At 46.7% G+C, this 57,671-nt stretch carries 47 protein-coding genes; 35 read left to right on the top strand and 12 right to left on the bottom strand.

The annotated features are described in order from the left end of the window. Window positions 1–90: 90 nt before the first annotated feature. From JJU34_RS16965 to JJU34_RS16920, 10 genes are all read left to right on the top strand, one after another. Window positions 91–1,122, top strand: a complete 1,032-nt coding sequence (locus JJU34_RS16965; RefSeq protein ID WP_228693599.1) for a FecR family protein — start codon at window positions 91–93, stop codon at window positions 1,120–1,122. 154 nt (window positions 1,123–1,276) lie between these two features. Further along, complete coding sequence (locus JJU34_RS16960; RefSeq protein ID WP_228693598.1) at window positions 1,277–4,645, top strand: TonB-dependent receptor; 3,369 nt, start codon at window positions 1,277–1,279, stop codon at window positions 4,643–4,645. Window positions 4,646–4,653: 8 nt separating this feature from the next. Beyond that, window positions 4,654–6,300, top strand: a complete 1,647-nt coding sequence (locus tag JJU34_RS16955) for a RagB/SusD family nutrient uptake outer membrane protein (RefSeq protein ID WP_228693597.1) — start codon at window positions 4,654–4,656, stop codon at window positions 6,298–6,300. A 63-nt stretch (window positions 6,301–6,363) separates the two neighbouring features. Further along, entirely contained in the window at window positions 6,364–7,851 is a 1,488-nt protein-coding gene (locus tag JJU34_RS16950) for a PQQ-binding-like beta-propeller repeat protein (protein WP_228693596.1), read from the top strand. Window positions 7,852–7,936: 85 nt separating this feature from the next. Further along, complete coding sequence (locus tag JJU34_RS16945; RefSeq protein WP_228693595.1) at window positions 7,937–8,755, top strand: endonuclease/exonuclease/phosphatase family protein; 819 nt, start codon at window positions 7,937–7,939, stop codon at window positions 8,753–8,755. 4 nt (window positions 8,756–8,759) lie between these two features. Beyond that, window positions 8,760–9,617, top strand: coding sequence for an endonuclease/exonuclease/phosphatase family protein (locus JJU34_RS16940; RefSeq protein WP_228693594.1), 858 nt, complete (start codon window positions 8,760–8,762; stop codon window positions 9,615–9,617). A gap of 724 nt (window positions 9,618–10,341) precedes the next feature. Beyond that, window positions 10,342–10,581, top strand: coding sequence for an addiction module protein (locus JJU34_RS16935; RefSeq protein ID WP_228693593.1), 240 nt, complete (start codon window positions 10,342–10,344; stop codon window positions 10,579–10,581). Further along, window positions 10,571–10,873, top strand: coding sequence for a type II toxin-antitoxin system RelE/ParE family toxin (locus tag JJU34_RS16930; RefSeq protein WP_228693592.1), 303 nt, complete (start codon window positions 10,571–10,573; stop codon window positions 10,871–10,873). The genes JJU34_RS16935 and JJU34_RS16930 overlap by 11 nt, the downstream gene beginning before the upstream one ends. Before the next feature lie 599 nt (window positions 10,874–11,472). Next, on the top strand, window positions 11,473–12,186 hold the full coding sequence (locus JJU34_RS16925) for a hypothetical protein (RefSeq protein ID WP_228693591.1): 714 nt from the start codon (window positions 11,473–11,475) through the stop codon (window positions 12,184–12,186). 136 nt (window positions 12,187–12,322) lie between these two features. Beyond that, window positions 12,323–13,048 (top strand): hypothetical protein, encoded by a 726-nt coding sequence (locus tag JJU34_RS16920; RefSeq protein WP_228693590.1) that lies wholly within the window; start codon window positions 12,323–12,325, stop codon window positions 13,046–13,048. A gap of 88 nt (window positions 13,049–13,136) precedes the next feature. Here JJU34_RS16920 and JJU34_RS16915 read toward each other — a convergent pair whose 3' ends face one another. Next, window positions 13,137–13,769, bottom strand: a complete 633-nt coding sequence (locus JJU34_RS16915; RefSeq protein WP_228693589.1) for an NAD(P)H-dependent oxidoreductase — start codon at window positions 13,767–13,769, stop codon at window positions 13,137–13,139. 308 nt (window positions 13,770–14,077) lie between these two features. Between JJU34_RS16915 and JJU34_RS16910 the strand changes: the two genes are divergently transcribed. From JJU34_RS16910 to JJU34_RS16895, 4 genes are all read left to right on the top strand, one after another. Beyond that, window positions 14,078–14,611, top strand: coding sequence for a Crp/Fnr family transcriptional regulator (locus JJU34_RS16910; RefSeq protein ID WP_228693588.1), 534 nt, complete (start codon window positions 14,078–14,080; stop codon window positions 14,609–14,611). A 73-nt stretch (window positions 14,612–14,684) separates the two neighbouring features. Next, window positions 14,685–15,986, top strand: a complete 1,302-nt coding sequence (locus tag JJU34_RS16905; RefSeq protein WP_228693587.1) for a parallel beta-helix domain-containing protein — start codon at window positions 14,685–14,687, stop codon at window positions 15,984–15,986. A 3-nt stretch (window positions 15,987–15,989) separates the two neighbouring features. After that, window positions 15,990–17,120 (top strand): SO2930 family diheme c-type cytochrome, encoded by a 1,131-nt coding sequence (locus JJU34_RS16900; protein ID WP_228693586.1) that lies wholly within the window; start codon window positions 15,990–15,992, stop codon window positions 17,118–17,120. A gap of 165 nt (window positions 17,121–17,285) precedes the next feature. Next, the gene (locus tag JJU34_RS16895; RefSeq protein ID WP_228693585.1) at window positions 17,286–18,845 is read left to right on the top strand and encodes a sulfatase-like hydrolase/transferase; all 1,560 of its coding nucleotides are present in this window, start codon (window positions 17,286–17,288) and stop codon (window positions 18,843–18,845) included. A gap of 64 nt (window positions 18,846–18,909) precedes the next feature. Here JJU34_RS16895 and JJU34_RS16890 read toward each other — a convergent pair whose 3' ends face one another. Beyond that, window positions 18,910–19,305 (bottom strand): GreA/GreB family elongation factor, encoded by a 396-nt coding sequence (locus tag JJU34_RS16890; protein ID WP_228693584.1) that lies wholly within the window; start codon window positions 19,303–19,305, stop codon window positions 18,910–18,912. Window positions 19,306–19,757: 452 nt separating this feature from the next. On the opposite strand from JJU34_RS16890, the gene JJU34_RS16885 reads away from it, so the two are divergent. Genes JJU34_RS16885 through JJU34_RS16875 form a run of 3 tightly spaced genes read left to right on the top strand, consistent with a single transcriptional unit; the run spans window position 19,758 to window position 21,820 of the window. Next, entirely contained in the window at window positions 19,758–20,495 is a 738-nt protein-coding gene (locus JJU34_RS16885; RefSeq protein WP_228693583.1) for a hypothetical protein, read from the top strand. Window positions 20,496–20,525: 30 nt separating this feature from the next. Beyond that, window positions 20,526–21,110, top strand: coding sequence for a hypothetical protein (locus JJU34_RS16880; RefSeq protein WP_228693582.1), 585 nt, complete (start codon window positions 20,526–20,528; stop codon window positions 21,108–21,110). Then, window positions 21,107–21,820: an ABC transporter ATP-binding protein gene (locus JJU34_RS16875; RefSeq protein WP_228693581.1), complete on the top strand. Its 714-nt coding sequence runs from the start codon at window positions 21,107–21,109 to the stop codon at window positions 21,818–21,820. The genes JJU34_RS16880 and JJU34_RS16875 overlap by 4 nt, the downstream gene beginning before the upstream one ends. Window positions 21,821–22,107: 287 nt before the next feature. On the opposite strand, the gene JJU34_RS16870 is transcribed toward JJU34_RS16875, so the two are convergent. Genes JJU34_RS16870 through JJU34_RS16855 form a run of 4 tightly spaced genes read right to left on the bottom strand, consistent with a single transcriptional unit; the run spans window position 22,108 to window position 23,888 of the window. Continuing rightward, complete coding sequence (locus tag JJU34_RS16870) at window positions 22,108–22,383, bottom strand: hypothetical protein (protein ID WP_228693580.1); 276 nt, start codon at window positions 22,381–22,383, stop codon at window positions 22,108–22,110. Window positions 22,384–22,427: 44 nt separating this feature from the next. Beyond that, the gene (locus JJU34_RS16865) at window positions 22,428–23,036 is read right to left on the bottom strand and encodes a helix-turn-helix domain-containing protein (RefSeq protein WP_228693579.1); all 609 of its coding nucleotides are present in this window, start codon (window positions 23,034–23,036) and stop codon (window positions 22,428–22,430) included. Continuing rightward, the gene (locus JJU34_RS16860; protein WP_228693578.1) at window positions 23,033–23,296 is read right to left on the bottom strand and encodes a DUF2024 family protein; all 264 of its coding nucleotides are present in this window, start codon (window positions 23,294–23,296) and stop codon (window positions 23,033–23,035) included. Before JJU34_RS16860 ends, JJU34_RS16865 begins: the two co-directional genes overlap by 4 nt. 10 nt (window positions 23,297–23,306) lie before the next feature. Continuing rightward, entirely contained in the window at window positions 23,307–23,888 is a 582-nt protein-coding gene (locus JJU34_RS16855; protein WP_228693577.1) for a protoglobin domain-containing protein, read from the bottom strand. Window positions 23,889–24,038: 150 nt separating this feature from the next. Here JJU34_RS16855 and JJU34_RS16850 point away from each other — a divergent pair, with 150 nt between their 5' ends. The 6 genes from JJU34_RS16850 (at window position 24,039) to JJU34_RS16825 (ending at window position 28,292) form a co-directional block, all read left to right on the top strand. After that, a complete protein-coding gene (locus JJU34_RS16850) occupies window positions 24,039–24,473 on the top strand; it encodes an Rrf2 family transcriptional regulator (protein WP_228693576.1) in 435 nt (144 codons plus the stop codon). A 63-nt stretch (window positions 24,474–24,536) separates the two neighbouring features. Continuing rightward, entirely contained in the window at window positions 24,537–26,342 is a 1,806-nt protein-coding gene (locus JJU34_RS16845) for a cbb3-type cytochrome c oxidase subunit I (RefSeq protein ID WP_228693575.1), read from the top strand. A 10-nt stretch (window positions 26,343–26,352) separates the two neighbouring features. Then, window positions 26,353–27,351 (top strand): cbb3-type cytochrome c oxidase subunit II, encoded by a 999-nt coding sequence (locus JJU34_RS16840; RefSeq protein WP_228693574.1) that lies wholly within the window; start codon window positions 26,353–26,355, stop codon window positions 27,349–27,351. Window positions 27,352–27,354: 3 nt separating this feature from the next. Continuing rightward, a complete protein-coding gene (locus JJU34_RS16835; protein ID WP_228693573.1) occupies window positions 27,355–27,588 on the top strand; it encodes a hexameric tyrosine-coordinated heme protein in 234 nt (77 codons plus the stop codon). Between the two features lie 4 nt (window positions 27,589–27,592). Beyond that, the gene (locus JJU34_RS16830) at window positions 27,593–27,868 is read left to right on the top strand and encodes a hypothetical protein (RefSeq protein ID WP_228693572.1); all 276 of its coding nucleotides are present in this window, start codon (window positions 27,593–27,595) and stop codon (window positions 27,866–27,868) included. Window position 27,869: 1 nt separating this feature from the next. After that, window positions 27,870–28,292 (top strand): cytochrome C, encoded by a 423-nt coding sequence (locus tag JJU34_RS16825; RefSeq protein ID WP_228693571.1) that lies wholly within the window; start codon window positions 27,870–27,872, stop codon window positions 28,290–28,292. A 63-nt stretch (window positions 28,293–28,355) separates the two neighbouring features. Here the strand turns inward: JJU34_RS16825 and JJU34_RS16820 are convergent, their stop codons facing one another. After that, the gene (locus JJU34_RS16820) at window positions 28,356–29,690 is read right to left on the bottom strand and encodes a Bor family protein (RefSeq protein ID WP_228693570.1); all 1,335 of its coding nucleotides are present in this window, start codon (window positions 29,688–29,690) and stop codon (window positions 28,356–28,358) included. A 241-nt stretch (window positions 29,691–29,931) separates the two neighbouring features. Here JJU34_RS16820 and JJU34_RS16815 point away from each other — a divergent pair, with 241 nt between their 5' ends. The 6 genes from JJU34_RS16815 to ygiD all read left to right on the top strand — a co-directional run bounded on the left by JJU34_RS16815 (window position 29,932) and on the right by ygiD (window position 35,893). Next, on the top strand, window positions 29,932–31,479 hold the full coding sequence (locus JJU34_RS16815) for a hypothetical protein (protein ID WP_228693569.1): 1,548 nt from the start codon (window positions 29,932–29,934) through the stop codon (window positions 31,477–31,479). Beyond that, complete coding sequence (locus JJU34_RS16810; RefSeq protein WP_228693568.1) at window positions 31,476–31,994, top strand: YceI family protein; 519 nt, start codon at window positions 31,476–31,478, stop codon at window positions 31,992–31,994. Before JJU34_RS16815 ends, JJU34_RS16810 begins: the two co-directional genes overlap by 4 nt. Before the next feature lie 125 nt (window positions 31,995–32,119). Next, window positions 32,120–33,214, top strand: a complete 1,095-nt coding sequence (locus JJU34_RS16805; RefSeq protein ID WP_228693567.1) for a Gfo/Idh/MocA family oxidoreductase — start codon at window positions 32,120–32,122, stop codon at window positions 33,212–33,214. 161 nt (window positions 33,215–33,375) lie between these two features. Then, window positions 33,376–33,960, top strand: a complete 585-nt coding sequence (locus JJU34_RS16800) for a Crp/Fnr family transcriptional regulator (RefSeq protein ID WP_228693566.1) — start codon at window positions 33,376–33,378, stop codon at window positions 33,958–33,960. Between the two features lie 122 nt (window positions 33,961–34,082). Beyond that, window positions 34,083–35,015, top strand: a complete 933-nt coding sequence (locus tag JJU34_RS16795; protein ID WP_228693565.1) for a DsbA family protein — start codon at window positions 34,083–34,085, stop codon at window positions 35,013–35,015. 53 nt (window positions 35,016–35,068) lie between these two features. Beyond that, on the top strand, window positions 35,069–35,893 hold the full coding sequence (gene ygiD / locus JJU34_RS16790; protein WP_228693564.1) for a 4,5-DOPA dioxygenase extradiol: 825 nt from the start codon (window positions 35,069–35,071) through the stop codon (window positions 35,891–35,893). Between the two features lie 237 nt (window positions 35,894–36,130). On the opposite strand, the gene JJU34_RS16785 is transcribed toward ygiD, so the two are convergent. After that, the gene (locus JJU34_RS16785; RefSeq protein WP_228693563.1) at window positions 36,131–39,235 is read right to left on the bottom strand and encodes a tolB protein precursor; all 3,105 of its coding nucleotides are present in this window, start codon (window positions 39,233–39,235) and stop codon (window positions 36,131–36,133) included. 210 nt (window positions 39,236–39,445) lie between these two features. After that, window positions 39,446–40,240, bottom strand: coding sequence for a prohibitin family protein (locus JJU34_RS16780; protein WP_228693562.1), 795 nt, complete (start codon window positions 40,238–40,240; stop codon window positions 39,446–39,448). 448 nt (window positions 40,241–40,688) lie between these two features. On the opposite strand from JJU34_RS16780, the gene JJU34_RS16775 reads away from it, so the two are divergent. The 4 genes from JJU34_RS16775 (at window position 40,689) to JJU34_RS16760 (ending at window position 48,136) form a co-directional block, all read left to right on the top strand. Beyond that, window positions 40,689–42,341, top strand: a complete 1,653-nt coding sequence (locus tag JJU34_RS16775) for a M28 family metallopeptidase (protein ID WP_228693561.1) — start codon at window positions 40,689–40,691, stop codon at window positions 42,339–42,341. A 65-nt stretch (window positions 42,342–42,406) separates the two neighbouring features. Beyond that, entirely contained in the window at window positions 42,407–43,573 is a 1,167-nt protein-coding gene (locus JJU34_RS16770; RefSeq protein ID WP_228693560.1) for a hypothetical protein, read from the top strand. A 92-nt stretch (window positions 43,574–43,665) separates the two neighbouring features. Then, window positions 43,666–45,015 carry a neutral/alkaline non-lysosomal ceramidase N-terminal domain-containing protein gene (locus tag JJU34_RS16765; protein WP_228693559.1) on the top strand — a complete coding sequence of 450 codons (1,350 nt, stop codon included), beginning with the start codon at window positions 43,666–43,668 and terminating at the stop codon, window positions 45,013–45,015. A 49-nt stretch (window positions 45,016–45,064) separates the two neighbouring features. Next, the gene (locus tag JJU34_RS16760; protein ID WP_228693558.1) at window positions 45,065–48,136 is read left to right on the top strand and encodes a PVC-type heme-binding CxxCH protein; all 3,072 of its coding nucleotides are present in this window, start codon (window positions 45,065–45,067) and stop codon (window positions 48,134–48,136) included. Between the two features lie 1,066 nt (window positions 48,137–49,202). On the opposite strand, the gene JJU34_RS16755 is transcribed toward JJU34_RS16760, so the two are convergent. The 3 genes from JJU34_RS16755 to JJU34_RS16745 all read right to left on the bottom strand — a co-directional run bounded on the left by JJU34_RS16755 (window position 49,203) and on the right by JJU34_RS16745 (window position 52,246). After that, a complete protein-coding gene (locus JJU34_RS16755; RefSeq protein WP_228693557.1) occupies window positions 49,203–49,652 on the bottom strand; it encodes a hypothetical protein in 450 nt (149 codons plus the stop codon). A 378-nt stretch (window positions 49,653–50,030) separates the two neighbouring features. Continuing rightward, window positions 50,031–50,990 (bottom strand): hypothetical protein, encoded by a 960-nt coding sequence (locus tag JJU34_RS16750; protein ID WP_228693556.1) that lies wholly within the window; start codon window positions 50,988–50,990, stop codon window positions 50,031–50,033. Between the two features lie 11 nt (window positions 50,991–51,001). After that, window positions 51,002–52,246, bottom strand: a complete 1,245-nt coding sequence (locus tag JJU34_RS16745) for an MBOAT family O-acyltransferase (protein ID WP_366512723.1) — start codon at window positions 52,244–52,246, stop codon at window positions 51,002–51,004. Between the two features lie 4,370 nt (window positions 52,247–56,616). Here JJU34_RS16745 and JJU34_RS16740 point away from each other — a divergent pair. Beyond that, window positions 56,617–56,835: a hypothetical protein gene (locus JJU34_RS16740; protein ID WP_228693555.1), complete on the top strand. Its 219-nt coding sequence runs from the start codon at window positions 56,617–56,619 to the stop codon at window positions 56,833–56,835. A gap of 82 nt (window positions 56,836–56,917) precedes the next feature. Next, window positions 56,918–57,391, top strand: a complete 474-nt coding sequence (locus JJU34_RS16735; RefSeq protein ID WP_228693554.1) for a hypothetical protein — start codon at window positions 56,918–56,920, stop codon at window positions 57,389–57,391. Window positions 57,392–57,671 lie beyond the last annotated feature (280 nt).

Here is a 57,671-nt window from a genome sequence, read left to right as displayed (position 1 = left end):
AAGTGAGGAAAGAAAAAATGTTTTTTTTGGAAAAATAAGGGTGTGATTTTCTGTCTTCCCTTCTTTTATAGTAAAACGAAGGTTATCAGCATGAAATCAAAAGAGGATTTTCTATCGGATCCCGAGTTTGTGAGATGGGTAAAACGTCCCACTCCGGAGCTGGAGGCATATTGGAGCAACTGGATAGCGGCAAATCCCGATGCGATTAAATCTATCAAGTTGGCCAAGGAGATTTTGATGGCAGTTAACTATCAGGAACCTAAGATCCCTGAGGGGAAGAGGCAGGAGATTTTGGCCAGCATATTAAAAGAAGCTCCCACAGTTAATCGCAAAGAAGACGATACCATAGCAGTAGTTAAGGGGGGAAATGGATGGCTACGGTTTGCACGAGCAGCCGCAATCCTACTATTTGGTGTTGGACTGGCTTGGCTAGTGCTAGACATTCAGCCAGCATCCGAAAAAATCACCGTAGAGGCAGGCAACGGCTTATTGGTGCGTTCTACCAATGCTGGAGAAAGGCTTCAATTGACACTTGAAGATGGGACCCGCATTTGGCTGAATTCTTCTACTACGCTTCGGTATCCCGCTAATTTCGAGGCTGCTCAGAGAGATGTCCATTTAGAGGGTGAAGCGTTTTTTGAAGTGAAAGGAGATAGTCTTCGGCCCTTTAAGGTATACGCGGGAGATATGGTAACTACGGTTTTGGGTACTTCTTTTAATGTGACCACAAAGGACAGTATCTGGGCGCAAGTAGCGCTGGTAGAAGGAAAGCTAAGCGTAATGAATCATCAGTTTGAGGGTACGGTTTTGCTGAAAGCAGGTGAAATGGTCAAGTACGATGAATCAACTGGTACAAAAGAGGAGGGTAGGTTTGATATTCGGGCGGTTACTGCCTGGCGCAATGGCTTGATATTTTTTCAAAAAGCTGGTATGGATGAAGTATTGGCTAGACTTGCTGATTGGTATGGTGTCGAGTTTCAAGTAATCGGACAGCGAAAGCAAAGTTGGAGTGTGACCGCGGAATATGAAAACCAAACGTTGGAAAATGTACTAAAAAGTCTTTCCTACGTGCACAAATTCACCTTTGATATCGATAGAAAGAAAGTAACTATAAACCTGTAAACCATGTCCTTTGACTTAAATAGCTCATAGAGACTACCGGCAGGAGATATTCCTGCCGATAGCTCCTCAGCCCTCCGGAAGTAGCATTGGGGAATGTCGTTCTCCGGATCGCTGGGTTTAATGAATTTCGAGATCCACAAAACCACCTAAATGTATGAAAAAAACAATACTTAACGCATTTATTATGTGTTCAAAATGTTTCCTTTATGTGTTCATTTTGCAGCTGGCATTTCTCAATTTTGGGTTTGCCGTAGATGCAAATGGCCAGTACAAGGCTATTGATGAGGTTTCTATAAACCTACCGGGTAACGAATTGACCGTCGGTGAATTTTTCCAAGCCATACAGCAGCGTAGTCCCTTTAGATTCACCTATGACACCGAAAGGGTTAACTCCAAACGCCGTCTTAGTTTCACAGATTCAAGGGGAACGGTTGAGGAGTTGCTAAAAGCTGCTGCATCTCAAAGTAACCTATCTTTCCGGCAGATTAATCACAACATCGATGTATATGTGAATGCCGGGAGAGAAAACTCCGTAGTCGTGGCGCGCGCAGAAGCCGAACCGATCCGAGGTAAGGTCACGGATGCCGAAGGGGAGGCGTTGGTCGGTGTGGCCGTTTTGGTAAAGGGTACCACAAGAGGCACAGTGACGGACATAGACGGCGCATTTATGTTGGACGATGTAGAAACTACCGCCGTTTTGGTCTTTAGCTACGTTGGATTTAGATCGAAAGAAGTGGAAGTGGCCGGCAGGATTGTCGTAAATGTTGAGCTTGATGAAGATTTGGGCACGTTGGGAGAGGTAGTAGTGGTAGGTTATGGCACCCAGAAGAAGGCCACCCTCACAGGTGCTGTAAGCCAAGTAGGTTCTGAGGTGTTTGATAGTCGCCCCATTACCAATATCAATGCCGGTATCCAAGGTACCATGCCCGGAGTTACAATAACCGGTGCGTCAGGCCCTCCAGGTCAAAATGCTGGTTCAATTCGCATCCGAGGCATCGGCACCTGGGGAAATGCCACTCCTTTGGTGGTGATTGATGGTGTACCGGGAGGAAACTTAAATATCCTCAACCCGGATGATATAGAGTCGATTTCAGTGCTTAAGGATGCGGCTTCTTCATCCATATACGGCGTCCGCGGCGCCAATGGTGTGATAGTAATTACCACAAAGAAGGGTACGAATTCAAGGCCTACCGTTCAATATACCAACTATTTAGGTTGGCAAACGCCAACTGCGCTGCCTGAATTTCTTGGATCGCCAGACTACATGACGCTTTTGAATGAGTCACTTACCAATGTAGGAAGAAATCCAACGTATACTCAGGAGGAAATCGACATTGCCCGTAGCGGATCGGATCCCAATTACTATGCAAATACAAATTGGATTAACGAAATCTACAAGCGAAGCGCTCCCCAACAAAATCACTCGTTCAGTCTAAACGGCGGGGATAGCGATTTTAATTATTTTGTGTCCTATGCGCACCTGAAGGAAGGTGGGCTAATCGCCGGAGATAATTTCAGTGCCGGTCGACACAATTTAAGAACCAAGTTTAATGCAAAAGTGACCGATCGGCTAGAGATCACAGCAAATATCGGTTATATAGAAAGAACCTACACCGGAGCAGCGGCGGGTACCAGTCCGATAGGTATGGCCCACTCCATCATTCCGCTTGTGCCGGTTAGATTTACGACCGGAACTTGGGGATATATTGGTGGACAATCAAACCCGCTGGCGGTTGCTACCGATGGAGGTACAAACGATTTCGCCTCACAGGAATTTACAGGCAACTTGAATGCGGTTTTTACACTTGTAGACGGTCTGACCGCCAGAGGTCAGTATGGTATGTTCAGGTCCAATTCCAAGCGTACCATTTTCACCAAAACGATCAACTATTTCAGTCCAGAGGACGGTTCACTTATCTATCGGACAGGCTTTCCAAATACCATAGATACGCGGGACTATACCGGCCTTGACCAGTCTTTTATAGGCACGTTGGAATATGATAAGTTACTGGGCGGCAAGCACGATGTGAAGGCCATGTTGGGAGTTTCCCAAGAGCAGGGAATGACGGACAACTTTCAGGCATCCCGAACCAATCTGGCATCTCAGGTAGTGGGGCATATAAACCTGGGGACGGAGAACCAGCTTAATAGTGGAAGTGCTACGCAATGGGCGTTAAGATCCTTTTTCGGAAGGGCAAACTATACCTTTCAAGACAAGTATTTGGCCGAGGTAACTTTCCGCTACGATGGGTCAAGTCGTTTTTCGGCGGAGCAACGCTGGGAATTGTTCAAAGCGGCCTCACTAGGATGGGTGTTTTCAGAGGAGAGTTTTTTCGAGGGGCTTCGTAGCAAGCTGGAGTTTGGCAAGATTCGGGCCTCCTATGGTACACAGGGAAATGACCGGATTGGAGACTACGCGTTTATGGATATCCTGGGGCCTGTGGCTACCATGCCTATTGGCAATACGAATACCATCGGTTACCGTCAAACGGTGGTTGCAAACCGTCTGCTAAGGTGGGAAACGGCTATCAAGCGAAATATTGGGATAGATCTGGCATTTATGAACAATAGGCTGGATGTTACGGCTGACTATTTTATCAATGAATCGGATAATTTGCTGCTTACGCTGCCATTGCCGGATGTGTTTGGCGCTCCTTACCCTACCCAAAACGCTGGGAAGGTCGAAAACAGGGGATGGGAAATGCAAGTGGGCTGGCGTGACCAGATCGGTTCCGTTAAGTACGGGTTGAATTTTAACATGTTCGACGTTAGAAATCGTGTAACAGATTTGGCAGGTACTCCTCCGACCATCGGGGATAGGGTCCGAATGGTGGGGCAGCCGCTAGATGCTTTTTACGGTCTTGTTGCTGAGCGAATCGCCCAGGAAGATGATTTCCGATACGATCCAGAGCTAGGTAGATTTGTGCCGGATTTCCCGGTTCCAGTTGGTGACTTGGTAGCTCCCGGTGACATCATATACAAGGACCTGAACGGCGACGGCGTCATCAGTCTCGACGAAGATCGTCAGGTAATCGGCAGCCACATCCCTAGGTATACTTTCGGCCTTCGAGGCAATGCTTCATGGAATGGGTTTGACTTTAGTTTCTTCCTACAGGGAGTTGGCAAGGCGGACGGATACCTTACAGGAAACGCAAGGCATGCATTTATCGATCAGAGCACCATGCCTAGGCCTGAGCACCTGGATCGCTGGACGCCCGAAAATACAGATGCCAGCTATCCGAGACTGGCATTCCAGCAAACCTTTAACCAGCGCTTATCCACTTATTGGCTAGAAGATGCAGCTTACCTCAGACTGAAGAATATTCAGGTTGGTTACACCATTCCTGCTGTGTTGACAGAAAGAGCGAGGGTTTCGAGGCTTAGAGTGTATGCGTCAGCCGATAACCTGCTAACCTTCAGTAATTTTTTCTATGGATATGATCCGGAGTCTCCTGTGGGAGGAGCAAATTTCTATCCGCAAGTGAAGACTTTTGTAGTGGGTTTGAATATGAACTTTAAATAAGACATCAAATGAACACGTACATAAAAATTGGATTGATATTAAGCGTACTTAGCGTTACATCCTGTGATGATGGTTTTTTGGATGTAGCACCATTGGACGTGGTAACGAATGAAACTTTCTGGGAAAGTGAAGAGCAATTGGTTTTGGCTCTAAATGGCCTGTATGGAAATGTGAAGGCGAAGAACACCGTGGATATGGAAAACATGGGTGACAATACGCTTTGGCCGTCTACCACTGCCTACCAACAAATAGGATCGGGAAACTTCGCAAATGATTTGGGGACTTTGAACACCGAATGGACTACGCAGTTTCGCGCTATACGCCAGGCTAACGCTTTTTTGGAAAATTACGAACGTGCGGATATGGACCCGGAAAGAAGAGAGTCACTTGCCGGTGAAGCTAGAGTAATTAGGGCTTTGGGTTACCTCTTCTTGACTAGCTTCTTTGGAGACGTGCCTCTTGTCACCACCACGTTGACGGTAGATGAAGTATTTGTGCCCCGATCGCCAAAAGATGAGGTGGTCAGTTTTATATTGGAGGATCTCGACCGCGCCGCGGCTAGCCTGCCATCCGCTATCCGTACGGGTGCCCAGTTGGGAAGAATGAGCAAAGGTTCTGCATTGGCGTTGAAGGCACGTATTGCTCTGTATAATGGGTTTTACGATGTGGCTGAGGAGGCTGCGAAGCAAGTGATGGATTTGGGTGTGTATGAGTTGTTCAATGTAGGAGATCCTTCCAGGAATTACTACGAATTGTTTACCTATACTGGACGACAGGCAAACGGACTGAACAAAGAAACAATCATAGGCAGACTGCATTTGCCAGACCTTGTGCTGCACAACCTATCAAGGGAAATTCAGGTTCCTGACCAAGTTATCCGCTGGAACCCCACTAAATCACTGGTGGATTCCTATTTAATGGTCGACGGCCTACCCATCGATAAGTCTCCACTATACAAAGAGGACGGTTACAACGATGTTTTTGAAAACCGCGATCCTAGGATGACTCAGACCATTCTTTCACCTGGCTCCGCATGGGGTGGAAGGTTTGATGGACGGGTCGACAATAACGATCCAAGCATATTTGTGGAGCCAAAGTTTAACAACGATCGTAGAGGGGCTGTCACCATAACGGGGTATTATTTCACCAAGTACGCAGAAATCTCAACCATTGGTTTGGTGGGTAGAGATCATAATGATATCCACTTGATCCGCTATGCCGAGGTGTTACTCACCTATGCCGAGGCCAGAATGGAGCAAGGAAAGCTCACACAGGAGGATTTGGACATGTCGATCAACCTCCTTCGCGAAAGGGTAGGCATGACTCCGATGAGACTCGACGAATTGGCTGCAAACGGGCTGGATGTAAGAGAGGAAATCAGGAGAGAGAGGCGGATAGAATTGGCGCTAGAGGGGCAGCGGTATTTCGATATTTTGAGGTGGAGAGATGGATCCAAACTGGCTGACGATGTGAAAGGTATGAAAAAGGCCTGGGCTACGAACCCTTCGCATGTCGCTAATTTTGCTGAGGATAGCGAAGGCTACATTGTCGCTTACAGTGGACGAACATTTGTTGAGCCCCGTAATTTGCTTTGGCCTATTCCACTCCCGCAATTGGAGCGATTTCCAGGGTTGGGTCAAAACCCAGGCTGGTAAGCGGGATTTTTTCGAGGGTACATTCAAACCAATACCTGAAGCGTAAACAAAACGAAATACAAAATGAAAAATATACAATTTCTTGCGATTATGATCCTGGCAGGATCGTTGGCGTGGGCATGCTCTGAGGATGAGTTTGCAAACGTAAATCCTCCCAGGGCTGAATTTAACATAACTCCTGAGCTACCAGTCGAAGGCCAAGAGGTGCTCTTGTATGCCGATCCGATCCAAGAATCGGGGCAGATTGTGTCATGGCATTGGGAGTTTAATGATGGGACCGGTGCAACTGCCACAAAGCGGAATCCTTATTACACCTTTCCGTCAGCGGGCGAATTTGACGTGGTGTTGACAGTGACAAATGTCGCGGGAGAAACCTACAGCATCTCAAAAACGATTAGTGTAGTAGCACCTCCAAAGGAGTTTATCGGAGAGCTTGTTTGGAGCATTACCAACGGGACAGCTGTAAGCAACATCAACGAAGGGTCAAATAGGCCCGCTATCGGAGATGATGGTACGATATATTACATTGAAGGGAATGCAGCGGCGCAATCCTCCATCGTGGCCGTAATAGACAACGGATCATCTGCCAGCATTAAATGGGCTACCGTATTGGGTAATCAGGTGTCGAATGCGCCATCTATAGGCCATGACGGAAACCTGTATATCAACACGTGGGCAGCTAATCGTTCCATTGCGAAGGTGGATGCAACCAATGGGGAGATCCTATGGAGCGGATCGGTAGGTACTGGAGTGTCAAACAATACACCCGCCGTTGACGATGAGGGCAACGTATACCATGGGTCCCGCCAACAAGGAGTCAATGGAGGGGCCTATTCTTGGACGCCTGATGGCGAGAAGCGATGGGAGATTACCGGAGTTGGGGCATTTTATGCAGCTCCGGTTATCAGCAAAGATGGTGCTACCGTGTATTTTTTAAATACATCCGAAGGCCGAATTTGGGCTGTCAATACCGAAGACGGCACACAAAAATGGGATTCTCCCATCGGTCCCGGAAGCGGTACGCACGGGTCCTCGCTTTCTATGGACGAGAGTGGTACTATTTACTACACGACCAATGCACATATCGTGGCTGTCGAAGATAATGGAAGTACAGGCGCCATCAAGTGGGCAGCAGACATAACCGGAGCCGCGCAGTCTGGCGTGGTGATAGGGGAGAATGGCGACCTATATTCCGGATCAAGCGGAGGGTTGGTTTGTATCAATCCGGCAAACGGAGAAGTCAAATGGACCTATGCGCTTCAGACTTTGGAGAGTGTTCCCGCCGTGGACATCGAAGGGAATATCTACATAGGAACCGCAGACGGAAAATTGGCCGTTGTAAACCCCCAAGGGATTTTGGCTAGGGAGTTTCAACTTGGTACAGGGGCGGTAAATTCACCTGTGATCACCGAGGATGGTACGGTATACGTCGAAGGAAGGGATGAGACCAATATCAGGTTGTATAAAATTGCAGTCGAAGATAGTGGTCCCGCTAATTCCTACTGGCCCATGAAAGGAAGGAATTTGAAAAGTACGGCGAAAGCCAATTGATAAATGAGCGTGCAACATGTCGCTCAGGTACGTCCTAGGCGACATGTTTTTGTTTTACCCATTTCCAATTATAAAATTTACCGTTATGATGTATCTGATCACAAACTTCTTGACACTCCTGGGAGCCTTTTTGATAGGTGGAATGGAAGAGGGGGCAGACACTGTTTCCAAAAGGAATGAGAAATTAACCGTATTGTGCTATAATATTCATCATGCGAACCCGCCTAGCAAAGGTGCTGGATTCATTGATATGGATGCCATTGCCAACGTAATTACCGATCACGATCCAGATGTGGTGGCCTTACAAGAGGTGGATGTGAACATAAACCGCTCCGGCAACATTGACCAAGCCAGAATCCTGGCTGAGAAGTCGGGGATGAAGTATTACTATTTTGGAAAGGCGATCGACCACGATGGGGGAGACTATGGTGTTGCCATATTGTCGAAGCATGAACTATCAGGAATGGAAACCATTAAGCTGCCGGCTGACCCCGAAACAAAATCTGAACCGCGTGTATTGGCCGTAGCCACGGTAGAAATGGCAAATGGTTTTCGATTCGTCTTTGGTACCACTCACTTGGAGGTAAGGCATGAGTCCAATCGATTGATGCAGGTGGCAGCGATCCAGCGATATGCGGAATCCCTAACGCTTCCATTTGTAATTGCGGGCGATTTCAATGCCAAGCCTGAGAGTGAGTCCATCAAGGCTTTGGACAAAACTTTTCAACGAACCTGTGAAGACTGCGCGCCAACCATTCCTGTCATCAACCCAACCAGGGCAATTGACTTTATAGCATTCACTCCCGCCGATTATTTCAAGGTGCTACGCCACGAGGTGGTAGATGAGACCTATGCATCGGATCACCTTCCCGTGTATGCCGAATTGGAAGTTTTACCTCAATAGCTCCATGGATTTAAAAATAGGACGATTTATAAAATCGAGGTTTGTTGCGTGGTTTGTTTGCTTTGGCTGCATCCTTGGATGCAATGGTATAGACGATGAAGGTATTACGGAAATCGAGGAGGAAATTACATCCGTTGAAAAGTTGCATGTGCTGAATTTTAACGTGAGGTATTTCAATCCGCCATCCCAGCCTGCATCCGTCATTGATATTGAGCCAGTTGTAGAGGTTATAAATGGCCTAAGGCCGGATGTGGTTGCATTACAGGAAGTTGATGTGAATACGCGAAGGTCCGGAAATAGGAATTTGGCGCAGGAGTTGGCCGATCGGTTACGCATGCGGTATTTTTTTGCCAAGGCCATTGACTATCAGGGGGGAGAATATGGTTTGTTGATTTTGTCGCGCTTTCCCATCTCTGAGAGTACGGCACATAGGCTTCCAATGGATCCTCAGTTGGGCGGTGAAGCCAGAATTCTTGCAACCGTTAAGGTAACGCTGCCGGATGGAAGGGAGTTTCGGTTTGGCAATACCCACCTAGACGCCCAATCCAATCCAAGCAGTCGGATTTTGCAGGCAGAAAGGATTGTCGAGATCAGTCAGTCCGAATCCCTGCCGTTTATCTTAACCGGGGACTTCAATGCCGGTATTGATTCCGAGGAAGTTCAGCTGCTTTTTTCTAAGTTCACTAACACCTGTACGGCCTGCCCGCCGACCTTTCCGGCCATTAGCCCGAATAGGTTGATTGATTACATTACCTATTTCGATCCCCTAGGTCAGTTTTCCGTGGCCAGCCATCAGGTGGTGAATGAAAGTTATGCATCAGATCATAGGCCGGTTTTTGCGGTGTTCAACCTGGCTGACTAGGAGGATTGTCGCTTTGATCGATATATTAGTCTGTTGCCAGATCGAAAGGGACCTGTAGAAACGCCAGGTTCGGATAGTCAACCCCTCCATTGATCTTCGTGGTTTTTTGGCATGTACCATGGGGTCGGTCTTTTGGTCTCGGTAGCCCAACGCCAGCATATTCGCGCTGCCGAGGCCATGTTTTCCCAGTTACAAGATACGGTATGTCTCCTCGGGAATGAAGCCCTCATACAGGGTGTAGAATTGGCTGCACCCTGCGATTCCTACACCCATTTGCATTCGTAATCCTTGTTATGCCATTTGCCATGGCTTACTAAGCAACGTCTTAGTATACAATGACCAGTAAAATCGAGATTGGTCGAAATTGAAAATGAAAAGACATGCTGACCAAACATTCGTTAACTAATCACAATCCTTTTGTTTAATTTGTGATTTCTAGACGGATTAACCATTTTTAGCTATGGTAAACTATTCGTGTTCAAGCGCAGTGGATATAATGCGGGATTGGGTGGTTTGATGGCCGTGGATTATTCGTAATCACGTCCTTTTCTAATTGTAAATTGGAAAAGATAGAAAGGAAGGCTTGGTTCGGGAAGAAGGTAGGGCAAACTGCACCCAGACGGGTTTGGAGGAACTGAAAGCGACGGTATAGAAACACCATCCGCTTAGGTGAATCAATTACATAAATAAATCGTTAACTTTAGATCGCAAAATTTTGATTGGTATGGACGTACAATCTGTTAAAATCGACCTTATCCACTGGCTTACCGAGCTTCAGGACAAATCTGTCCTTAAAAAACTTCAGGGACTGAAAGAGGAACAGGAAAGTTCTTTTGAATTAAGTGCGGACCAGCAGAAGGAACTGGACGGCAGGCTTGAAAAATATGAAAATGGGGAAATGGAGTTTTCCCCATGGGACAATGTAAAGAAGAGGGTGAGAAATCGCGCAAAAGATGCCCTATAACTACCGGTTATCCGAGGAGGCGGAATCGGATGTTTATGACTCCTATCTTTGGTATGAAAAGCAAAAGGAAGGTCTGGGCGAAGATTTTTTAGATGCACTTGATGCGGCGGGGCAAGCCATAATCTCCCATCCGACAACTTATCGAATTCGTTACAAAAAGAAAGTCAGGGCTTTTGTTGTAGACCGTTTTCCTCACTTGATTTTGTATGTCGTCAAAGGAAATGATATTGATGTGGTATCGGTTTTCAACACAAATCAGCATCCCAGAAGATGGAAAAAGCGGGTAAAATAGCAGAGTCCTCCGACTTGGTGATGAATGGATTAAACCCTGTAATTCCTTAACCCATTTGCATTCGCAATCCTTGTTATGCCATTTGCAATGGCTTACTAAAGAACTTCTTGGTAGACAAAGACCAGTAATATCGAGATCGGTCTGGGTTAATAATGAACGGGCAGGCTTACCAAAGATCCGGCAACTAATTAAAGTCCTTTTAGGTAATTTGTGAATGCTATGCGGGTAACCTATTTTTCAGTTTTTATCCCGAATCTGAACCAAGTTGTTTTTCCTTCCTTTTTTGGAATGGGATTTACACCAAAATACGTTGATTTTTCGTCCTTACCCCAGTTTCCATTGATCAATGCCTTCGAGGATTTTTACAAATAAAACGAAGTCAGTCTAACAAAATATTTTAATTTAACATACATAAATATTAAAATTATATAAAATTACAATACAAATTAATATAAGTAAATTATAAATAATATTATTTGAATCATTGTAAATTTAAAAGAGGTCTATTATTAAAATACAATAAAAATATTTATAAAAATAATTATATTAATTGATTAGGAAAACAATTTTCATTCATCTACTTTTCTAAAAAAAAGGAAATGATGAGGTGCTTTTTAATGGTTGTTTTTTTTACAGGTTTCTATGGTTTAGGTTTTGGTCAGGGAGGTGACACGATTCGTGCAGGCAGGATTTTTCTAGATAAGAATGTGTATAGTCTGGGGATCAATTCTCAGCTTGCGGTAGAGGGATTGTTCGATCAAAGTACATTTACCCCGATGGAAATTTTGTTAAGGAAAGGGGCAAAGGACAATCAGGCTTTCCGGGTCCGGCTAAAAGGCCTAGTGGCCAATACTGAAAGAAATGACGATCAGGAAAGGCGGAAAACCCATCAATCCCAGTTGGGCTTGGCGTTGGGGTACGAGTGGCACCTGCCTCTTGGTAACCGATTCGGCCATTATTATGGAGGGGAACTGGAACTGGGACGGAATAGAAATAATAACACAAGAAACTCTATTTTTCATGCATCTCATGGGGATTTTTTTTTAAAAAGATTGGATGTTGAAAAGGTCCATACGATTGGAATTCTTCCTGTTACGGGTTTTACGTTTAGACCATTCTCCGATCTATTTGTTTCCTTTGAAATGCGGCTGGAAATACTTTATAAAGAAGCCAAATTAAGAGCTAATGGATTTCAAGCACCATTTGAAAATCCAAATGATTTCAGTTCCACAGGGTATGGCAGAGCTGATATAAAAAGTTGGATCTTTAACTTCCAGCCTTATTCGGGAATTTTTGTTAATATAATTATATAACTATGAAAAAGCTATACTAATAAAAACGCTTTGTTGCGGTTACTTAAAAGACAACTATTAGTAGAGTAATTGAATTTGGTTGGGATTGTCGCAATAAGCAACAATCCCAACTTGATCTCTGTTTTGACAAAAACATATGAAACCAACGATAATCATCACGCTTTTTGCCTTTTTGGGTTGTATCAAGGTGTTTTCCCAAAGTACTCCCGAGCAGGTTGTAGCCCCCATTGCCCTTCCTGACACCTTGGGTAACTATGAACTGGGGATCAATACCTATTTTGCCTTTGACAGGTGGATGGATCAAAGCGGTAGGTCTCCCCTGGAGGTCATGCTGAAGCGAAAAATAAAAGCCAATCGGATGCTAAGGGTAAGGGTCTACGGCAATTTATACAAATCCAATAAGGTTGAATTTAACGTCAAGGACATGGACCGACAGGCAAAATACGGCCTTGCCATCGGGCACGAATGGCTAAAAACCATCCACAGGAAATGGCAGTGGTATTATGGGCTGGAACTGGAAGGCAGCCGGGACCGCCGGCATATCCTTCATGAAAGGCCGCGCTGGAACGAGGCCATGGATATTACCTATTTGGAAAAAACGGATAACTACCACCACATGGACCGGCTGGCCCTGTCGCCCCTCTCGGGTATCCGGTTCTCCATCTCACCTCGGCTGCTTTTCAGCACGGAATTCCGTCTAGTCGGCTCCGTCGGACGTCAACGAATTACCACGGAAGAATCCACAAAAATGCTGGATGAGGGAGTCATGTACCAGCTGCAGTCAACCGCTGGGCATACCATAAGCGAAAACGGTATCCGGTTCCAGCCCTACACGGGGATATTTTTGAATTACCGCTTTTGATGGATGCTGTTTGTCTTCCCAGCTTGGAAAAAAAATCGGCCGGTACCAACCCGGCCGGAATGTGTACGTCGACTTTGTATGCCTTGGTTTATATGCGTACCAGTAGTTCCTCCATGGGTCTTCTGACCTTTGGGGCATGTACCATAGGATCGGCCTGTTGGTCTCGGTAGCCCAACGCCAGCATGGTGGCGCTGCCGAGGCCACGTTTTTCCAGTTGCAAGATGCTGTCTACCTCCTCGGGATGGAAGCCTTCCATGGGGGTGCTGTCCACGCGTTCTTCTGCTGCGGCAATCAACGCCGAGCCCAGCCCGATATAGGCCTGCCGTGCCGCCCATTCAAACTGGTCTTTTTCAGACATGGAAGCAAAACGGTTGATCAATGACTGTTCATAACTAGCCAAGCTGCCTGCCGGTAGGTTCCGCTCCCGGTATACCTGCTCAAAGTAGGTGCGGATGCGTTGTTCGGAAATGGTTTTCCAAGCCGCAAATACGAGTAGATGCGATCCTTCTACGATTTGTGGTTGATTAAATGCAGCCTGCTGAATCTTCTTACGCACCTCCAAATCACTGATAAGCAGTAGTGTAAAAGGCTGTAATCCGTTAGAAGTGGCCGTCAGCCGGACTGCTTCCAAGATGGTTTCCAATTTATCTGCGGGCACTTCGTTTCCGCTCATTCGCTTGGTGGCGTAGCGCCAGCGTAGGTTTTCGATTACTGTGTTCATTGTATGTAGGAATAATTAATGTATATACATATAAATGGTGCTAATTGTTCCCGATATCGGTAAATTAAATTTCCGCGAAGTAAACGGGTAGGTTGGGCTTTCGGGCAATAGGCTGGGAACTGTACGTTAGGACGGTTCGAGTTGGTGTTGCACGAAGTCGATTTTTCGCTTGTCCCGAACGGAAAATCGTTTTAAAATCCTAAATTGAATAAAAAAGGAAAACCGCTAAGTTCCTTTGGTATTAGTCACCTAATTGAAGTCAACAAAAAACAGTTACCATCGAAAAACTGAAAACCATATTGCACCAGATGGGATCTATCCCGGATGCGGAGTTTGACCGGTTTTTAGAACTGGGAGAAAGCGCATACCGGCCCAAGGGGAGCCGTTTATTGGATCCAGGGGTATGCTGCGACCGGCTGTTTTTCTTTGATTCGGGGATGGCGAGGAGTTTTTACCTGCGGGACGGGAAGGACGTCACCGTGAGCTTTACCCGACCGGGGGAATTCGTCACTTCCATGGCCAGTTTTATTACCGGAAAGCCCAGCTACGAAGGCTTGGAAATCATTGCCGATGCCCAGGTGTGGGTGGTTTACCGGGAGGCGCTTATGGGATTGGTGCAGCAGGACCTTTTTTGGGCAGAAGTTTATCGGCGGGCATTGGAGGAGTATTATGTGCGTGTGGAGGAAGCCTTCATTTTCTCCAAATTCAAATCGGCCCGGGAGCGGTACGAGGAGTTGATCCGGACAAGTCCCGAAATCATTCAGTCTGCATCCATCGGACACATCGCTTCCTACTTGGGGATCAGTTTGGAAACCTTGAGCCGGATCCGGGGGTCCAGGTGATTTTTTGACATTTGTCAAATGGTGCCAGTTTCTTTTTTCAGTAGTTTTGAGGGTCAATAAATCCTAGCCACGTATGAAAATAGCTCCCATTGCCCGTTTGCCCATAATTCTGCTTGCACTCACCCTTTGTTTTTCCGCCTGTAATTCCACCAGCACCGAGATGACCTTCGATTCCAGCAAGCTTCGAAGAGCGACGGAACAGGAGGTGGAGAAAGTCATCGAAGCTTTTATACTGGCAGAGGACGACGCGCTCATCGAGATACCCGCAGGTTTTTATGAATTGAAGACACAGCTTATCCTAGAGGGAAGGAAAAATGTACGGATCGTGGGTGCGGGTATGGCCGAGACGGTACTTTCCTTTCGGAATCTCCGTACAGGAGGCGAGGGAGTAAAACTGGTAGGTGACAACGTGACCATACAGGACCTAAGTATTGAAGATGCGCCGGGTGACGGCGTGAAATCCCAGCACTGTGACGGGATTACTTTTCGCCGGGTAAATGTGACCTGGACCAACGGCGATAAATCAAAAAATGGCACCTATGCCATCTATCCGGTCCAATGCAAAAATGTGGTCATCGATGAGTGTATCGCTTCCCATTCGAAGGACGCAGGCATCTACGTAGGTCAGTCGGAGAATATCATCGTGAAAAACTCCCTGGCCTTTGGCAATGTGGCCGGCATTGAAATCGAAAACTCCGACAACGCGGAGGTTTTTGGAAACACCGCACGGGATAACTCCGGCGGAATCTTGGTATTCAACCTGCCCGGACTGCCCAAAGCGGAAGGCCGGGGTACCAAGATCTACGACAACGATATCGTATCGAACAACCACGTCAATTTTGCGGTACCTTTGGGAGATAATCCCAACGGGAACACGGTCACCATGATTCCTCCGGGCTCCGGCGTGATTTTGTTGGCGGCTAAGGAGGTCGAGGTGTTCGGCAACCGGATTCACCAAAATAAAACCGTAGGCATTTCCATTGCCAACTACCATATCACCGGGTTTCCTACGGAGGCTCCCAATTGGTCACCTTATACCTCGGAGATCTATATCCATGGAAACGACTACAAACGGACCTGGAAATTCCCCGACCTAACCAAGGAATTTGGGCAACTCATCAGTGTATACAATGCTCACGGTAAAGGAAAAACCCAAGACATCATTTACGATGGTTTTTGGGACAAGGAACTTGCTGCAGATTGGCGGTCCAATCCCATGCGAATCTGTATTCAGGAGGAAGGGCAGCCAAATTTGAGGTTTAGTCATTTCGACCTCTCCCGCGGAGCGGATGACATCACTGCGTCAAAGGAATATGCTGATTTTTCCTGTTCCCTCAGCGTTCAAACCGATGTAAAGGCCCTTTCAAATCGATAAGGTATGCGGCTATTGCGTTTCATTTATGGGTTCGTTTTGGTGGTTCTTCTGGCTTCCTGTGGCAAGGAGGAGACCACCGTGGAAGTAGACGATGTAACACGGATACTCTATGGTGACTGGGAGGCCCCAATGCTGGATACGGAAGAGCTGGATTTCACGGCAATCCCTTTTCCAAAACTTTCAGACTACGGGTTGTTCGAAGGAAAGCTGAGGGAGTTTCAAACAGCCGAAAGGGTGATTTCCTACGAGCCGGTTTCGGCATTGTTTACCGACTATGCACATAAATCCCGTTTTGTATGGATGCCCTCCGGAGCGGAGGCAAGGGTGTTGGACGATGCGGAGGGAACCATAGCATTTCCGGATCGGACGATCATTGTAAAAAACTTCTACTATCCGGCGGACTTCCGAAAGGCGGACGAGCAGATACGTGTGTTGGAAACCCGGCTATTGATTAAGCGGGCGGGTAAATGGGAAGCCTTTCCGTATGTGTGGAATGCCGATCAGACAGATGCGGTGTATAAGGTGGTAGGGGCTGAAATTCCCGTCACATGGACGAACGAAGCAGGAGATGATCAGGTGATCAACTACATCGTGCCCAACAAAGCCCAATGCAAGAGCTGCCATAACGTGGGTGAAGAAATGCAGCCCATCGGCGTGAAGGCCAAGTACCTAAATTTTAGCAAGGGTGGGCAAGAGGCCGAAAATCAGCTCCGCATGTGGGAAAGGCATGGATTTATTCCTCCATTTGATACCCTGGAGGCATTTCCCAAAATGGCCGCCTATGAGGATGAAAAGGAGGCATTGGATGCCAGAGCGAGAGCTTATTTGGACATCAACTGCGCCCATTGCCATCGGGCGGAGGGGCCGGCCAGCACCTCAGGACTTTTTTTGACCTATGAAGAAACAGACCCCATGAAGCTGGGGATTTTCAAAACACCGGTAGCAGCCGGCTTTGGAGCGGGTTCGTTTACGTATGACATCCTGCCCGGAAACTCCGCCGAGTCCATATTGACCTATCGCATGGGAACCAATCGGGTAGGTGCGGCTATGCCGGAAATAGGGCGCGTGAGCGTGCATTCAGAAGGCTTGGCTTTGATCAAAGCTTGGATTGATTCGCTTCCTGAAAAACCGTAGAATTGATAAAAAACTGCTCGGTTTAACCTTTTTTTCCGGCATTCTTTGTGATTATCCGAGAAAAGCATCCTAATATTACCGGTTAGGGTAAGGTATTTTGACGCAAATCGAAGAGCTTTTCCTTATATAAACCGATATCACCGTTTAGACCAAAACCATATACACATGCAACATAGTTTGAAATCGATCAACTCCCTACTGGGCCTGGCAGTAATAATAGGGTCTGTACTGTCGGCCTGTGGGGGGGAGGAAAAAAGCGATTTGTCTACCAAGCCCAACGTCATTGTAATTTATACGGATGATGTTGGGTATGGAGATATCGGCGTGTATGGAGGTATGATTCCCACGCCACATATCGATCGGTTAGCAAAAGAAGGTTTGTTGATGGAAAATGCCTATGCTACTGCTGCGACCTGTACGCCTTCTAGGTATTCCATGTTGACCGGGGAGTATGCGTGGAGAGCACAGGGAAGAGGCGTAGCCCCCGGGGATGCCTCTGCGCTCATTCGTGAGGGCAGGGAAACCTGGCCTGCCATAATGCAGCGGGCAGGATACCGCACGGCGGTGGTTGGTAAATGGCACTTGGGGCTGGGCGGTGATGCCGGTCCGGAATGGAATGGCGAGATCAGTCATGGTCCTTTGGACATTGGGTTTGATTATGCATTTATCCTCCCATCCACCGGAGACCGGGTGCCAACAGTATATGTCGAAGATAGGCATGTGTTGAATTTGGACCCCCAGGATCCCATAGAAGTGAACTACCGGCAAAAGGTGGGGGACCGGCCAACAGGCTTAGATCATCCCGAGCTCCTAAAAATGATGTGGTCTCACGGCCATAACCAAACCATCATCAATGGGATCAGCCGTATCGGGTATATGGCAGGAGGGGAATCAGCCCTTTGGAGAGATGAAGATTTTGCAGATGTTTTTGTAGATAAGTCGGTCCGGTTCATGACAGATGCTGGAGACTCTCCCTTTTTTCTTTTCCTAGCCACCCACGATATCCACGTTCCTCGGATGCCTCACGAACGGTTTCACGGCAAATCCGGCTATGGATATCGAGGTGATGCCTTGCTGCAATTGGACTGGACGGTCGGTGAAGTATTGAGTTTTTTGGATGAAAAAGCACTTGCAGAAAACACTATCGTCATTTTCACAAGTGACAACGGCCCGGTATTAGATGATGGCTACGAGGATATGGCGGAGGAGCTTATCGGTGATCACAAGCCTTGGGCTAATCTGCGGGGCGGGAAATACAGCACCTACGAAGCAGGTACCAAGGTTCCCATGGTGGTAAGGTGGCCTAAAGGTATTCGCTCAGGTACGGTTCGTTCGGCCTTATTTTCACAAGTGGATATGATGGGATCTTTTGCGGGATTTCTCAATGAACCGTACGATCGGAATCAGGCAGAAGATACGACGGATAGCTGGGAGGCGCTCGTGGGACGGGATACGGAAGGAAGGAATGGACTGGTTCAGGAGGCGATACAGGGCGTACTCAGTTATGTCAGTAGAGACGGCTATAAATTCATTCCTGCCCACCAAGGGCCAGAATTGGTGCCTTGGGGTACCGGGATCAGTACCGGATTTTTGCCGGAAGACCAATTGTTTTATTTGCTGGATGATCCGGGCGAGAAAGTGAGCATTGCAGCTGCCCAACCTGATAAGCTAAAAGAACTGAAATCATTGCTGGATGCTGTGCGGAAGCCAATTGAAAAAAAATAACCAACGAGTATTTTCACCTTAAACGAAAACTCCCTTTCACCCAGGGTTGGGGAAAGGGAGTTTTCTAGGTGGTTGGTACGGCAGAAGGCGCAGATACTTTTTCGATGATAAAGGTTCTTTTTCCTGCGGGCAATTGCCATTCGAACTCCTTGCCTTTCTGAAAGCCGATCAGGGCTACACCCAGTGGCGAAAGAATGGAAACACGCTGCTCCTGCAGGTTAGCCTCGCCGGGCAGGGTAAGTGTCAGACAAAGTTGCCGCTTGGAGGTAATTTCTCGCACTTCAAAGTAGGAGCCTAGCTGAATGACGTTCTGGCTGATTTTGTCGTCCTCGACGATTTTGGCTCTGCGCAATTCGCTCTGAAGCGTCCCCACTTCCTTGGTTCGCTGGGTAGGGTGGATGCCTTCGATCAACGCTTTGATCGTTTCATAGTCGCTTTTCTTTAAAATAGGTGTCATCATGATGTTTGGAATGTTTAAAATAATGTATGGATATGCCCATTGCTAGGCGGATGCAAATGCGTGCAAGTAGGAGTTTTCCCCTGCTTCGTAAGTACTAATAAAGGTGAGAGCAGGGGGTTATATTACAAAGGCTTTTTGGTGGGTATGGAATAGGCATACCTTTTTCAGGCCCGGTTTGCCGGACGAAAAAATCTTATTTGCGGTATCGTAAAGTCCTTTCCTCACGTGAGTTAAACGCCTGTTGTAGTTGAGACTATAAAGAAAGGAAAAGTTAGTCATAAAAGTTCATATTTGAAAGGAATATGTTGTGCTCGTTGATTAAGTCTGAATACCCTGCACCGTGGTTTCTTGTTTTCAAGGTCATTGGTGCACGGATTTTTTTGTTAAATTCGGCTCACTGAAATTTTTTTTCAGTGAGCCGGTGTATTTTGGGTTTTCATATTCCACAGGAAATGATCCACCCTCTCTATACCTATATAGTCAAGCAGCTTTTCAGCATGCAGCTCTCGCTGCCCACCAAACTTTCGTTTTTCGGTTGGGTGGTACCTTTTATGCTTCCTTTCTCGCTTATCGCCGCGTTTTTTCTCTATAATCTATGGGTGGATTTTAGCTACCTGTACCTTTACTCAGCCTTTCTGATTTGTTTGGTATTGTTTAGTATGGCAAAATTCAACGGCCATGCCTATTTGGATCCCATTCACCTGTTTCCGTATGGTTTAGATCCTTTCAAACGACGGGCCTTGGTTTTTTTGACAGCGCTCGGAGGCCTCGGCATGTTTTTGTTGGTTTTTTTTGGTGTGATCTTGGGTATTCACGCTGCAAATCCCCTACGTGATGTGTCATTGCTTGTTCTTTTTTATGCAGCGTTTATGGCTTTTGATACCGCTATGCAGGAGCCAAGTTTGCGGATTAAGTGGATACGGATCATTTATCGGTATGTCTACTTTTTTTTCCTCCCATTTTGCTTTGCCACTACCCGGTTTTTTCCTTATAATTTCGATGACAGTGTTGCGCAGGCTGCCTTTCAGCTGCGTACAGATGCTTGGTATTTGGAGAACTATGCTCTCTTGTTGGGTGGCACTGCGTTTGTTTTAGCTTGTGGAATTTTCTCGTTTTTTGTCCTTGGCAGTATTTCCCAAACCCGAAAACCCTTTATCAGGGAATTCAATGATTTCAACCAATTTTTTTAGGAGGCAATGATGTTTAGATTGTTATCGGCCATGAGTATATCCGAAGGATTTCTGTTGAAGTCACTGCTGGTAGGATTGGTGGCATTACCATGCTACTTGGTAAACCCCTATGTGCCGGTGATAGTGTTGCTTGGACTAATGATGAAAGCAATCCTAGAGGTATATTTCCCTACGGAGGGAGTGTATGTGAACTATCGTCTATACGGTAACAATTTTTTGAGTATCGTACGCCAGCTAGATGCTTTGCTGTTTATGGTGCTCAATGGGTTGAATTTGATGGGCATGGCGGTACTCGTTGCCCTGAACCCCGCGCTTTCCTTCGGGATGGTGTTTCCCCAGACGGGGTTCTTTAACGGAGTAATGGTGTGGATCCTGATTTATACGCAAACATTGGCTGTTTATAGTTTTTACACTGGACGGCCCGAGGTGCTTCGAAGTGTTTGGGTGCTTTTGTCAGGGGTGTTAGTGATGTGTTTGGGGTACTTGTTCTGGTTGTGGGTCGGATTTGAACAGGTAGGCAGATGCTTGATCCTAGGGTTGGCGCTCCTTAGCTTGTGGTATGTTCTGCCCATGCAATTGGCAGCTCGTATGAACAAAATAAATGGTGGATTATGATATCGGTGAGAAAACTTTATAAAAATTTCGGAAAGCAAAAGGTGTTGGGAGGGGTGGACCTTGATGTATCCCCGGGAGAGGTAATGGCACTGGTAGGAAAGAACGGATGCGGAAAGAGTACCTTGATACAGGCGATTGCTGGCCTGATTCCGGTAGATGCTGGTACGGTAATCATCGATGAGGTGCCCATTGGCACCCGGTATCATCCGGTATTGAGGCGGGTAGGCTTTGTCTTTGACCAGCCGATTTATGTGGAGGGGTTCAGTGGGTGGAAGTACTTGGAGTTTTTGTCGAGGCTATATGGATTGGATAAGACCGAAAGTCAACGAAGGGCCACGGAGCTATTGGAGTTTTTTGATCTACCGAAAGACAAAAAGAAAATTACAGATTATTCCAAGGGCATGAAGAAGAAGGTTTCCTTTGCTGCCGCCTTAATTCATAAACCCAGATACCTGATACTGGACGAACCCTTTGACGGGATGGATGCAGCGACCGTGTTAAAGGCCAGTGAGCAGCTACGCAAACTTGCCGTGCAGGGAACGGGTGTTTTGTTGGTCACCCATCACAACGGGCTGATTCGAGACCTTGCCACAACAGTGGCCACCATGGAGCAAGGTAAAATCCGTCAGGTTCAGCCGGTAGAAGTTTGGTGGCAGGAGCTTCCTTCCCTTCTACGAAGTGCGGCACTTACAGACTTTTCGGGGGATTGAGGGCGTTGGAACCGGATTATTGGAAGGGGTTGCCAGTTGCGTGTAGCGGTTTTGACCTGTAGCCAATCAAAAAGTGCAGACACTGCGTTCTGGTTCTCACGGTATTACATACGCTTATTATTTTGGTTGTCGTAGTTGCCTAAAGGTTAGTGCCTTTAACAACTGGGTCAGCGGTCCCTTTGAGTCTTGACCCATCAGTAAGTTGAATATTTTTTATAATGTACATGAATCGTGTGAAATTATATTGGTTTGTAAAAAAAATACCAAATTGCAATGTGAAAAGCCAATCACTCGGTATGGACGAAGCAGCGATGCTGGAAAAGCAGGGGGTGATGTAAGAGTCCGGGTGTATGCTGTTTACTGGTTTCGGCTTCCGATTCAATCAAAGTGGCAGGGAATGAAAACGGTGAGCGGGTGGACAGCGCACCTCGGATGGGAAGAATGCTGGACGGTGGACCTATGGAGGCTGTGGGGTTCATCAGATTGACCTTGCCCGGTGTTGGCTTGGTTTCAATGGGGTATTTAGGTATACCTACCTTTGAGGTTCGTAATTCACATTCCACTTAGTAACTCCTTCGATATCCGGTAAAGCGATTCGGTCAAGGGCTTAGGTTTGTTTGGCTTCATGTTCTTTACAGTCTATTCGAAGATGTCTTTCTTGTAGAACTCTTTTAAGAAGGTCACAGTAGTGTTCACCGTTTCTGATCTGATAACTTGCACAGCTAAAACACATTCGTTGCATGGGAATCAGACCACTTGCTTGTAGGTCTTTGATCGTTTTGAACAAAATCCCATAAAAAATTTCCTTTTGATCTCTTGTGTATTTTCCGATCACCTTTGCCATGGGGTTGGCCATTTGGGCAGCATCTTGTGCTTGGTCTTTGCCTTTAGAAGTAAGATTTAGAGAAAAGCTTCTGGAATCACTGGGGTCAGATACCTTTCTGATGAGACCTTTTTGGATCAAAGCTTTAACTGAATCACTTATGGTCGCCTTGGTCAGATTAAATTCCTGTGCAAGATAACTTACTCGGTGCATCTCAGGGGAATGATACAGCAGGAAAACCAAAATCTGAAGTTGGATAGGGCTCAAATTGGTTTTTTTGGACTGCTCCAATTGCATAGACTTGAATACCAAAGAGATTCTATCCAAAGTGAAGGTAATCTTTGCATCCAAATTGTTTTCCTGCTGTATGGGATCAAAAGGGGAGGACATCATGTACAGTTTTCCATTTCATAAATATAGTAACCTTTCTCCATGATGGCGGTTTCCCAATCCGGTTTGATGGTTTCTATATGGCAAAACTGACATTCCTTGGAAGTGATTTCCAAATCCTGCAAGTATTTGCCTTGTAGATACTCTTTTCCAAAACCATAAATAGTTTCCGGATTATCGGTTTCCTGGGGAACGATGATGTCAAAATGCATCAATTTACCATCTTCCCTTTTTACATAGGTGTCCCAAACTGCTACTTTCATATTTTAAGATTTAAAATTCGCCTTCATTAATATAGGGATATGTCCAAGTGATGACGGTCAGGGTCAGCGCCTTGAACCAGGCGTTGTACATGTTTTTCACCTCTTCTTGACTATTGCCTTTTTTTGCCAAAAATGACTTGATCGTCATCGTGAGGGGAACAATAAAGGCTACCATATAACGATAGTGAATAATTGGCACCGCATCTACACCATCTGTTTGATTCTTTTTGGATGTGTGGTGACGCTTGGCGATTTCATGCTGATAATCCAACCATGATTGATCATAAGGTTTTTGGCAAATATCCAAAATCCACTGCCCAAATCTTGCTCTTACCGCTGACAAGTACTCCATGTTAGGATTGTCATTTTTTCCAAAATAACGGACCAAGTGTGCATGTCCTCCTACAAATCCATACCATAAGTCCAGAATGTCATTGACCTGATCTTTGAGGATTTCTCCGGCCTTTTGGAGATTGGCCTGATCTTCATCCGACCATAGCACGGTCTGCTTTAATAAACCCAAATCCTCCAGACTGATGGGAGAAGATTCCAATCCTGACTTTCCGTAGTCGTATCCTTTGATGTGTTCCATGATTGTTTTGTTTTAGTGATCCCCAAATATAGTTAGGAATCCTAATTAAAAAAAATATAGTAGACTTTTAATTCCGATAAAATTGTCGGAAAATAAATATTCCTTACATTTGTCATATAGTCGGGTGACTAAAGTCAATAAAATCAGCAGATGTTTTCAAAAGCTTGTGAATACGGAATCAAGGCAATGCTTTATGTGGCAATACAATCACAGGAGGGTAAACGCGTGAAAACGGGCGAGATAGCAGAGAAAATCGGCACACCTGAAGCATTTACTGCCAAAATACTGGGGGAGCTGGTCAAGCATGAAGTGGTAGAATCTCTCAAAGGACCCTATGGGGGATTTTATCTGGAGCCTGCCAAACAGGATAAAGTTAAGATCAGCGAAATTGTCAATGCTATTGATGGAGATAGTATTTACAAGGGTTGTGGTCTTGGACTTTCGGCCTGCAATGCTTCGGAACCTTGTCCCATGCATGATAAGTTTGTCCTAGTCCGATCTCAGCTAAAATCTATGCTGGAGACTACCAGTCTCAAAGATTTGGCCGAAGGTCTTGTGTCAGGCAAGGCTATTTTATTGAGATAAAAAAATTTGAATTTATTTCCGATAAATTTATCGGAAATAAAAATCTTATACTACAAAATAGGTATGGAATTGATATTACACCATCTATGTGCCTTAGGGCAAGTTAAAGCTCTCATGCTCCAGTTTATTATTTTGAATTCTTCCAGAGATCAGCTTTGGAGTAGTCCAGGAGTGATTGGTACTTTGTTTTTGATAGCCATCGTGTTGTTTATTGCAGTAGTCATTGTGGTTTTCCGGCTTTCGTCTTTTTTTGACAGACTACAGAAAAAGTCAGAAAAAAGCACCCAACGTGAAATCAAGCAGCAAATCATCAATCTAGAGGATGCAGATGTTGATGAAATTCTGGAAAGTAGGAAAGCAGCTCACCGGTACCAATTGAAAGGTGATGAATTGGGGAGCAGAGGCGAAATCAGGGATGAAAAAGGATTGGTGGACTATCTCACCGAAGACCCTGAAAATCCCATTGTGGATGAAAAGAAAAAATCACCCTTGAAAATGGAAGTGGCACCTGCGCTGAAGCAAATAGTTATTTGGTATTTGGCAGCCGGAGTATTTTGGTTGGTATTCGGATCACTTATAGGTCAATATCTCGGAATGAAGTTTATCTGGCCTGAAATGGATTCAGCAAGATTTTTATCTTTTGGGAGATTGAGGCCTGTACATACCAACGTGGTTTTTTGGGGCTGGGCTTCGATGGCAATGATTGGTTTGGGCTATTTCGTCGTAGTTCGGACATCTAACAATAAAATTTATCGTCCCTACTTGGCTAAGATCGCCTGGGTGCTGATGAACCTGGCAGTATTTTTCGGTTCAGTCTGTCTAATGTCCGGGATCAACAATGGAGGAGGCGAATACCGTGAATTTATTTGGCCGGTTGCAGCTTTTTTTGCAGGTGGTTTGATTCTGACTTTCTATAATTTTTACCGAACAGTAGCTACTCGTAAGATTTCCGAGATATACATTTCCAATTGGTATCTTTTGGGTGGATTGGTTTGGACCATTGTATTGGTCGTCATAGGATATTTACCCCAATTTCAAGATGGCCTTGGAGAGACGGTAATTCAGGGGTATTACATGCACCAAGGTGTTGGGATGTGGTTCATGACTTTTACCCTTGGTTTGATATATTATTACCTTCCGGCATCTCTCAATAAACCCATTTACTCTTATTCTTTGGGTGTATTGGCTTTTTGGACGCAGATGTTGTTCTATACACTTATTGGTACACATCACTTTGTATTCAGTCCATTACCGTGGTGGCTACAGACTGTGGCAATAGTATTCAGTGCAGGAATGTTTATACCCGTAGTTGCAGGCACCACAAACTTTCTATTGACAATGCGTGGTAGCTGGAGTGATATCAACAAGAGCTATGTGCTTCCTTTTTTTCTGGTGGGTGTGGTCTTTTATTTTGTGGGGTCTACTCAAGGGAGTTTCCAGGCCTTCCGGTTCACTAATTTTATCTGGCACTTTACCGACTTCAATGTAGCCCACTCTCACATGACGATGTATGGCATCATCACTTTTATACTTTGGGCATGCTTCTATGCCATTCTTCCTAAGCTGACAGGGCACGAACCTCCACAGCTTAATGTAGGGATTCACTTCTGGCTGGCATTTATTGGGCTCTTTGCCTATATGATTTCACTGATGGCAGGAGGGACACTCAGGGGGCTGAGTTGGATGGATAATGATCCGTTTATCGATTCGGTGATTTTAATGCGTCCTTACTGGGTTTGGCGGGCTATCGGGGGTTCCCTAATGTTCGTGTCCCATCTGATGTTTGCTTACAATTTTTGGGTCATGGTAAAATCCGATCCGAAAACAAAAGCCAAACATACCCAATCTCTGGAAATTGTACAGTCCTAAATTTTAGACGATGAACTTTCATAAAGACCATAAACTTCTGGTAGGTACTTCATTTTTGGGATTTCTTTTTCTGAGTATCCTGATAGCTGTGTTGCCTGCCATCCAATTGCAACAGGTAGAACCTTTGCCATCCATGCAGCCACTTTCGGTATTGGAAAGGGAAGGACTTCGCATCTATGTAGAGGAAAACTGCATGGCTTGCCATACCCAGCAGGTCCGCAATATTGAGATGGACAAAGCTTGGGGCAATCGGCCCTCTCTGGCTTCCGATTATTATTTCAGCAAAGTGAGAATGGATGTTTGGCGCCAATCCCCTTCATTACTTGGCAGTGAACGGACTGGACCAGATCTGACTAATACAGGTCTCAGGCAGCCTGGTAAAGAATGGCACCTGCTTCATCTCTTTAATCCCCGCACTGTGGTGAAGGAATCCATCATGCCTTCATACCCCTGGCTTTTTGAAATTAAAAAAACAGAAGCTGTGCTTAGCTCGGATATCAAGGTCGCTGTACCGGAGGAATATCTGCCCAGGCCAGGACACGCAGTAGTGGCTTCAGAAAAGGCCTTGGCCTTGGTGGCCTATCTGCAATCATTGAAGCAAGCTGAGTTGCCAGGTCCTGCAGAACGGGAGTTTATTCCTTCCTCAAGGAAAATCAAGACTTCAGAAGACAGTGGTGACCTGGGCTTGGATGGGCAAACTCTCTACATGCAAAATTGTGCAGCATGTCATCAATCAGATGGTAGTGGATTGACAGGGGCATTCCCGCCTTTGGCAGGTAGCGCAATAGTGAAAAATGATGACCCATCCCTTTTAATTCAGATCATTCTGGAAGGGTTTGATGCGCGGACCGAATATGGGGTAATGCAAGGATTCGGAGATATTCTCTCTGACGAAGAAATCGCTGCCATTGCCAATCACGAGCGGAAAAGCTGGGGAAATAATGCAAAACCTGTCAGTATAGAAGAAGTACGGAATATCAGAGAATATGTAGAACAATTAAATCAATAAGATATGACAAATGCAGGAAATGAATTGACAAGTTTGATCACCAGTACTCCACAAGAGGGGAGAGATTTGGCAGTCAAATTGGCACGGAAATCCATAGCGGCAATACAAACTGATCCAGAAATCCGGAAGTCTCTTAGGAAGTCCTATGCAGAGGATACTGCCCAGTTGATTGCATCTGCACAGGTGGTTGCTGTAGAATTTCAAACCATCGCCATGGCCAACAATTATTGGAAGTAAGAAGATGAAAAGACTTGCTTTTAAATTAATAATCTACTTACCATTGATGCTCTTTTTCCTACAGGGGAGTGTATTGGCCTGTGAAGTGTGTAGAAGAAATCAGCCTGAAATTTTACAGGATATTTCTCACGGTGTGGGCCCGCTTCAGTTTTGGGACAATGTGATAGTAGGGGGAGCTACTATTTTGGTAGTGATTGTGCTCTTTTACAGTGTCAAACTTTTGTGGAATCCTGGAGAACAGCATTCTTCCCATATCAAGAACTTAGTAAAAGATATTTAATATGGAAGACAATAGAATAATTAAGGTTTACCTAGATGATGATCCTCAGCCATTTGTGGAATTTGCTCCTCCTACCAAGTTTGTCTTGGATACAAGCAAGATTCCCGACGGTAAACATGAATTGAGAATAGTTGCGCGATCATCTTCCGGAAAAGAAGGGATAAGGACACTCCCTTTTGAAGTCAGGAATGGACCTTCCATCGCCGTGGTAGGGTTAAATGATGGCGAAGTGGTGAATGAAAAAGTCCCCATTACCATCAATTCTTATGGAAGCGAAAAGAATGATTTCTTTTTGATACGTGGATCAGAGACACCTAAAGGTATTCCGGCTTGGGTTTGGGCATTGGTGATCGGATTTGTGGGGTTTGCGATGTTTTATTTGATCATGTATTGGAGTCCCCAGTTTTATAAATCTTTCTTCTAGTGATGAAAAATTCGACTTATTTTAAAAAAGGGAGCCGGAAAACACCGGCTCCCACCATATTACCTACTTCACTACTTTGGTAGTGGTAGGCGTATAAAGTCCAAAGGTCAGCGCATTCAACAGCCCATCTACGAAGGATGCTTGTATCGGGAAGGGTTCATAGATCACGGTGCCGTTTTTCTCCACTGCTTCGTACAATGTGCCCTGAATGGAGCCTTGAAACGAGCCACCTACCTGGGTGCTGCTTTCCGTAATTTGGATGCTGCCATTGAAGTAGGGTTCTGATTTGTCGTTGTAGGCAGTGCTGGCAAAATTTCTATAGGCATCTATGATCTCAACTCCTCCATTTACCTCTTTGGAAAAGGGATAGTTTCCGTTTCCGCCAAAGCCGGGCACAATGAAGCTAAGCACGGCCTCGTAACCCGTTTGGTTGGGTTTGTACATGTGTATGGTGAGGACATTATCTGCTAGGCCAATCAGGGCAGCAGCGTTTCTGAAGTCGAAGGTGCCTACGCTAAAGCGGTTGTCAGGCTGTATGGATAGATGACTGAGAAGGAGAAATTTCCCTTTTCCCAGATTCAACTCTGCCGACACCATGATAGATTCCGCTTCCGGTGCCTCCAACGGTGCCGTATAGGTAGCCCTAGACCGGTGGCTGGACATCACCGATAGCCGTCCTTTTTCCGGTTGGGTACCGCTTGCTTTACCGTCAATAAGCCACTCTTTTACCAGCTGTCCCTTTATCGGGGAAGGTGGCACCAAGGGCGCCAATAGGTCCTGATTTTTTGGGTCCGATAGAAGGTTAAGTTCGTACTCGTATCCCAGCACTTCCAGGTCCACCGACTGACCGACGCCCAGGGATTTTTGCCCAGGTGCGATCATGGCCGAGGCGAAAAATGACCAACGGCTGAAATGGGGCAGTTTTGCAGTTAGGGTTTGGGCGGTTGTATTTACTTCCAGGTTGCGAAGCGCCTGCCAAACGTTCTTTTCGTCCTGAAAGGCTACATGGACCAGGCCGGCAAGTGTTCCTTCCATGGACTCATCGGTGTAGTGATAGATAAGTTCGACAGGCTTGGCGAACTGTGTGCCATCCGGTCCGAAATCAAAGGCCGTTCCCAATCCATGGTCGAGTGTGTGCGTGATGGCCTGTACACGGATTGTCGTGCTTTTATCCAGTGCACCCGGAGGGAATACCAGCTGGTAGGTGCCGTTATCCCATTGAATTGTCCCTCCATTTGGGCCGATTTCCTGTGTAATGATATCTCCAATCGGCGTACCGATCGCTGTTGGTGTACCTACAGGCATTTGGATGGGAGGGACGGGTAGGTTTCCGGTAACCTCTTCTACGCAGGCCAAACACAGTAGCGCAGCGCAGGTCATTATCAGTTGATTCTTCATGTATCGTAGTAGGTTTACGTTGCCTTGCTCAGCATAATAAGTAAGTTGTAAATCGAACAAATGATGGAATTTGGATGAGCTTCGTTGCTTTGCGTTAGCAGAACCACATGTTTGTGTTATCACCGTCGTTTTTTTGACAGAGGCTTTTTGCGGTGAAGGGATCTTAAACGTTGGATATAGGCATTGATTTTCTGTTGTTTTTTGATAAATTGTACCAGTGTATTTTTATGTGCCTTAAAAAATGAAGATAAGGTTTCGTCACTTCAGTTTGGGATGGGTTTGGCTTGTACTGTTCCTACCCGCATTTGCGTTTGGCCCGAAGGGTCAATTGGTTTACCACTGGATGGTGGGTCATATTCCAAGGGTTTGGACAGATGAAGCCATGAAGGATTGGGAACTTCCCCATGCAAACCCTGCCTTTTCTGCCGAGCCGGTCTCGGAGGAGTTTTATTACAACCTTCCCGAGCGGGTTATCTACAGGACCTATCCGGTATATCATCCCGACCATGAACCGGAGGGGTATTGGGAGTGGCTGCATGAACAGGAGGCTGAGGTTGTTTTTGACGAGGCGCAGCTGGTGACAGAGGAAGACTGGGTACAGGCTGGCGAGCTGCTTTTTGATTACCCCATCGATACGCTGGGAGCGGTCATCAATACCCAACATGTGCGAAATAGAGCGTTTTTCGAAACGACTGCCATGCCTGTCACTTCCGAAGGTATACTGCCTTTTGCCAAATGGGTGGTAGCCGGAAAAGGGAAGGTTTACCTAGGCAATCTCTCCTGCGGCATGTGTCATACCCGGGTTATGGATGACGGGTCGCTACTTAAGGGCGCACAGGGTAATTGGCCCGGTGACAAGGCATTTGCTTTTGCACTGGAAAGTGATGGCGTATCTGAGAGGGGTGTGCAGGGTGTGACCAATTTTTTATTTGGAAGCCCTTTTGCCGAGGGGGATCCCCATGGCAAGTTGATCGAAAGTGGCCGGGAGCAAATTCTTCACGCATACAAGGCCGTACCGGAAGGGGCTTTTGGTAGACAGGGAACCAGTATTTTGTATCCGCCACAAGCCCCCAATTTAATTGGTGTAAAGGATAGAAAGTACCTCGATCACGGTGGCTTGGGACAGCATCGGAGCATCGAAGACCTTATGCGTTACATCGCAATGAATCAGGCATTGGATTTTCTGAATTTCTACGGTGATTACAATCCACTGGGTTTGACAAGAGAACGGCTAAACAGCGGGGATCCTATCTTCTTTCCCGGTACCTACGACAGGCATTCAGATGCGCAGCTATATGCGATCGCCAAGTACGTCTATTCCCTCCAAGCTCCCGAAAACCCGAACAAGCCGTCAGAAATCAGTGAACGAGGTAAAGTCATTTTTGCCGACCAAGGATGTGTCACCTGCCACACACCGCCATTGTTTACCAATAATAAGCTTACCCCTGCGGACGGATTTTATATACCTGACAGGCATTACGACACCTACGATATCTTTGATATCTCTGTGGGCACAGATCCCGGGTACACGATGCATACAAGAAGGGGCACCGGCTATTACAAAGTGCCCTCCCTGCTGGGATTATGGTACAGGGGGCCATTTTTGCACGATGCCTCCTTGGCTAGGTTGGAAGATCTTTTCGATCCGAGGCGCCTCGAAGATGACTACGTGCCTACCGGCTTCAAACCCCATGATGTGGAAACCAAGGCGGTGCTTGGGCACGAGTTTGGGTTGGATTTATCAGAATCGGACCAAGCAGCTCTTATCGCTTACCTGTTGACGCTATGAGAAGGGGTGTGTTTTTTTTGCTGATCGGCTTGGGGTTGTCCTATATGGGATGGTCACAGTCCATTCAACCTGAGCAGCCTATACGCTTTCAGATCAAAAATGCGGGCATTACGGTGGAGGGTACTTTTTCCGATTGGGCCGTAGAAGTAGATTTTGATCCGAAGAAGCTGAAGCATTCCAGTATCAGAGGCACGGCCAATCCAACTTCCATCGATACAGGCATAAAGTTGCGTGATAAGCACCTATTGGGCCGGCAGTATTTTAATACCGGCAGTTTTCCGGAAATCCGTTTGGAGTCCAAAGCGTTTCGGGCAACTGGAAAGAATGCTTTTATTGGCGTATTTGATTTAACGATCCGGGATATAAGTAGGGAGTTAGAAATCCCCTTTACCGTGATCCAAGCCGGATCGAAACGAAGGTTCGCCGGTGAGTTTGTCATTGATCGCTTGGATTTTGGGCTTGGAGAAAAGAGTTTAGTGCTTTCGGACGAAGTGATCGTGAAGGTGGATTTTTAGTACAAATCAGGACGGTAGGAGATTGCAGTATCCAATGTGGATAGATACAACCTAATCCTAACATTTTATTGGATAATCCGTAACCACAAGAGTAACAATGGTGCTTTTTCCAACCCAAGCTAAATATGAAAAAAATCGGAATTATCGGTTGTGGAATGATTGCGGAGTATGGCCATATACCGGCCATTCAGCAGATTCCGGGATTGCAGGTGTATGCCCTTTATGACCATAGTTTTTCCCGGGCAGTTGAATTGCAGCATAAATTCCATATTCCCCATGCGTATCCTACGGAAGAGGAGTTTTTTTCTTCGGGAATAGATGCCGTGGTGATCTGTACCCCGGCACCGGTTCATTACCGAAACGTGGTAGATGCGGCAAGGCATAGCAAGCCGGTACTTTGTGAAAAGCCCCTCGGCATGAATGAAGAAGAGATGTTGGAAATGAAGCGGGTGATGGAAGAGGCTGGATGCATGCTGTTCACGGGTTTTAACTACCGTTTTAGCCAAAGTGCCAAAGATATTCACAGGCTTATTCGTGAAAAGGCTATTGGGGAGGTTAGGCTGTTGCGATTGGTGTATAACTGGCACCTTCATGGGAAGTGGCATTGGAACGAAAACGGAGAGCGGGTGGATAGTGCTTTGCGAATCGGCCGCATGGAGGAGGGTGGGCCTATGGTCGATTGTGGCGTTCATCAGATAGATCTCTCCCGTTGGTGGTTAGGGTCAGAGGTTGCCTGGCAACACGGCATCGGCGTATGGTTAGACAACTACGAGGCGCCGGACCACGTCTACCTGCACATGGCCCACGAATGTGGTGCCCATACCATGGTGGAGATGAGTTTCTCTTACAATACCACCTCCAAAGAACCCCGAACGCATTTTCAATACGAAATTATTGGGACAGACGGTGTGATTCGGTATAATCGGGAAGAGCATTCTTTTGAAGTCAGGAACTCCCACGGTACCCAACACCTACCATGGCACCCCGAAAAGAGTTTTACTGGTATGTACATGGAATTGGAAAAGGCACTTCAAAGCGGGGTACCCGGAGATCTTCCGACGCCTGATGACGGAATCAAGGCCACGCGCATCGCCAAGGCCGCCACCGAGCAGGCTATTCGAGAGCGGGATAAGCCGAGCAAGGGGTGTCCGTCTACCAAATCCCGAGCGGAAAGCGGTAGGCTATATCCTGATGAAGTTCCGATGGATTTTATGGATTAACCTGAAACTAGGCTTTGTAGAGACCTGGTAGGTTTCAAAAACCTACTAGGTCTAGGGTCTGTCTGTACGATATACCTAAAGCCAGCTGTTAGGGATTTGTTATCCCTAACCAAGCTCATAAGGATTTGCAATTCTTAAATCTAAGACAGTCTTTGAGTTCAATGGATTTATACCGGCTTTATTTTCAACAATTCAAGGAAAAGGTCCCACTCACTATTGAGGAACAAGAGCAGATTCAATCCTATCTTACCCTCAAGAAAATCAGTAAAAAACAATACTTTCTTCAAGAAGGGGAGGTTTGCAAAAGTTATGCGTTTGTAGAGAAGGGTTCTCTCAGGAAGTATTCCATTGAAACCGGGAACGAGCACATTATACAGTTTGCCATTGAAGGATGGACTGTTGGAGATTTGCTGAGTTTCCTTAGCGAGGAACCTGCCACTTACCATATTGACACGCTTGAAGATAGTGAATTGATCCTTATGAGTAAGTCAGCCCATGACGAGTTGCTCAGCATTCAGCCTAAATATGAGACCTATTTTCGCCTCCTAATCACTGGAGCCTACATCGCTCTTCAGCGACGCCATTCTTTTACCTTAAGTCTGCCTGTTGAGCAGCGGTACACGGACTTTGTAGAAAAATATCCGGAAATTGTTAAAAGGGTACCCCAACACATGATTGCTTCCTACTTGGGCCTTACACCCGAAACTCTCAGTCGGGTGAGGAAGAGGTTGGCCAAGGGTAAATAACTTCCATATTTTTTTCTTGACTATGGTCAATGGCTTTTCTTGATTTAGATCAATGGATGGGGCTTTGGCATGGGGTAATTTTGTAGCTGTAGTTTTGCAATTACTCAAAAGCAATAATCAAGATGATAGAACAAAACAATCCTTTATTATGCGACCTGGAGACAGGTTTATGTGAAATTCCTGATGCCTCAGAAAAAGTAGTAGCGAATGAGGAGGTGAATTCACTTGAAAAGCCTATTAAAGTACTCTACTATACAGACCCAATTTGCTCTTCCTGCTGGGGGATTGAGCCTCAGCTCAGGAAACTGAAACTGGAATACGGTAGCTATATAGATATCGAATACAGAATGGGGGGCTTGCTAGCAGACTGGAGTTATAACAGTGGAGGTATCAGCAAAGCTTCTGATGTGGCCCATCATTGGGACGAGGTAAGTTTGCATTATGACATGCCTATTGATGGAGATGTATGGTTGGAAGACCCTTTGGATTCATCCTACCCACCATCCATTGCCTTCAAAGCAGCCCAGATGCAGGATGAGCAACTGGCAATTTCCTTTCTTAGGGAAATTAGGGAAATGGTTTTTCTCCAGAAAAAGAATATTGGAAAGTGGGAAAATCTAGAAGCTGCTGCTGAAAAGGTTGGATTGGATCTAAGAAAATTCAAGATTGATTTTGAAGGCAAAGCGAAAGCTTTGTTTGAAGAGGATTTGGTGCTTGGTAGGCAGTTGGGCGTAAGAGGTTTCCCTTCGCTTTTTTTCTTGGATGGTCAGGGAAATACTGAATTCGTGTATGGCACCAAAGCTTATGCCTTCTATGAAATCGCTGTGCTCAAATTGGCTCCGGAAGCAAAGAAATCAGCGTATAAAAGAAACTGGGAGGCATTATTTGCGAAATATCCAACGCTAACTGTAAAAGAATTTGCGGAACTGTCTGGAAATGGCAGAGCGGAAGCCGAGGAAGTTTTGGGTGTTTTGACTACCCAAGGAAAGTTGGTAAAGCAAACTACCAAAAACGGATCTCTTTGGAGAAGAAAGACGGCGGAAAGAGAGAGGTAGAATAGATTTAATGAACCGGAAAAGATTTCTGAAGAACTTTAGCCATATCAGCCATGAAACTGAAAGAACTCAACAAGATGACTGCCCCGTTGGGCCACACCCAAAAAATGCCGGTGTTATTTCTTGGGCACGGCAGCCCCATGAATGCCATTGAGGAAAATGAATTTGTGGCAGGATTCAGGAATATTGCCAAAGAAATCCCAAAGCCAAATGCCATCTTGTGTGTCTCGGCCCACTGGGAAACACGGGGTACCTTGGTTACAGCCATGCAACATCCGCCCACCATCCATGATTTTGGAGGTTTTCCCCAAGCACTTTTTGATGTGCAATATCCAGCGCCTGGCAGCCCTGAGCTTGCAAGTGAAACGCAGGGATTGATTACAAAAACCAAAGTTGAACTGGATGACAAGTGGGGACTTGACCACGGTGCCTGGTCTGTGATCAAGCATTTGTATCCAAATGCAGATATCCCTGTGGTTCAGATGAGCTTGGACTATTACCAGACTCCGCAATACCATTATGAGCTTGCTGCTGAGTTGAAGTACCTTCGGGAAAAAGGTGTACTGATCATTGGGAGTGGAAATATGGTGCACAACCTTAGGATGTTGGCCTGGGGCAAAATGAATGAAAATTATGGTTTTGATTGGGCTTTGGAAGCCAATGAAGCAATGAAAAACTTTATTCAGAATGGAGACCACCGTTCTCTTATCAATTTCCGTTCGCAGGGCAAAGCTTTTGATTTAGCCATTCCCACGCCGGAACATTATCTGCCTTTGCTTTACACCTTAGGCTTGCAGAAGAAAGGAGAGGAATTATGCCTTTTTAATGACCAAGCCGTGGCAGGTTCGCTGACCATGACATCGGTGAAGATCGGGTGATTGTTGTAGGATGATGCAGTTTGTCCATCCATCTCCCCTGCATAATCACACCCTTCAACACTGCGCTTAGTCGTTTTTGTTGGTTCCGACCATGATATTCTTCAATTATAAGCATCAGGGTTTCTGGAAAAACCACGCATTGATCCATTACTAAAACCAGAAATGGGCCGCTTACACGAAGCAGCCCACATCCAGATTCTCCACCTAGCTCATGCGGTTCTTTTCACAGCAAGCCAATTACCACGCCGGTGTAAAATTCAACCCAAACACTCCCCCGGACCATTGTCTTTGCCAAGGCACAGCATAGAAGGCCTCTACGATCAGATAACCAAGGAGATTGGCTCTTATCGAGGCACCAGTGCTTGCTACGGGTCTCCGAACCAACTCCACCTCTCCCGGAAGACCTATAGGAGGATTTACTAGTCCACGCCCATCCCATGCCATCCCGCTGTCTACAAAGAGGGCCAGTTCCGTGGGTAGTAGTTGAGATCTAAGCATGGATAGCCTTTCGGGTCCGGAAATGGGATACCGCATTTCAAAGTTGGCCACAGCCATTTTGTTTCCGGTCAGTTGGTTCAAGGTGAAGCTACCCACCTGATTGATGTTGTTTTGTACAAAGGAGTTGCCCGTGAAGCCCCGCACTAGGGTAGGCTGACCGATATACAGTGGAGGCAGCATATTTCTTCTCGCATCTTGCCCGTATCGCCCATAGTGGTACACCCGGGTGGCTAAGGTGACAGGTGCTATTCGGATATACCTGCGATAGTCGGCCAGCGCGGTATAGAAGTTGGTGGCACCAAAGTACCTTTCCACATCGAATCGGAATCGGGTACCCTTCAAGGGGCCAACGGTACCGAAGCTGGTGTTATCACCCACATAGGCAAGGTTCACCTGCCCTACGTTAAACCCCGGGGGAGAAGGTTCCCGTGTACGGCGTTCGCCGACCAACATGCCCCGATGGTAATAATTATTTACCCTGTCCACCCGGAAATGATAGTGGGTGAGGGAAAGCCCTCCTTCGAACCTTAGGGCACGTGAAAGCGGGTAAATACCGAATCCACCAACACGGGTTTCGTACGTCCTTATCAAATCCAAAGCCCGGTTGACAACCGGTAGTTGCATGCCTTCCCGCGTGAGGGTATCCAAGAATACGCTACTCGTAGCGGATTGATAGGGGACATGCGAAAAGAGTCCTCCCCAATAGATGGGGTTTTTTCGGTTGACATAAGCACCTTGTAGGCCAATGTCAAAGATTTCCCCGTTGAGCGAAACCGCGGTGAATACTTGATGGTTGCCTAGGATATCACTAAACAGCGCATTTACCCCACCGGCTAATCCTGTGGCAAATGACCCTCCAACCATGTTTATCTCCCCTGTATTTCCGATATAGTCTAACTTGAATTTTGGGCGGAAGGGCATATCCATAAATTCTTCTTGGTCTACCGAGAAGGTGCTGTCAAAGTTATCCAGTCTATCGGCTTTCTCCACGATAGGCAGACTATGTACAGGAGGCAGTGTGCCTGCTCTTTTGTCTACTCGCTTACCGTCCGATTCTTTGTAGGAGACATAGAAATCTGCTGGATCCGCTCTATAAATATGGTATTTTCCATTTCGGTACAGCGAATAGGCCATCAGTCCATTGTCCCGTGCTACCGAGAGGGCGGGGGACCAGTTGGTAATTCCGGATATGCCCGTGAAGTAGCTGGTAAGCCGGAACATCTCGTCGCGGACGATGCTGTATTCATAGAGGTCCCGGAATCCGTCCGCATTGGATAGGAAATACAGCACATTTCCATCCGTACTGAATTGGGGGTTCATATTATCGGCACCCGGGAAGATGTCCAGTACACTCACTTCATTGGAATTGAAATCCAACAGACAGAGGTTAAATCCCCGGTTATTAAACCCAAAGGAATCCGACGGAGTATAACGATCCGATACGAAGGCGATCCAGTTTCCGTCGGGTGACCAAGTGGGCTGAATATCCGAGTGGTGGTCATCTGTCAATTGCCGGAGTTCCCTCCTGTCAAAATCGTATACATATAGATCAGACTGCCCGTCTTTTAGTCCGGTCATGACCATGTAGCGGCCATTTGGGGACCAGGAAATGTAATTGAATGCTTCCAAACCCGGCATCGGAATTTCTCGCAGGGTGTTGCCGGAGGCCACATCCACGATCACGAGCTGATTTCTGCCTTTGCTATATACGGTATAGGCAAAACGTTTGCTGTCCGGAGAGAAAGTGCCTACTGACTCAATGAAATTGAAGTCATCTACGTGCATAGACTCCAAATGAGAGGTGAGCTTTCGTACGATCCGACCGGACTTTACCTCCACTAAAAAGATGTGTATGGCAAACAGCGCTTTTTCGGAAATAAAGGCCATGTACTTTGCATCCGGGCTGTATACCGGGGAAAGGTTAATATTGCCGGTGTTTTCGGGGTGAAACCATGCTAAACCCACCACTTCGGTGGTGTCCTGCGCAAAAGGTTCGTAGTAGGACCGTAGGTGGTTTGCCCATTGGACGGAAAACTGCTCCTCGGTCAGGCCTAAGACCCGCTCCAGCGCTCGTTCATATCCCAAAGCAGCACTGTGTAGAAACAGGTCGCGGATAATTTCCTCTCCCCAAATGCCCGTGACATAGGCCCAAAAGGCATGTCCAAAACGGTATGGGAAGAACTCAAAGCTATTGGTCATTTGCCGGAGGGTGGGGAAGCGGTTCTGGGCAATGGCATCACGCATCCACATCGCTGTGTGGGGATGTTCCCTTCCCAGGGACATGTATTCCGCCATGCCTTCTATCATCCAAAGGGGGATATTGCGCATAGCGGCAACACCCAAGGTATCGTTGGAACCCAACATCCGGAATTGGAGTGCGTGTACCATTTCGTGCCCTACGATATGGCTGTTTTGGGCAGAAGTATGGTTAAAGGGCATGACCACCCTGTTTTTCATGCTTTCTGCAAACCCTCCTGTTCCTACGGAAATTTGACCGCTGGTCGTGTTGGTCTGCTGGAAATCCGCGTGGTGGTTATAAAAGATGATGGGGTTTCTGACGGCAAAGGAGTCTTTCAGTACCTCCAGGTGCTTTCGGTACCACCACTCGTGCCACTTGCCAAGTCTTCTTGCCGTAGAGTCATTTTCTAGGTAGTGGTATAAGTCAAAGTTTTGAGTTTGTAATAGCTTGGCCTCATTTCGTTTGAACCGGGGCTTGTTTCTTCCAAAATACTGTGCATAGGCATCCACTCCAAGTAAGCTAATTAGTAAGAGGCAAGTGATTCCCTTCTTTGCAAAAGCACAAATGGCCGATTTTATGTAGACATAAATTTCCCAGGTCATCATTGACAATAAATTTTTATCCAGAAATAGAGTTGAAATCAGGCCCGCCTACGTGCAGTTAGGTAGGACGCCAACGATGCCCCGTTTGATGGGGTGGTTCACAACGACTGTTCGCAAGTAACTGAAGTAGGGAAGCGCAAAGGGCCTATGAATGATAAGCAATTAGTTCAGGGTTTCCTCTCGGATGGAGGAAACCCTGCAAGGGGACGATTATTAACGTCCGTCGGGAGCGGTGTTGATGAAATACGGTGTTTTGCCGTCGCTAATAATGATCTTAGTGGCGGGAGATGTTGCCAGATCTGACAGTGTTTCCAAACTGCGTAGTTCGATAATTTCCTTGGTCAAGCCCTCGGCAATGATCATCTGTGCGTCACGCTTTCCTTCTGCTTCGATGCGTCTTCGCTTGGCTTCCATCTCTTCTCGTTGGAGCACGAATTCCATTCGCTGCGCATCTTGGTCCGCGGTAAGCTTATCCTCAATAGCCCGACTTAATCCGGCCGGCATGCGGATACTCTTCATGAGAACCGATTCGATTAGGAATCCCCTATGTTCCAGTACTTCCACCATGCGTTCCTGTATGGCGCGTTCTATGGTCGCTCTCTGTGCGGTATGCATATCCTGTGCGATGAAGCGTGCAGCAATGTCTGCAGCAGCTGAACGAAAGACGGGTAGAATCATGTCTTCTTCGTAAGTTACGCCCACCTCAGTAATGATTTTCGGAAAGTCGGATTCACGGATGCGATAGAGGATGGATATTTCGGATTGAATGGTCAAACCCTCCCGGCTAGGTAAGTTTAAAAATACCTCTAGGTTATTTGTCCGGATAGGTGCTTTGATGAACTTAGCTACAACCGGATTATACCAGTACATCCCTGGTCCATACGTGGATTCGGACAGGCGTCCGAACGTTTGTTTTACACCTACTTCGCCCTGCCTCACCACTCCCGGTGCGCAGGAAGCCAGCAACATCATGGCAGCGGCGGTTGCCAATAGCATCCTCTTTTTCATAGTTTGTACATTTTATAGTTGGCTTAATCAATTTGTTCTTTTCAGATTACTAATACCTACTTTTTGTAAGGTATACTTACGAATCGAACGATTTAAGATCAGTATAAAATGCTACATAGAGGATAAACGGTTGATTTTGAAACTAAACGGATCTAAATAAGCTGTGAGGTATTCAGGAATTAGTACGGAGCTTGTTTTTGGAAGGTTGCCCCGGCGAATATTTTTTTTTGGATTGGGGCGTGATTGACACAGACTTTGGCCTCACGGTGCTAGCATTATTGGGTGTAGCGACGTATCCGAACGAACATCTTTTTGGGGCAATGTCTACTTGCTGCTATTCGTTCATGAAATGGAGGCCTTTTCCATGCTTTTCCAAAAGAACATGCTATTTTTGATAAAGACATTCAAAATTAATTTGTTCAAAATTCAAGTTGCATAAAGACAAAATATGAACAATCTCCAGCGACTGCTTCGCAATGCCCCACTTGCTATCCTATTGATCACTTGGTTTGTGTCCTGCCAATCCGTTAACACGGACCAAGGGTCGACGGTCCAATTAGATAACTTAGAAAAACACATTCAGGTCCTCTCCTCCGACGATTTTATGGGCCGCATGCCCTTTACCGATGGAGAAACCAAAACGGTGGCCTACCTGACCGAACAGTTTACCGCCATGGGGCTGACACCTGGCAACGGCGGCAGCTTCGAACAGGCCGTGCCGCTCAAATCGGTCACCACGCAGGCAAATCCTGAGATGGACGTTCGGGCCGGCCAGGTATCCCATGTTTTTGAGGGGCTGAAAGATTACGTGCTCTGGACGCAGCGTACAGAGGCTTCTCTTCAAGTGGAGGAGGCCGAACTGGTTTTCGCCGGTTTCGGTATCGTGGCACCCGAGTACGGCTGGAATGACTACCAAAACCTGGATGTGGAAGGAAAGATCGTGCTGGTACTCGTGAACGACCCCGGTTTTGGATCGGACGATCCGGCATTTTTCAAAGGCAATACCATGACCTACTATGGACGTTGGACGTACAAATACGAAGAGGCTGCCCGGCAGGGTGCCTTGGGTTGTCTTGTTATCCATAATACCATTCCTGCAGGGTACGGGTTTAATGTGGTCCAAAACAGTTGGAACACCACGAAGCTCTACCTGGATGCCAAGGATGGCTCGGAGCCAAATTTGAGTGTGGAGGGATGGGTCTCTTATCCCATGGCTACCAAATTATTCGAAATGGCTGGGTACAATGACCGGGAGCTGCTGGCAAAGGCAAGGAGTAGCGAATTTACTCCCATTCCCCTGGGGCTGCTTGCGAGTACCGATATGGAAGTAGCCGTTGCCTACAATACCTCCAAAAACTTTGTCGCAACGATTCCGGGCGCCACGCGGCCCGAGGAATACATTGTCTATACCGCTCATTGGGATCACCTGGGCATAGGCAAGCCGGACGAAAGAGGAGATTCGATTTACAACGGCGCCCTGGATAATGCAAGTGGTACAGCGGCCCTACTGGAAATTGCCCGATTGTTTGCCGAGTCACCGGAGAAGCCCGACCGAACGGTGGTGTTTTTAGCTGTAACAGCCGAAGAGCAGGGGTTGCTGGGATCTGCCCACTATGCCCAAAACCCGGTATTTCCGCTGGATAAGACTGTGGCCAACATCAACATGGACGGAATCAATCCGTATGGAAGGATGCGCGATATGGAACTGGTAGGTATGGGGCAGTCTGAATTGGAAGACTTAGCAGCTGAAGAATTGGAAAAGGAGGGTCGCTACGTGGCGCAGGAGTCCAATCCGGGTGCGGGCTTCTATTTCCGTTCCGATCATTTCAATTTTGCGAAAGTAGGGGTACCCGCTCTTTATATGGGTACTGGTATCGATCATGTGGAAAAGGGGAAGGAATATGGCAAGGAACTGGCGGATAACTATGTGGCCCAGTACTACCACAAGCCCTCCGACGAATACGATCCAGACCGCTGGAACCTCGAAGGTGCCGTGGAAGATGTGGGTATTTATTACCGTGTGGGTCGAAGATTGGCTTTTTCTGATCATTGGCCGGCATGGAAGGAAGGTTCGGAGTTCAAAGCCATACGCAAAAAATAATATTTAAATAATTAGTTTTAACGAATTAATTAAGTAAATTATGACTTCATTAAACTCGCCTGCCGATGAAGCCTATCGCTCTTTTTGCCGCCCTGCTGACCCTATTGCTGTCCAACCTGTCCTGTAAGCAGTCAGGGGAGGGGCATTCAGTCCTCAAATCCATGGAGTTTGTCCTGGTGGACTCCTTGGTATTTGATCATCTGGGTCCCTACAACCTGCTGGATTACCATAAGGACAAGGGTTTGTATCTGTTTTCTGCGAAGCTGTTAGAGGGAACCTACTACTTGGTCAACGACGCCGGGGAAGTGGTGGCTGAAAATTCGCTGGCTGACGGCCCCAACGGGTTTGGCATGGTGCTTCATCGGGCGGGCTTTGTGGGTGACGAGGTTGTGTTGGTAGGCACCAATCGGGTGTTTGTATACGATCTTCAATTGGTGCGACAGCGCGATTACCCGTTTGAGCAAGAGGTTCGTTTTCGGCTGGCACATGCAGTTCGCGATTACTTGTCGACTTTTTTGCTGGACGGTAAAGAGTGGCCCTTGGTCAATATCAGCGAGCAGATCCTTCCCCGCTATCCGGTGGATTATTTTGACACCTTGAACTTGGTGCACCTGATGGATGTGCAAACCGGAGAGGTCCGCGAGGGCGGAAAACTGGATGCACAAAGTGCCTTTATGCAGGGGCAGCTGAGTCCCTGGAATGACAAGCCCGTGTACTTTTCCGATCGGGAATCCGACCTGATCAGCGTCATTCTATTTGGAGACTCGGTGCTGTATCAGATCGATCCCCGTAAAGGGTTTGCAACGGTAAACCGTATTTCTGTACCCCGAATCCCACCGGATGTGTGGCATGGCATTCCCATGGAGGATGCAACAATGGAAAATGTACGAGCAGGCAGGCTTAAATCCCTGCTTAGTGGCACTTTTTTCAATATGATGGGAAAGGGAAATGCGTTTCTGTTGGCGTACAGGACCGGTGGTGATGGCAAGCTTTTGTCTGAAGAAATGGACAACGAGTCCAGGCAAAAGTTTCAGGAAACCCGAAAAGTTTTTTACATACCCATACGGGATGGACGGGTGGAGGGCGATCCCGTTCTCTGGAATAATCCGGGAGATCTGGTACTTGGAGTGGGTGAAAACCGCTACCTACAGTATGCAACGGATCAAGCGGTCTTGCACGATTACGAAAAAGATTATCAGTGTTATTACATTTTTGAGTTACGGGAAAAGTAGCCCTAACAATGGGCTGAACCACTGGTGTTTTTTAAGGTTGGATATAAGGTCAGAAACCGCTATCTTTTTGACGGTTATTCTTATGTAGACGTATGTCCCTTTCTTTCCTCCGCCTTTCCGTTCTTCCACTGGCCACTTTCCTTTTTTGCTACTTGCTTCCTTACGTCCATACTTCGGCACAAGGACTTCGTGCCGCTGTAATCAAGACCGACATCACCCCCGAGAATTCCCAATGGCTGGTAGGTTATGGGCCGCGCAAGTCCACCGGCATCCACGACCGCATCTATCACCGGGTGTTGGTATTGGATGATGGAAGCACTACCTTTTGTCTGATTTCCTCTGATATCTGTTTGGTGTCACCTGCGGAATACGACCGCGTGGCGGCACGTGTCCAACAGGAGCTGGGAATTGAGCCACAGAACCTTTGGTGGACGGTAACCCATACCCATTCGGCACCTGAGGTAGGTCCGCCTGGCTTGCCGGAGGTGTTTATGAGTGAACGCTACGAGCACGAATGGGACCACGATTATACCGCGCTGGTGGAGGACAAGCTGGTATCTGCGGTCAAGGAGGCCTTGGCTTCTCTGGTTCCAGCTAAGCTGGGCATAGGATGGGGCCATTCCAACGCAAACATCAACCGACGGGCTATTGGTCCGGACGGTAAGGCCTCCTTGGGACTTAATCCGGATGGGCCTGTGGATCGGCGCATCGGACTGATCCGGGTAGATCATCGGGATACCGATTTCCCCTTGGCATTGGTGGCCAATTACGCGATTCACGGAACGGTGCTCGGACAGCCCCATACCGAAATCAGCGGAGATGCTCCTGGCATCGTAGCGGCCTATGTGGAGGAAAAGATCGGTGCACCCATGCTCTTTATCAACGGTGCGGCCGGTAATATTGCGCCTATCTATAGTACGTACGCGAACCCCCGTGCAGGCCACCTTTCTCAGTTTCAGGTACTACTTGGGGATAAGATTTTAGATGCCAACCAGCAGATTGTGGGTACTTCTTCGGAGGTTTCACTCACATCAGGATCCGTTACCGTGCTGACACCGCGCAAGGAGAGTCTGGGGTGGCCGGAAGATTTGGCTGCATACAGTTCGAAAGCGACAGATGGTACCCCAATGATACGGTTGCCCATTCGTTTTTTACGTGTAGGCGGGCAGTTGGCCATTTGGAGTGCACCGCTGGAGTTGTTTTGTGAAATTTCCAATGAAATTAGGGATCAGTCTCCCTTCGATTATACCTACTATTATGGCTATGCCAATGGTTGGCTCGGCTACCTGCCCACGGCGGCCGCTTATGCCGAAGGAGGCTACGAAACCGATGTGGTTTCTGCCTTCACCCCCCGCGCAGGTCAGGACCTGATACAGGCGGTGCTTGGTTACCTGCACGGGGAATTGAGGAACCGAAAACAAACACCGCCTTCGGCAGATTAATTCCTTGCACCACCTTTAAGCCATTGTCAGACCACTAATTGATACATCCATGACACTTCCTGCGTTTCGTCCACTATCCCAGCGCTTTTCGCTTTTTTCCCTACAAATCCGTTGTACTGCCTGGATGGGTGTTTGTACTTGGAGATCCTTCAGTCTCGTTGTATGGGTGCTGGCAATCTCCTGCAAGGGTGCCGACCGGGCAGATCCGCTGCCTTCCCAATCAATCCGATCTTTTGAACTGATGGAAGGTTTTCAGATCGAGTTGATCGCCTCGGAGCCGTTGGTAGCGGATCCCGTGGATATGGAAATTGACGAATATGGCAGGATGTACGTGGTGGAGATGCACGGGTACCCCTTGGACGTGACGGGAACCGGCAAGGTGAAGTTGCTGGAAGATACCAACGGCGATGGTATCATGGATAAAAGCACCGTGTTTGCCGATAGCCTGATTCTTCCAACGGGGATTATGCGCTGGAAACAGGGAGTCTTGGTGACAGATCCGCCGCACGTTTGGTATTTAGAAGACACCGACGGCGATGGCCGTGCCGATCGAAAGGAGGTTTTGTTAACAGGATTTGCCCGTTCCAATCCGCAGCATAACGTAAATAGTCCCCGGTTGGCCATGGACAATTGGATTTACCTGGGTCACGAGCCCGCGGTCACCACCAACCTTTTCGAGGAGTTGTTTGGAGATGGGGGCAGTGAGGTGCACTTTCCCGCAGATGCAGAAGGAATTCGTTTACCCGTAAATGCCGGCGGTAGAGGCGTCCGTTTTAAACCGGATGCGTATGGATTGGAATTATTGTCTAGTCGCACACAGTTTGGCCATACTTGGGATGCCTATGGCAACCGGTTTTTGGTCAATAACAACAACCACGTCATCCACGAGGTAATGCGGGCGGAGTACCTGGGCCGGAACCCTTATTTTCCTGTAGCCAATACCACGCATTCGGTGTCGGATCATGGACACGCGGCCGAGGTGTATGCCATCACGGATGATCCCGAGCACCAACTGCTTACCGACGTGGGTGTGTTCACCTCTGCCTGTGGCCCCATGGTGTACTTGGGTGGTGCTTTTCCGGATGAGTTTGAAGGGATGTTTTTTGTAAACGAACCCGTAAGTAACCTGATTCATGCGGATCGACTAGCAGCAAAGGGGGCTACTTTCGCTGCCAGTCGCCTGCTCGAGAAGGAGGAGTTTTTGGCCTCTCGGGATGCTTGGTTTCGCCCCGTCAATCTGTACGTGGGACCCGATGGAGCTTTGTATGTGGTGGATTATTACCGGCAGATCATCGAGCATCCGGAGTGGATGGCCGATGAAGTGGTAAATTCCGGCGCCCTGTATAACGGTACCGATCAGGGCAGGATCTACCGGATCACGCCAACGGGTACCGGTAAAATGGATTGGAGCGGGCGCATTGCTTTGGGGGATGCCTCGACCCAAGAGCTTGTGTCGTATTTGGATCACTCCAATGTTTGGTGGAGAAAGCATGCACAGCGTCTCCTCATTGACCGCTCGGATAGAGAATCGCTACCGAAATTGCAGGGCTTGGCCCGGGACGACAGTCGGAAGCTGGGCAGGTTGCATGCCTTGTGGACCCTGGAGGGTATGGGTGCCCTAACCGAGGATTTGATCCAATCTGCCCTTGCCTCGGCCCACGCCGGTCTGCGAGTCAATGCGGTTCGACTGGCAGAGACCTATCTGCCGCAGTCCGCCGAGCTGACCGAAAGACTGCTGACTCTGTCCGCAGACGCCGATCCCAAAGTACGCTTTCAGCTCTTAAATACCCTGGGTATGGTTGAAGGTCAGGCTGTGGCTGAGACAAGGCAGCAGTTGCTCAACAAAGACCTTTCGGATGAGTGGGTGCAGGTGGCCGCTTTGTCCGCTGCACCTGATCAGGTACGCACGATGCTTCCAAGCATATTGGGGGCATTTGGAGCAGGGACTCTCGAAAGGGCCTCCTTGGTGCGGAAGCTGGGCCGCATCGCGGGAATGGAGGGAGAGAAGGTGGCGGATTTGGTAGACCAAGCAATCGCCCAGCCCGCGAAGCCTTGGCAGGGACCTCTGTTGGCAGGCCTGAATGAGGGATTGCGGGGGCGTTTGGCAAGCATTTCGTTTTCTGACAGACAGCTCGTTGCCCTGAAGGAGGCTCTTTTTGTACATCCCGATGTAACCGTAAAGACCGCCTTGGTGCAGTTGGTGGAGGCGCTGGGCAGCAGCCGGATTGGTCTCGATGCGGAGGAACAGGCACGGGCCAAGGTGCTGGCTACAGACCGGACTCGCAGTGGAGAAGAGCGGGCGGTTTATGTGCGATTGATGGGGCTACGTCCTGACCCGGGATTTGACGAGATGCAGTGGACGTGGATCGGTGGTGTGGAACCATTGCCGGTTCAGGTGGCAGCCCTGCGCCAACTGGCCCATTCCCAGGCAGGGGTGTTTCAGGATCAGCTGTTTACACGATGGGCCACCCTTTCGCCCGAGCTGCGGGAGGCATCCCTTTCGATTCTGATGGGGAGCAGAGAATACATCGCCGGGCTGTTGGAGGCATTGGATCAGGGCGTGGTGCACCCCTCACACCTGGGCTGGCCCCGTACGGTTCAGTTGATGAATCAGAAGGATTTGGCATTAAAGGCCCGTGCCAGGGAGATTCTGACCCGTCACGAAAAGGAGCGGGAAGAGGTGTTGGCACAATATGCAGAGGCGCTTACGTTGGAGGGTTCCGCATTGGCAGGGACAAAAGTGTACGAGGCAAACTGCGCCGTATGCCATCAGATGGGTAAGGATAGGGGGCAGGTATTTGGACCTGATCTGGCCTCGCTGCGTAATCGCCGCTTGGAAAATATCCTGAGTGATATCTTGGATCCCAACCTCTCGATTGCAGATGGGTACGACCTGTGGTCTATAGAAATGCGGGATGGGGAGGTGGTACAGGGCCTTATAGCTTCCGAGACACCCACCGCCTTGTCTATTCGGCAGGCGGGCGGAGTGGAACGGACTCTGGCGCGGGAGGAAATCCGGCAGATTCAAACGTTGGGCGTATCCGCCATGCCGGCAGGCTTGGAAGCCGGCATCAGTAAGCAGGAGATGGCGGATTTACTTGCGTTTATTAAGGGTGGTTGATTTGGGAACCTTAAAGTAGAGCAATGTAAATCAAAAAAAGCCCCGACAGTTTAGGTAGCTGCCCAAGCTAGTGATTAAGTCTAGTGAAATTAAGAGGGGCCTCCTGTATCATTTTCCGAAAGATTTCCATCAAAGCCATATTGATCACCAAACTTAACCTCCAATTCAGTAATTTCCGGATTTGTCCATTCTTTTTTCATAATTGAATACACTGTTTCCTCCAAATGTACCGATTTACAGTTAATATATGTGCGTTTTTTGAGGTATTTTTTGGTGGAAATTACCAGATTTCCCCGAGTTACCCCCTGATTTTCGCTGCGAGCATCCGTGAAAAAGCCTCTGCCCCCGTCTGATTCAGATAGGTTTTCGTGGAGTACTGCGTATTATCGTTGAATGGACCTTCGCTAAAGTTCCAAAAGTATCAGCTAGGCCTGCAGGATTGGAGGCGGCATAAGCAGGCAGAAGATGGGTGATTCGCTGGCGTTTATCACACTAATCTTTACTAATTAGGAAGAGCCTCCCGAAGCAAATCCCTTCAATGCCGTTCCGGGGTTGTTTTGGATGGACATTTCCTGGAATTTAGGGGGAGCCACTTCTTTTTCATAGTTGGAATAGGTGGTTATTTTTTCAGTATTTCATCTGTTTATAATTTGTTCTTTAACGGTCAGATGGAATCTCGCACGTATTACAATCGTTCCTCCGTGTGTCGCTTGCGTCGTGCTCGATTTCATCTGTCTATAATTGATTTTTAATGGTCAGATGGAATCTCGCATGTTTGATAGTCATTCCAGTGTGTGACGGTTACGTCATGCTCGATTTCATGTGTCTATAATTGATTTTTCAATGATCACATGGAATCTCGCATGGCTTATAGTCATCCCAGTGTGTATCGCTTGCGTCATGCTCGATTTCATCAGGGCAGTATTGAAATAAATTTTTTACCCCTGTAAAATGCCGTTGACCATATGATTATCAATCATACTTCCAAACAAAACCTACCTTCACCGATCTAAATTAAAGGCAGATACTAGGTTATTAAATCTAACTAGCTAGTTTTACGACTCGTCTAGGGAACACTGCCTGTTCCAAAATCTGAGTAGGCGACATCGTTGCCTGATTGATCACCAAAAGCGATTTCTAATTCAAGCATTTCCGGATTTGTCCATTCTTTTTTCATAATTGAATACACTGTTTCCTTCAAATATACCGATTTACAGTTAATATATGTGCGTTTTTTGAGGTATTTTTTGGTGGAAATTACCAGATTTCCCCAAGTTACCCCCTGATTTTCGCTGCGAGCATCCGTGAAAAAGCCTCTGCCCCCTTCTGATTCAGGTGGGTTCGTTGACGTACTGCGTGTTGTCGTTGAATGGACCTTCGCTAAAGTTCCAAAAGTATCAGCTATGCCCGCCGGATTGGAGGCGGCATCAGTAGGCAGGAGATGGCGGATTTGTTTGGCGTTTATCAGGTTAGTATTGAAGTAAATTTTTTGCCGATATAAAATACGGTCGAGCATATGATTACCAATCATACTTCCAAACAAATCCTACCTTTACGGATCCAAATTATAGGCAGATACTAGGTTATTAAATCTAACTAGCTAGTTTTACGACTCGTCTAGGGAACACTGCCTGTTCCAAAATCTGCATAGTTGACATCGCTGCCTGATTGAATGCCAAAAGCGATTTCTAATTCAAGCATTTCCGGATTTACCCATTCTTTTTTCATACGTAAAGCTGTTTTTGTGTTTGACTGATTATTTAGCAGATAAACTTTTGTTAGCCTATAAACCCAATGGTTTAGTTACAGGTTTAACAGCGTCAACATTCAATGACTAAGTTACCGATTATTCTTTTTATCAAAGCAGTGTTCCGCAGATTTTTTTTCAGTCAGTTTATTTAAAACCCAAGGTTTCTCCCAGTTCCTCCTGCAATCTTACTGCCAACACACGGGTAAATTCCTCCGCGCCCACATCGTTCAGGTGGGTATCGCCGTGGAAGTAACGGGTGTCGTGGCTGATGGGGTGGTCACTGTAGTCCCACAGTGCTGACCCGTGACGCAGTGCTAGCTGCCGAGCCGTATGCAACACGGCTCCTTTGTCTTCGTAATGCGCCTGTATGGTCTGGTATTCCGGCGCATACACCAAGAGGATATCTACTCCCGCCGCTTTTAGCTCGCCCAATAGCCGGTCCCATTCGGCCAAGGCCTTGGTATCTATCCGGGTAGGAATGCCCTTGGGGTACAGGCGTATAACCTCTTCCACATGCCGTTTGTTATAGGTGCCGGGTAGCGCTTGATAACCCTTTGTTTTGGGGTTTTCGTACTGATGCCAGGAAAAATACTCCTGCAAACCAACCTTTGCAGCTTCAAATTGTCCAAAGTACTTGACCAAGGGGAAATAACGCATAAAAGCAGTTACCTCTCCGGTGCGGGCCAGCTCCCTGCCAATTATCGAATCGGAGAGGTAGGGCATATAGGTTTTTGAACGGGTGGAGAGGTCTTCGAAGGAGTCTGTGTCTATGTTGAAAACGACCAACTTGGGAGGAGCTTGATGATGTAGGTAGTGGCGCAGTTTTGCCATCTGAATATAGGATTTCTGCGCTGCCTCGCCGAGGTTATAGGCGGAAATGGAAAGGGTTCCCTCCAGTACCGGTACAGAATAGTTGTGCTTGGCCCGGGAGGAACCGATAATGAGGATCTCAGCATCTAAAGGGCCACGATAGATACGATTCCAGTCGTGGAATAGGTGAAAGTCGGTTTTCCGAAGGCCTTGGTCGATGGGGTACTGTAGGAGGGTAGCGAACAGTACCGACAGACTGGCAAAGAGAAGGAGGTTTTTCAGAAAAGATTTCATGGTAGGCTGGATCAAAACTGAAAATAGATAAAGTCCTGCGGCTCTTTGCCAAAGAAAATCAGCAGCAATAGCACAGATGCATAGACAGCCCAGCGCAATGGCTTGGAGAGGCGCCTGTCCGACAGGTCCAAACCGTGGTGCTTAAACCGCTGCACCCATTCCACGCCCATCATTAGGGCTATTAGGGTCAGCAATTTGGCCTGGGATGCGGTGGGGATAGCCAGAATTTTCCAAGAAAGCATGCCCTCTAGGTAGCCTAGCGCATCCGAAAGGGATGCAGAGCGGAAGAACACGCCCGTAAAACAAAGGAAGCCAAAGGTAAAGACCAGCTTAGAAAGCTCAACGATGGAGGGAAGAGTGGTTTTTTCGCCGATGGTACCGGTGCTTCTGCTTTGCAACTTGGCCAGTATTGGAAAAAACATCAGGCCGTGCAGAAGCCCAAAAAGGATGAAGTTCCAACTGGGGCCATGCCAAAATCCGGTTAGTCCAAAGACGATCAGCGTATTGGCAAAAAGGGCGGTGGTACCCTTTCTCCGCAAACTCAAGGGGATAAAGACGTAATCCCGAAACCAGCGGGTGAGGGAGATATGCCAGCGGGACCAGAACTCCGGGATATCGCGGGAAAAGAACGGAAACTGGAAGTTGCGAATCAAGCGAAATCCAAACAGGGCTGCTGTGCCTACTGCAATGTCGGAATAGCCGGAAAAATCACCATACAGCTGAAATACAAAGAGTACTGATCCGAGAAACAGCGTGTGGGGCTGGTACAGCTCGTAAGAGGCAAAGATTTGGGTAACGTATAGGGCACAGCCATCAGCGATCACCACCTTTTTGAAGAGTCCCCAGAGTATCAACCTGAGGCCGTGACTGCCAAGGGCAGCGTCAAAGGTTTTTTGGGTCCCAAACTGCTGCAATAGAGACCCTGCCCGTTCGATGGGTCCGGCAACCAGTTGTGGGAAAAAGCTGACAAAGGCGAAAAAGGTCAGGGGATCGTGGCAGGCGCCCACCTTCCGCTTGTACACATCGATGGTATAGCTGAGGGTCTGAAAGGTGTAGAAGCTAATGCCTACCGGCAGCACCAGGTTAAGGGACCATGTATGCTGAATGGGAGTGCCCAGGTAGGTAAAGGCTGTCGTGAAGTTTTCGACAAAGAAGTTGAAATACTTGAAGAGAAATAGGATGCCGAGATTGGTAGCCAAGCTGGCATATAGCAGCATCTTTCGGTGGGAGGGGCTGGTTGCCCGCTCAAGGGCCATCCCCACCCAGTAATCGACCAATGAACTTAGAAAGATCAGGAGCAGAAAGCGCGGATCCCACCAGCCGTAGAAAAAGTAGCTGCTTAGGAGGGTTAAGCCGTTTCTAAGTTTAGTTTTCTCCTTTGGGATGATCCAATAGAGCGCAAAGATTATTGGAAGAAAGACACAGAACTCTAGGGAATTAAAGAGTATTGGGGTATTCTGAATTCAGGCCTCTGAGGTTTGTAGACAAGGAGTCTAAAAAATCAATTGGGTAAAGCAATACAGATACCCAATTGATTTGATGAAGTGTGGGATAACTAAAGAGGGGAACCTCCATGTGTTTCAAAAGAGCTTCCATCAAAAAAAAATCCGGTTTCGTTTTCAACTTCCAATTTAGTAATTTCAGGATTTGTCCATTCTTTTTTCATAGCTGCTATCTATTTTTTATGTATGCAAGTTAAGGGTATATTGATTAAAAGTAAAGTGTTTAGGGAATAAAATTTTACTAAAATATATTATTCAAAATAAAAAACAAAAAGGAGTCCTTGAAATGCAATTTAGGCTATCTAAAATTTTTACCCATCGTTTGAAGGATGCTAATGTGGGTAGTGAAACCTGCCCTTGGTACGATAAGAAGTGACGAACGGTAGCTTGGATTTGATTGGTTAGGTACACTGTCTTCGTCGGTAGGAATATGCGATGAAGCAATCTCGTCTTTTTGTTGAATCGTTCGACCGTCGAATCGTTGAACCGAGGTGTTTACTGTCTGATGAATCTTACGTCTTAGGTCTAACGTCTCCGAAACATGCCTTCGGCGATACTAAAATGATATATGCTGCGCGATATAAGTGGATATAAGCCTTCGGCGATATATTGGGTTACACTTGTAAGGTTAGGCTCGCTCTGGATTCGTGGTTTTGGAATGGATGTGGAATCGTGATTTTTGCGAGTCTTAAATCTTATGTCTAACGTCTAACATCTCCGAAATATGCCTTCGGCGATATATTGGGTTACGGTCCGGAAAGTAAGGTCGCTTCGGGTTTTTGGTTTAGGAAAGGATGTAGGATCGTAATTTTAGCGAATCTCATATCTTATGTCTAACGTCTCACATCTCCTTGATATACCTTCGGCGATATATTAGGTTACGTTTGTATGATTAGGATTGCTTCGGATTCGTGGTTTTGGTAAGGATGTAGGGTCGCAAATTTTGCGAATCTAACGTCTCATATCTAAGGTCTTTTGTCTCCCTTCTCATTGTGTAACGTCCACCATCTCCTAGAAAACGACCCCGAAGGCGGTCGCATATTTATAGCCCCGGGTGCAAACCCGGGGCATAGGAATCCACCCCCCTCTCTGTTTTGGCCAAAGGTGCAGCCAATAGGGCATACCAATTACCGTCAAAACCCCTCAACGGTAAAGGGGGCATCCCTACAGGCGCAATAGTAAAAATGAGGGTACCTTCGAAATAAAACCTGTTCGATATTCAGGCAATTCGGTTAATCGCGCAGCGCTAAACATCTCCGGGTTTTGGCGGGGAAGTTGAGGGCAACATGGGCAAATTTGGCGGCCAAAACGGGGGGTGATTTCAATATCGTTTATCCTATAGGCATGCCACCCTTTCAGGGTGGAGAAGCGGTGTTCACCTGGTATAGTGTTGACTACACCCAAGTAGGTTCAGCTATTATTTGAATTTGAATCTGCTAACTGACCATTTGCAATGGCCTGACAGGGCGTGTAGTTGGATCGGTTTTAGAAAGGGAAGTTGGATTATTCAATTGGCGCGGATCGTGGAGGTTAAGTTCAAATTATCTAGCCATGGTCTACTCTGGGCAACATTCGGATTTTTTAAGTTTTTTTCGAAAAAATCTTAACCCACTGAAATATTTTTTCAGTCAGGCGTACTTATTTTTAGGGGATTAAAGATCAATTGTCAAAGGGAGAAATGGCTATAGCCATCCTAGCAATGGTTTACGCCCTTTTTTAGACTAAAAAGTCTATCTAGTTCATTTTATAGCTATGATATTGCGGGGGGATGTTTTCTATCGAGCAATTGCACTGGTTTTAGCGATCGTGTTTTTGATCTTGCCGTTTGATGTTATACATACTGGAGATTGGTATGGTTTCTTCCCTTCCGTGATGTTGGCCATTTTGCTGTTTCATGTTCCGTACGTTTATTTTGGGATTAGGCAGGTAGGCAGGGTGGGTAGTTGGCCGCTCGTTCCATTGGTTGCGATAAGTCTGTACTATTTTTTTCTAAATGGGTTGGAAATAGGTTTCTATTATATCTTTACGGTATCTTTCATTACTCTCTGGGTACGACAACCAATAAGGTCACTACAGTTAGATTACGGGGAGGGGCAAAGTCCATTTACGGTATATAGTGCGGTCCGTTGTACTTCGTTAGATGTGGTCATTTTTGGGTTTTTCGTGGTCAATTTCTTTTTGATGTGGTATTTGCGTGAACCACCATTGTTTAATGTGATTAGATGATATATGCTGCGCGATATTAAAAAGATATATGCTTCGCGATATTTTTAGGGATATAAGCTTCGCGATATACACTTCGTGATATATGCATTCGGCGATATATTGGGTTACGTTTGTGAGGTTGGGAGTGTGCTCCGGATTCGTGGTTTTGGAAAGGATTTAGGATCGTAATTTTCGCGAATCTCATATCTCATGTCTAACGTCTCACATCTCCTAGATATGCCTTCGGCGATATATTTGGGTTGTGGTAATGAGATTAGTATCTGTTCGATTTTTTGGTTTTGGTAACGATGTAGGGTCGCTAATTTTGCGAATCTAACGTCTCCATAATTGGCTTTTTATGGGGGTGGATGCAGTCAGCTGCCATCGTTCATCGGATTTTTTTGCAAGCCAGTGCCGTATGCACGATCAATCTATTAACCGTAGGTTTCAACCTACGGATATCGATGGTACGACAATGGTGAAAGTTCCGTAGGGGACGGCCGATAGTTGTTGATAGGCTGCAAGCAGTGACTCGGTCGGATTTTTTGAACGCCCGCTTCTAAATTTAGGGAGTCGATTTGATGGTTTGCTTTCGACCGCATTCAGGACTTTTTAAGTCTTCTTTACCTAAATTTAACGCCTAGAATCTCCCGTGTTGGTATTTTTTTCTTTTACTGAAATGAAATTTCAGTGAAGAGGCATTATTTTAGTTCGATAACTTAATTTCAACCTATAACCGATTTAATATGAGACCTTAAGAAGTGGAGAACTTGCATGGAGGGGTTAAATGGAGTTGTGTCGCCGCCGTAGGTGGGGCAGTAAGTCTTTTTGCGTGGTCACTGTCTGTTCCGCTAACGGGTGGGGCCACTCTTTTAGCGGCAACCCAGGGTGCTGGAATTACGCTGGCAACGATAGCAGCAATAGGCGATTGTATGTATTACTAGATGGAAAAGGTGTTGCATATACTATCCCTTATGCTTCTTATTATTGGAGTTGGGGGTGCAATTTATTCAGATGGCCTTTCGGTATGGCAGTTGTTTATGCTGCCAGTGTTTCTTTTTGGTATCTTCAAGCTTGCTGAAATTGGAAAGGGAAGACCTTAAATTTCGGCATATTGATTTGCCCTTTTTTAAGCCTTTTCTGACTCATTTTAAAGCAGCATTTGTACACGTGAAGCCTGTTTCAGGGGTGCAGATGCTGTTTTTTACATTGCAGAGAGTTCACGTTAACACTCAGATATGTTTCGAGCTTTGTTATTTGCATATTTCTTTCTTTGTCTTGCAGCCAGTATGTACGCATTCTTGGCCCCGGGTACCGATGCATCCGCGCTAACCCGTATATCGTTGGTGATGTTTACGGCACTAGCGGTATGGTTACTTTATTGGAATGGCCAGAATTCTCGGTTTAAAAAATAGATTATCCTATAACCGGGATTTATACAAAGTGATATAAGCTTCGCGATATTCGTTGATATACGCCTGCGGCGAGATATAGAAATGATATATGCTGCGCGATATAAAGGGATATAAGCCTTCGGCGATATATTGGGTTACATTTGTAAGGTTAGGCTCGCTCCGGATTCGTGGTTTTGGAATGGATGTGGGTTCGTAATTTTTGCGAATCTCATATCTTATGTCTAACGTCTTTTTTCTCCATAATTGGGTTTCTGCGGTAGGTAAAATGGATGTTTTCGCAGCTAAAACGTAGAGTTGAAGGGGTTCGCCTGTTGCCCGACTGAGCCCTCGGTTATTGTATTTTGCGTCTTTGGGGCTATGGGAATTCCGAATAGAAGGTGTTCTGTAGAAGTTATTTTTTTGTTTTTTTTGAAACTATTTTTACACTACTGAAATTTTTTTTCAGTCAGTTGTGCTTATTTTTAGCTCGTTAAAGATCAATTGTTTAATTTAATCGTTAAATCTATGAGAGAATTATCAATCGACGAAATGGAAACTTTCAAAGGCGGGGGATGCGCGGAAGTTTCTAAAACTGCTTATATCCTAGGTGGTATAGGTTTGGCTGTTGGCATAGCTGCATTGTTTACGCCTGTAGGAATTATTTCCCTCGCTGTTGGTTCTCAAGGTGCGATGATTGGTGCAATGGGATTTGGCCTAGACACGTATCATCGGATTAATTGTTAAATGAGGAATGGGGGAATCCATTCTAGTAATGGCTTCCTCCTCTTTTTTTGAATAAGTAGGTTAGTTAATCAATTTGATAGTTATGATACTTAAAGGCGATTTTCTCTATCGGGGCGTTGCATTGGTTATAGCGATCGTGTTTTTGATCCTTCCTTTCGATACGATCAATGCGGGGGATTGGTATGGTTTCTTCCCTTCCGTGATGTTGGCCATTTTGCTGTTTCACGTTCCGTATTTTTATTTTGGGATTAGGCATATAGCCAAATGGGATAGTTGGCCGCTCGTTCCCTTGGTTGCGATAAGTCTGTACTATTTTTTTCGAAATGGGTTGGAAATTGGTTTCTATTACATCTTTACGGTATTTTTCATTACTCTCTGGGTACGGCAATCCATAAGGTTACTACAATTTGATTACGGGGAGGGGCATAGTCCAATTACGGTATATTGTGCGGTGCGAAGTGTTTCGCTAGATGTGGCCGTTTTTGGATTTTCCTTGCTCAATTTCTTTTTGATGTGGTATTTGCGTGAACCACCATTGTTTAATGTGATTAAATGAAATATGATTTGCGATATTTTAAAGGGATATAAGCTTCGCGATATACACTTTGTAATATATGCCTTCGGCGATATATTTGCTTATTGATTTGAGGTTAGTATCGCTCCGAATTTTTGGTTTTGGCGACGATGAAGAGTCGAACGTTTCGCGAGTCTTACGTCTTATATCTTACGTCTTATGTCTCTATCTTAAATCTCACGTCTTCTAAAAATCTCACGTCTCAAATCTCACCATCTTCCACCACCTCAACCATTCCTGGGTTTTGGCGGGAGGGGGATGG

The organism is Lunatimonas sp., assembly GCF_020832325.1.
Taxonomy (GTDB): Bacteria; Bacteroidota; Bacteroidia; order Cytophagales; family Cyclobacteriaceae; genus Lunatimonas.
The sequence above is the reverse complement of the archived record's forward strand: the minus strand, read 5'-3'. Positions and strand labels throughout refer to the sequence as shown.

Bases quoted from the DNA above. Each gene is read 5' to 3' on its own strand.
- JJU34_RS16965 (WP_228693599.1), top strand. From the start codon at position 91: ATGAAATCAAAAGAGGATTTTCTATCGGATCCCGAGTTTGTGAGATGG.
- JJU34_RS16960 (WP_228693598.1), top strand. From the start codon at position 1,277: ATGAAAAAAACAATACTTAACGCATTTATTATGTGTTCAAAATGTTTC.
- JJU34_RS16955 (WP_228693597.1), top strand. From the start codon at position 4,654: ATGAACACGTACATAAAAATTGGATTGATATTAAGCGTACTTAGCGTT.
- JJU34_RS16950 (WP_228693596.1), top strand. From the start codon at position 6,364: ATGAAAAATATACAATTTCTTGCGATTATGATCCTGGCAGGATCGTTG.
- JJU34_RS16945 (WP_228693595.1), top strand. From the start codon at position 7,937: ATGATGTATCTGATCACAAACTTCTTGACACTCCTGGGAGCCTTTTTG.
- JJU34_RS16940 (WP_228693594.1), top strand. From the start codon at position 8,760: ATGGATTTAAAAATAGGACGATTTATAAAATCGAGGTTTGTTGCGTGG.
- JJU34_RS16935 (WP_228693593.1), top strand. From the start codon at position 10,342: ATGGACGTACAATCTGTTAAAATCGACCTTATCCACTGGCTTACCGAG.
- JJU34_RS16930 (WP_228693592.1), top strand. From the start codon at position 10,571: ATGCCCTATAACTACCGGTTATCCGAGGAGGCGGAATCGGATGTTTAT.
- JJU34_RS16925 (WP_228693591.1), top strand. From the start codon at position 11,473: ATGATGAGGTGCTTTTTAATGGTTGTTTTTTTTACAGGTTTCTATGGT.
- JJU34_RS16920 (WP_228693590.1), top strand. From the start codon at position 12,323: ATGAAACCAACGATAATCATCACGCTTTTTGCCTTTTTGGGTTGTATC.
- JJU34_RS16915 (WP_228693589.1), bottom strand. From the start codon at position 13,769: ATGAACACAGTAATCGAAAACCTACGCTGGCGCTACGCCACCAAGCGA.
- JJU34_RS16910 (WP_228693588.1), top strand. From the start codon at position 14,078: ATGGGATCTATCCCGGATGCGGAGTTTGACCGGTTTTTAGAACTGGGA.
- JJU34_RS16905 (WP_228693587.1), top strand. From the start codon at position 14,685: ATGAAAATAGCTCCCATTGCCCGTTTGCCCATAATTCTGCTTGCACTC.
- JJU34_RS16900 (WP_228693586.1), top strand. From the start codon at position 15,990: ATGCGGCTATTGCGTTTCATTTATGGGTTCGTTTTGGTGGTTCTTCTG.
- JJU34_RS16895 (WP_228693585.1), top strand. From the start codon at position 17,286: ATGCAACATAGTTTGAAATCGATCAACTCCCTACTGGGCCTGGCAGTA.
- JJU34_RS16890 (WP_228693584.1), bottom strand. From the start codon at position 19,305: ATGATGACACCTATTTTAAAGAAAAGCGACTATGAAACGATCAAAGCG.
- JJU34_RS16885 (WP_228693583.1), top strand. From the start codon at position 19,758: ATGATCCACCCTCTCTATACCTATATAGTCAAGCAGCTTTTCAGCATG.
- JJU34_RS16880 (WP_228693582.1), top strand. From the start codon at position 20,526: ATGAGTATATCCGAAGGATTTCTGTTGAAGTCACTGCTGGTAGGATTG.
- JJU34_RS16875 (WP_228693581.1), top strand. From the start codon at position 21,107: ATGATATCGGTGAGAAAACTTTATAAAAATTTCGGAAAGCAAAAGGTG.
- JJU34_RS16865 (WP_228693579.1), bottom strand. From the start codon at position 23,036: ATGATGTCCTCCCCTTTTGATCCCATACAGCAGGAAAACAATTTGGAT.
- JJU34_RS16860 (WP_228693578.1), bottom strand. From the start codon at position 23,296: ATGAAAGTAGCAGTTTGGGACACCTATGTAAAAAGGGAAGATGGTAAA.
- JJU34_RS16855 (WP_228693577.1), bottom strand. From the start codon at position 23,888: ATGGAACACATCAAAGGATACGACTACGGAAAGTCAGGATTGGAATCT.
- JJU34_RS16850 (WP_228693576.1), top strand. From the start codon at position 24,039: ATGTTTTCAAAAGCTTGTGAATACGGAATCAAGGCAATGCTTTATGTG.
- JJU34_RS16845 (WP_228693575.1), top strand. From the start codon at position 24,537: ATGGAATTGATATTACACCATCTATGTGCCTTAGGGCAAGTTAAAGCT.
- JJU34_RS16840 (WP_228693574.1), top strand. From the start codon at position 26,353: ATGAACTTTCATAAAGACCATAAACTTCTGGTAGGTACTTCATTTTTG.
- JJU34_RS16835 (WP_228693573.1), top strand. From the start codon at position 27,355: ATGACAAATGCAGGAAATGAATTGACAAGTTTGATCACCAGTACTCCA.
- JJU34_RS16830 (WP_228693572.1), top strand. From the start codon at position 27,593: ATGAAAAGACTTGCTTTTAAATTAATAATCTACTTACCATTGATGCTC.
- JJU34_RS16825 (WP_228693571.1), top strand. From the start codon at position 27,870: ATGGAAGACAATAGAATAATTAAGGTTTACCTAGATGATGATCCTCAG.
- JJU34_RS16820 (WP_228693570.1), bottom strand. From the start codon at position 29,690: ATGAAGAATCAACTGATAATGACCTGCGCTGCGCTACTGTGTTTGGCC.
- JJU34_RS16815 (WP_228693569.1), top strand. From the start codon at position 29,932: ATGAAGATAAGGTTTCGTCACTTCAGTTTGGGATGGGTTTGGCTTGTA.
- JJU34_RS16810 (WP_228693568.1), top strand. From the start codon at position 31,476: ATGAGAAGGGGTGTGTTTTTTTTGCTGATCGGCTTGGGGTTGTCCTAT.
- JJU34_RS16805 (WP_228693567.1), top strand. From the start codon at position 32,120: ATGAAAAAAATCGGAATTATCGGTTGTGGAATGATTGCGGAGTATGGC.
- JJU34_RS16800 (WP_228693566.1), top strand. From the start codon at position 33,376: ATGGATTTATACCGGCTTTATTTTCAACAATTCAAGGAAAAGGTCCCA.
- JJU34_RS16795 (WP_228693565.1), top strand. From the start codon at position 34,083: ATGATAGAACAAAACAATCCTTTATTATGCGACCTGGAGACAGGTTTA.
- ygiD (WP_228693564.1), top strand. From the start codon at position 35,069: ATGAAACTGAAAGAACTCAACAAGATGACTGCCCCGTTGGGCCACACC.
- JJU34_RS16785 (WP_228693563.1), bottom strand. From the start codon at position 39,235: ATGATGACCTGGGAAATTTATGTCTACATAAAATCGGCCATTTGTGCT.
- JJU34_RS16780 (WP_228693562.1), bottom strand. From the start codon at position 40,240: ATGAAAAAGAGGATGCTATTGGCAACCGCCGCTGCCATGATGTTGCTG.
- JJU34_RS16775 (WP_228693561.1), top strand. From the start codon at position 40,689: ATGAACAATCTCCAGCGACTGCTTCGCAATGCCCCACTTGCTATCCTA.
- JJU34_RS16770 (WP_228693560.1), top strand. From the start codon at position 42,407: ATGAAGCCTATCGCTCTTTTTGCCGCCCTGCTGACCCTATTGCTGTCC.
- JJU34_RS16765 (WP_228693559.1), top strand. From the start codon at position 43,666: ATGTCCCTTTCTTTCCTCCGCCTTTCCGTTCTTCCACTGGCCACTTTC.
- JJU34_RS16760 (WP_228693558.1), top strand. From the start codon at position 45,065: ATGACACTTCCTGCGTTTCGTCCACTATCCCAGCGCTTTTCGCTTTTT.
- JJU34_RS16755 (WP_228693557.1), bottom strand. From the start codon at position 49,652: ATGCTCGACCGTATTTTATATCGGCAAAAAATTTACTTCAATACTAAC.
- JJU34_RS16750 (WP_228693556.1), bottom strand. From the start codon at position 50,990: ATGAAATCTTTTCTGAAAAACCTCCTTCTCTTTGCCAGTCTGTCGGTA.
- JJU34_RS16745 (WP_366512723.1), bottom strand. From the start codon at position 52,246: ATGGCCCTTGAGCGGGCAACCAGCCCCTCCCACCGAAAGATGCTGCTA.
- JJU34_RS16740 (WP_228693555.1), top strand. From the start codon at position 56,617: ATGAGAGAATTATCAATCGACGAAATGGAAACTTTCAAAGGCGGGGGA.
- JJU34_RS16735 (WP_228693554.1), top strand. From the start codon at position 56,918: ATGATACTTAAAGGCGATTTTCTCTATCGGGGCGTTGCATTGGTTATA.